Below are 56,353 nucleotides of genomic sequence, written 5' to 3' on the forward strand. Positions count from 1 at the left end.
CTCAATGCCCATCCCCTTGCAGCGGGCCCGCTCGTTCGCGCCGATACGGCGGTTCTCTTCGCTGTCGCCCTTGACGTGGTGGCGGGCCAGCAGGCGGCCCTGCATATCGCCATCCAGCGCCCGGATCACCGCGGCGGAAACCACGCCTTCCGGGGCGCCGCCGATACCGTACAGGACGTCAACTTCGCTATCCGGCATGCAGGTCAGAATAGAGGCCGCCACGTCACCGTCTGGGATGGCGAAGACGCGTACGCCCAGCTGCTGCAGCTCGGCAATCACCGCATCATGGCGCGGCTTGGCGAGCACGGTCACCGTCAGCTCGCTGAGCGGCTTATTCAGCGCGCTCGCCACGTTACGCAGGTTCTCCGCCAGCGGCAGATTGAGGTCAATCGCCCCTTTCGCCCCCGGACCGACAATCAGCTTTTCCATGTACATATCCGGCGCATTCAGGAAGCAGCCCTTATCGCCCACCGCCATGACGGCCAGCGCGTTCGCCTGGCCCATCGCCGTCATCCGCGTGCCCTCGATCGGGTCGACGGCGATATCTACCGCGTCGCCGCGGCCGGTGCCGACCTTCTCGCCGATATAGAGCATCGGCGCTTCATCGATTTCACCTTCGCCGATGACGATAGTGCCGTCGATATCAATCAGGTTGAGCATAATGCGCATGGCGTTAACCGCGGCGCCGTCGGCGATGTTTTTATCGCCGCGGCCCAGCCACTTGTAGCCCGCCAGCGCGGCGGCTTCGGTAACACGCGAAAATTCGATGGCCAGTTCTCGTTTCATAATTCACTCGTTCTGAAGGAAAATTGCGCGCGGCGCCGCCTGCTCCTGCGGGAGCAGAGGCGTCAGGCGTTGGAATAGCGTTCGGTTTCCGGCATCCAGCGCTCGATAAGCGCCTGGGCCTGCTGCGGGTAGCGTTGGTGAATATGGCGGGCAATGCGCTGAACGTCGGGGATCATTGCCTTATCGCGGAGTAAATCCGCGACCTTAAATTCGGCGGTGCCGGTCTGGCGGGTGCCGAGCAGCTCGCCCGGGCCGCGGATCTCAAGGTCCTTTTGCGCGATGACGAAACCGTCGTTGCTATCGCGCAGGACCTGCAGGCGCAGCTGGGCGGTTTTCGACAGCGGCGACTTATAGAGCAGCACGCAGTGGGAGGCCACCGCGCCGCGACCGACGCGGCCTCTGAGCTGGTGCAGCTGCGCCAGCCCGAGACGTTCCGGGTTTTCGATAATCATCAGGCTGGCGTTAGGCACGTCCACCCCGACCTCGATAACCGTGGTGGCGATAAGCAGATGCAGCTCGCCCTGCTTAAAGGCCTGCATGACCGCCTGCTTGTCTGCCGGCTTCATCCGGCCGTGCACCAGGCCGATATTGAGCTCCGGCAGCGCCAGCTTCAGCTCTTCCCAGGTGGCTTCCGCCGCCTGGGCTTCCAGCAGGTCCGACTCTTCAATCAGCGTGCAGACCCAGTAGGCCTGACGCCCTTCCTGAGTACAGGCGTTGCGCACGCGGTCGATAATATCGCTGCGGCGGGTGTCCGGGATGGCCACCGTGGTGACCGGCGTACGGCCCGGCGGCAGCTCGTCAATCGTCGAGGTGTCGAGGTCGGCGTAGGCGGTCATCGCCAGGGTGCGCGGAATGGGGGTAGCGGTCATGATCAGCTGGTGCGGATGGAAGCCCAGCTGCTGGCCCTTTTCCCACAGCGCGAGGCGCTGATGCACCCCGAAGCGGTGCTGTTCATCGATGATCACCAGCGCCAGGCCGCTAAACTGGACCTGCTCCTGAAAAATAGCGTGGGTGCCGACAATCATCTGCACCTGACCGCTGGCGATGGCATCCTGCTGCGCCTGACGCGCCTTGCCTTTTTGTTTGCCGGCCAGCCAGCCGACCTCAACGCCCAGCGGCGCAAACCAGCTGCGGAAGTTGGCGGCGTGCTGCTCCGCCAGCAGCTCCGTCGGCGCCATCAGCGCCACCTGCCTGCCGTGGGCGATGGCCCGCAGCGCCGCGAAGGCGGCAACCAGCGTTTTGCCGGAGCCGACGTCGCCCTGCACCAGGCGCATCATCGGCACATCGAGCGCCATATCCCGCTCGATCTCGGCGGTCACCCGCTCCTGGGCGCCGGTCGGTTTAAAGGGCAGGGAAGCCAGCAGCTTGTTTTTTAGGCCATCGTTGGCGCTGAGCGGCAGGGCGTGGAAGCGCTGGGCGCCGGCGCGAACCGCCAGCATGCTCAGGTTATGCGCCAGCAGCTCTTCCAGAATTAAGCGCTGCTGGGCCGGGTGCTTACCGGTTTCCAGCTCGCTGAGCTGGAGCGACGGCGGCGGGCGATGCAGGGTGCGCAGCGCCTCCGGGAGACTCATCATTCCCTGCGCCAGCTCGGGCGGCAGCAGCTCGGCGATAGCGCAGGTCTCAAGGAGCTCCAGCGCCTGGTCGGTGAGCTTACGCAGCGTGGCCTGTTTGATACCTTCGGTGGTGGGGTAGACCGGAGTCAGGGTCTCCTGCAGGTCGGGCGCGCTCATATCGCCCTGCACGCGGTATTCCGGGTGGATCATCTCCGCGCCGTATTTGCCGCGCTTCGCTTCGCCGTAGGCCAGCACCCGGCGGCCGGCGGCAAGGCTGTTTTTCATCGCGGCGTTAAAGTTGAAGAAGCGCATGGTGAGAATACCCGAGCCATCGCTTATCTGGCAGGTCATCATCCGGCGGCCGCCGAAGGTGATGTTGCTGTTGAGCACTTCGCCTTCAACGGTGGCGTAGACCCCCGGCAGCAGGTCACCGATTTGATAGAGCTGGGTACGGTCTTCGTAGCGTAGCGGCAGATGCAGCAGAAGATCCTGCACGGTGTGCAGGCCGATTTTCGCCAGCTTGCTGCTCTGCGCTGCGCCAACGCCGGTTAACGTGTTGAGCGGGACAGCATCCAGCAGACGGCTTTGCATCGGTTTACCTCGCTGCCTGCATTGTGGCCCACCACGCGGCGTCGGCTTCGACTTCGCCCTGGCCGTTGACGTGGGGATAGGGCAGGCCTTTTTGTTTTGCCACTCTTGCCAGCACCGGATAGCCGCCTTCAAACAGCAGGCGCTGCTGCTCTTCTTCCGGCAGCATGCTGTTTTCGCGTTTATACATGCCCGCGTTTTGCCGCTGGCGCTGCGCTTCATAGAGGATCAGGGCGGAGGCGACGGAGACGTTGAGCGACTGCACCATGCCCGTCATCGGAATCACGATCTCCTGGTCCGCCAGCGCTAAGGCTTCCGCGGTGATGCCGGTTTTTTCCTGGCCCATCAGGATACAGGTGGGCCGGGTGTAGTCGATTTCACGAAAGTCGACGGCTTTGTCAGAAAGATGGGTGGCGAGGATCTGCATGCCCTGGCCCTTTAGGTGACCGACGGCGTCGCCAATGGTAGGGTGCGTTTTGACCTGTACCCAGCTGTTGCTGCCCGCGGCGGCGGAGACCATGGTGTACATGCGGCTGCTGGGCCAGACAGCGTGCACTTCGTGCACGCCAACGGCGTCTGCGGTACGAACAACCGCAGAGACGTTATGAGGTTTGTGGACCTGCTCCATGCAGACCGTCAGGTCAGGCTGACGCCTGGCGAGCATCTCACAAATACGCGCATAACGCTGTGAATTCATTACACTTAATCCTTCAAATTGCCTCGGCGTGCGCCGCTGGCTACCCGGCTTACAGCCTCGCCCTTCGGGACCAGCGCAAGCGCTGTGCGAAACGCTGGCGCGTTTCGCGACCTGGCCCGAATGATTTTGTGTATAAGGCTAGTTTCGGTTACGGGTGACTTTTATCACGTCCGGCATCACGCGAATCTTGCGCATGATATTCGCCAGATGTACGCGATCCCGCGCGGTCAGGCGAATAAAGGCGCTGTATACGCGGCCATCCTTCTCTTCCGTATTCAGGCTTTGAATATTGGAAGCGGCGGTATTGATCGCGGCCGTGAGGTTCGCCAGCGCGCCCTGGTGGTTAAACATATCCACCTTAATTTCGGTGATAAATTCCTGGGCGGTCTCTTTATCCCACTCGACGGCCATAAACTTCTCCGGCTCTTTCTGGTAGCCGCGAATGTTACGACAGGACTCGTGGTGAATGACCAGCCCTTTGCCGGGGCTGACGTGCGCGATAATCGGGTCACCGGGAATCGGACGACAGCACTTGGCGAAGGTAATCAGCACGCCGTCGGCGCCTTTAATCGGCAGATGTCCGTGGCCTGATGGCGTTGAGCTTTGCGCCGGCGCGGAGACGGTCTCTCCCTGCTGCAGGTTTCTGGCAACCACCACGCTCATCGCGTTGCCGAGGCCGATTTCTGCCAGCAGATCGTCCAGCGTCGCCAGCTTCATGCGCTCAAGCTCGCGCTGAACGTTCTCTGGCGGGATTTCTGCCAGCTTGCGGCTGCCGCCGAGGGCGTGGTTGAGCAGCCGGCGGCCGAGGCTGACGGAGTCATCGCGCTTGAGGTTTTTCAACAGCTGGCGGATCTTCGCGCGCGCTTTCGAGCTGACGACAAAGTTCAGCCAGGCGGCATTCGGACGCGCGCCCGGGGCGGTAATGATCTCTACCGTCTGGCCGCTGGAGAGCGGCTGCGACAGCGGATAGGGCTGGCGATCGACGCGCGCGCCAACGCAGGCGTGGCCGATATCCGTATGCACCGCGTAGGCAAAGTCCACCGGCGTGGCGCCGGCAGGAAGTTCGACAATGCGTCCTTCCGGGGTGAAAACGTAAATCTCATCGGGGAACAGATCGGATTTGACGCTCTCGATAAATTCAAACGAGCTGCCTGCGCTCTGCTGCAGTTCCAGCAGGCTCTGCATCCAGCGCTGGGCGCGGATCTGCGCGGTGGTGCTGCTCTCGCCGCCGTGCTCTTTATAGGCCCAGTGCGCCGCAACCCCCATTTCCGCCATCTGGTCCATGTCTTCGGTACGGATCTGTACCTCAACCGGGACGCCGTGCGGGCCGATCATCGAGGTGTGCAAAGATTGATAGCCGTTCGCTTTCGGAATGGCGATGTAATCTTTCATCCGCCCTGGACGCGGCTTGTAGAGGCTGTGCATCTGGCCAAGCACGCGGTAGCAGGTGTCGGCATCGTGGACAATCACGCGGAAGGCGTAGATATCCATGATCGAGTGAAAACGCTGCTCTTTGAGCACCATTTTGCAGTAGATGGAGTACAAATGCTTCTCGCGACCGCTGACGCGACAGGGGATCCCCGCTTCCTGTAAGCGTCCTTCGATTTCGGAGAGGATCTTTTGGATCATCTCTTTACGATTGCCGCGCGCCGCTTTAACGACTTCTTTAATGACGCGATACCGATTGGGATACAGCGCTTCAAAGCCCAGCTCTTCGAGCTCGGTTTTAATGTGGTGAATACCTAAACGGTGGGCCAGCGGGCTGTAGATTTCCAGCGTTTCGCGGGCAATGCGGCGGCGTTTATCCGGGCGTAGCGAGCCCAGGGTGCGCATGTTGTGGGTGCGGTCGGCAAGCTTGATGAGGATGACGCGGATATCCTGCACCATCGCCATAATCATCTTGCGAAAGTTTTCGGCCTGCGCCTCTTTCTTATCGCGGAACTTGAGCTTATCAAGTTTTGATACCCCCTCTACCAGCTCGGCAACGCTTTTACCAAAGAGTTGCTCCATGTCCTGGTAGGTGGCGGGGGTATCTTCAATCACGTCATGCAACAGGGCGGCCATCAGCGTTTCGTGGTCGAGCTTCATCTCGGCCAGAATACAGGCTACCGCTACCGGGTGCGTGATATAGGGTTCACCGCTTGAACGTGTCTGACCCTCGTGAGCGTCACGTGCAACGAGATACGCCTGCCGAAGACGCTTGATTTGCTCTTCCGGCAGGTAGTTTTGAATCAGCTGATTCAGGCTTTCAAACAGATACAAGGGCAACCCGCTGCGTTATTAACGACGACCTTCAGCAATAGCGGTCACTGCCTGTAATTCAGCGGCTTCCTGCTCTTGCTGTTCTTGACGATCGCGCACGTCGAGGATCTGGTTGTTGATCAGACCTTCTTCGATTTCGCGCAGTGCGATAACGGTAGTTTTATCGTTTTCTTCCGCTACCAGCGGATCTTTCCCGCCAACCTGCATCTGACGAGCGCGACGCGCGGCGACCAGTACCAGGTCAAAACGGTTACCAATTTTCTCTACAGCGTCCTGAACAGTTACGCGTGCCATACTTAAAATGCTCCACAGATGAAGAAATGACTGGGCATGATACTGAATGTGGGTTCAGTCTGCCAACAGTTTGGTGATTAAAGCGCCATGTCGCTGCTTTTGGCGGCTCATGCGCAGACGTTCGGCGCGGATGATGTTTTTCAGATCGCCCAGGGCGGTATCAAAATCATCATTCACAATAAGGTAATCATATTCCGCGTAATGGCTCATTTCTGCAACAGCCTGCGCCATACGTTTTGCGATCACCTCTTCGCTGTCCTGGCCGCGGCCACGCAGGCGACGGTCAAGCTCATCTTTGGACGGCGGCAGAACAAAAATGCTGCGCGCGCCCGGCATTTTATGACGGATTTGCTGAGCGCCCTGCCAGTCGATATCGAGGAAGACATCAACGCCGGTTGCCAGTACCTGCTCGATCGCTTCGCGCGAGGTGCCGTAATAGTTGCCAAAAACTTCCGCATGCTCAAGAAATGCGTCTTTACCAATCATCGTTCTGAAATCGTCGTGATTAACAAAGAAATAGTGTTCACCGTGCACCTCACCAGGACGCGGCGCGCGCGTGGTATGCGAAACAGAGACCTGAGAGTCGTACAGCGGTTGGGTTTTTAATAAAGCCTGAATCAGGCTGGATTTACCCGCGCCACTTGGGGCGGAAACAATATAAAGCGTGCCTTGAGCCATGAGAGTCTTTTGTATGTGATGGTCGAAAGAGAAACTACATACGAGCCTATTATACACGCCGCCGCGCTGTGACGTAGTCCCTGTCACACTTTTTCCCTCTGTTTCTTTCATTTTGCCTGCTGTTTCCCTGATTTCTCTGTGAGTTGCCGCAATCAACGACAAACCCTGGAAGCCGGCTCGCAGCGCGGAAAAGCCCTTATCGCCGGTGATGCCCCGGCGGCGGCAGAATGCCGGTGGGCAAAAAGGAGGGCAGCACAGTGCGAAAATGGCTTTGGGCGATAGGCATATGGATAACGGCGGGATACGGCCAGTCGGCCTGCCCCGCGTGGACGCAGGCGCAGGCTGAACAGGAGGTCAGCCGCCTGAATCAGCAGGTTGCCGGGTGGAAAAACGACTACTGGCAGCGCGGCAGCAGCGAAGTCGCTGATGACGTCTACGATCGGCTTTTCGCCCGGTTAGTCGAGTGGCGGCGCTGTTTTGCCATCAAAGCGCCGGTCATCGATGATTTACCGCCGCCCCGGGGCGAGGTGCGGCACCCGGTTGCCCACACCGGCGTGCGTAAGCTGGCGGAAAAAGCCGACGTGGCGCGCTGGATGCGGGGCAAAACCGATCTGTGGGTGCAGCCAAAGGTGGATGGCGTTGCGGTGACGCTGGTTTACCGCCGCGGGCGGCTGGTACAGGCCATCAGCCGGGGAGATGGCCGGGCTGGAGAAGACTGGACGGCAAAAGTGCGGCAGATTCCCGGTGTGCCGAGGGTGACGAAGGGCGCGCTGGCCAATAGCGTGCTGCAGGGAGAACTTTTTCTCCGCCGCGCCGGACATATCCAGAAGCGGATGGGGGGAGTAAACGCCCGGGCGACGGTCGCTGGCGCCATGATGCGGCGGGATATATCGACATCGTTAGCGGATCTGGGCGTCTTTATCTGGGCATGGCCGGATGGGCCCGAGGAGATGCGTCAACGGCAGGCTCTGCTACAGCAGGCCGGCTTCAGCGCGAGCAGCGGCTTTTCTCAACCGGTGGCGGACGTGGAGCAGGTTGCGCGCTGGCGTGAACGTTGGTTAACGTCAGCGCTACCTTTTGCTACCGATGGCGTTGTCGTACGCCTTGGGAAGGAGCCTGCCGGGCGCTTCTGGTCGCCGGGGCAGGGGGATTGGGTCGCGGCGTGGAAGTATCCTCCGGCCGTCCGCATCATGGAGGTGCGAGACCTTCGCTTTTACGTCGGGCGTAGCGGGAAAATTGCGGTGGTGGCAGAGCTCGACCCGCAGCAGCTGGACGATAAACAGGTTAAACGCGTGAGCGTAGGGTCGGTGGCCCGCTGGCAAAGCCTGGATATTGCGATTGGCGATCAGCTGCAAATCAGCCTGGCGGGGCAGGGGATCCCGCGGATAGATAGCGTAGTGTGGCGAACGGCCCAGCGCCGCAAGCCTCAACCGCCTCCGGCGCGTTTTAACGCGCTGACCTGCTATTTTTTCTCCCCCGAGTGCGGCGGACAGTTTCTTGCAAGGCTGGTCTGGCTGTCGTCAAAGCCCGTACTGGACCTCGGCAGCGTCGGTGAGTCCGCGTGGCGCGCCGTCCATCGCTCTCTGCGTATGGAGCATCTTTTTTCGTGGCTGGCGTTTACCCCTCAGCAGCTGCAGTCAGTCCCGGGGATCTCTGCGCTACGCGGTCAGCGGCTCTGGCACCAGTTTAACCTTGCCCGCCAGCAGCCCTTTCTGCGCTGGGTGCAGGCTCTGGGAGTGCCGGTGCCGCAGGCGGCGATGGCGGGCCTGGCCGGAGAGGGCTGGTCGCAGCTGCTGGCGCGCAGCGAAGAGCAGTGGCGGCGCCTGCCGGGAGTGGGGGATGAAAAAGCGCGTCAGCTGGTGGCCTTTCTGCGGCATCCGGACGTTGCCGCGCTGGCGCAGTGGCTCAGCGGGCAGGGCATCTCCGGGTTTTAGCCCGATCAGTGCGCGCTATGGTTGTAGTGGAAGACCGGCAGACCCAGCTTCCAGCGCAGGGCCAGCATGCGGGCGGTAAAGCCAAACAGCAGGGTGGCGATGACCACCACGTCGTGGCTGCTGACATAGTGCTGCAGGGCGATATACAGAATGGCGGCGGCAAAAGAGATCCCGGCGTACAGCTCTTTCTGGAACACCAGCGGGATGCGCTTACAGAACATATCCCGCAGCACGCCGCCGAAGACGCCGGTGATGACCGCCGCGATAGAGGCGATAACCGGGCCTTCTCCCATATCGAGGGCAATCTGCGCGCCGATAATTGAAAACACCACCAGGCCGAGGGCGTCGAGGACCAAAAACAGCCGACGCAGGTGGGGCATAACCGGGGCGGCAATCGTGGTGAGTACCGCGGCGACGGCAACAATGATGACGTATTCCGGGTTCTTGACCCAGCCCAGAGGGTAGTGGCCGAGCAGAATATCCCGCACCGACCCGCCGCCCAGGGCGGTGGCGGTCGCAATAATGATAACGCCAAAGGTATCCATACGACGGCGTCCGGCCGCCAGAGCGCCGGTCATCGCTTCCGCGGTAATACCAATTAAATACAGAATATGAAGCAGCATAGATCCCCCACGATGAGAGCGGGCAGGTTAGCGATTTGTGCGCAGGATCACGACTGAGATTTTCTAAGGTGAACGAGCTACACCTTGAAAAAATAATGTCTGATTTTCACAGTTACCTTTATTTGTGGGGTTTAATGGATTTTTATTTTAGTTTTAAGATTAGAAAAACTAATGAATAAGGTCCGACCGGCGCTGGTCAGGAAAATACGCGCTAAATACGTAATATTTAACTCGCGACCGTTATCATTTTATTTTCCTCTTTCAGGGCCTAAGAATATGACCGGAGTAACCGGCGAGAAAAACTACCTGCTGCGCCTGGCGGCCGTCGTTCTGACCGGGGTCCTTGCCGGCCTGTCGGGAATGGTTCTGGCGATGATTTTGCACGCTATTCAGCACCTTGCTTTTGGATATAGCCTCGATCGTCTTGTCGGCACGGAGTCGTTTTTGCAGGGCGTAACGGATGCCTCCTGGCCCCGACGCTTCACGGCCATCGTCGTAGGCGGCGCGATCGCCGGGTTTGGCTGGTGGCTGCTGGGCCGCTACGGTCAGAAGCGGGTATCGATTTCCGCCGCCGTCGCCACGCCCGCGGTGCCGATGCCGGCGGGCACGACAACCCTGCATGCCCTGCTGCAGATCGTCACCGTGGCGCTGGGCTCCCCGCTCGGTCGGGAGGTTGCGCCGCGAGAGATGGGGGCGCTGGGGGCCGGTATAGTGGCGCGCAGAATGGGCCTGCATGAAGATGAAACCCGCACGCTGATTGCCTGCGGCGCCGGTGCCGGGCTGGCGGCGGTATATAACGTGCCGCTGGCCGGCGCCCTGTTCAGCCTTGAAGTGATGCTGCTGTCGTTTAGCTGGGAGAAAACGCTGGCGGCCGTGGTGACGTCGGCCGTTGCTGCCTGGACGGCAGCGCTCGGGCTGGGGGATGAGTCCCAGTACCACTTTATCTCCGGGGCGCTCCCGCACGCGTTTATGTGGTGGGCGATAATCGTCAGCCCGCTGCTTGGCGCGGCGGCGTGGCTGTTTCGTCAGGCAACCAGCGCCGCGCGTGCGCGGGTCAGGACAAACTGGCAGATGCCGCTATTTTGCCTGCTGGCGTTTACCCTTCTTGCCGGGCTGAGCCTCTATTTTCCGCAGCTACCCGGCAATGGCAAAGGCCCGATGCAGCTTGCGATCGGCGACGGGCTGGGATTGCATAGCGCGCTGGTGCTTCTGGTCCTGAAAGCGATCGTGATTCTGGCGGTGCTGCGCGGCGGTGCGGAAGGAGGACTGTTGACTCCTGGCCTGGCGGTGGGAGGCCTGGTGAGCCTGCTGCTGAGTATGTTTTGGCAGCTGCTGGTGCCCGGCGGCGACGCCGGCAGCTTTGCGCTGGTTGGGGCCGCGGCTTTTCTGGCGGCGTCAATGCAAATGCCGCTGACGGCGGTTGCGCTGGTAATGGAGTTTACCCATATGGATCATAGCTATCTGGCCCCCACGCTGCTGTGCGCTGCGGGCGCTTTTATCACCTGTCGGATACTGAACGGAAAGTACAGGTTCTGAACTGAAGGGATAAAAAAGGCTGGTAAAACCAGCCTTTAATCGAGGTGCCTGTCATCGAGGGGCCTGCGGTTACTCGATGTTCTGAATTTGCTCGCGCATCTGCTCAATCAGCACTTTCAGCTCGATGGCAGAATTGGTGACTTCCGCATTGATCGATTTTGACGCCAGGGTGTTCGACTCGCGGTTGAACTCCTGCATCATAAAGTCGAGGCGGCGGCCAACGGCTTCTTTTTTCTTCAGAATGTTGTAGGTCTCTTTGACATGCGCTTCCAGACGGTCCAGCTCTTCGGCAACGTCGATACGCTGCGCCATCAGCACCAGCTCTTGCTCGAGACGGTTGTTTTCCAGCTGCACTTCCGCGTCTTCCAGCTTAGATACCAGGCGCTCGCGCTGCCACTGCAGGATTTCCGGCATATGGCTGCGAACTTTGCTGACTTCGGTATTGACGCCTTCCAGGCGCTGTTCGATAAGCGTCTTCAGCGCCTGGCCTTCGGTTTCGCGAGCGACGATAAAGTCGTCCAGCGCGCCGTTCAGCGCGGTGAGAATATCGGAGGCAATGGCGTCGAGATCCTGCTCCTGAGCGGCCATGACTCCGGGCCAGCGCAGGATATCAACCGGGTTGATTTCCCCTTCATCGCTCTGCATTTTTACCCAGTTGGCGGCGTTGACCAGCTGCTTTGCCAGGTTTTCGTTCAGAATCAGCTCACCCTGAGCGCTGGGGTCCTGTTCAAAACGCAGGGTACATTCGATTTTGCCGCGGGTCAGACGCGCACGAATACGCTCACGCACCACGGGCTCCAGACTACGGAACTGCTCCGGCAGACGGAAATAGGTTTCCAGGTAGCGCTGGTTTACCGAGCGCAGTTCCCACGCGGCGCTGCCCCATTCGCCCTTAATTTCACGGCGGGCATAGGCGGTCATACTGCGGATCATAGACGTTCCTGTTTTTAAAGGAGAGTGGGGGGGATTATAGCTTTCAGGGCCTTATCAGGATAGGAATAAGCAAGCATTATCCGTATAATGCGCAGCCATATTCGTTTCAAGCCGGAGAGAACATCATGCGTCCAGCAGGCCGTAGCGCTAATCAGGTGCGTCCCGTAACCCTGACCCGTAACTATACCATACACGCTGAAGGCTCCGTGCTGGTCGAATTTGGTGACACCAAAGTGCTGTGCACCGCGTCAATTGATGAAGGCGTACCGCGCTTTCTGAAAGGCCAGGGCCAGGGGTGGATCACCGCGGAATACGGCATGCTGCCGCGCGCGACGCACACCCGTAACGCGCGTGAAGCCGCCAAAGGTAAGCAGGGCGGTCGCACCATGGAAATCCAGCGCCTTATCGCCCGCGCGCTGCGCGCTGCGGTAGACCTGAAGGCGCTCGGCGAGTTCACCATTACCCTCGATTGCGATGTGCTGCAGGCCGACGGCGGCACCCGTACCGCATCCATCACCGGCGCCTGCGTGGCGCTGGCTGACGCGCTGAACAAGCTGGTCGCCGCCGGCAAGCTGAAAACTAACCCGATGAAAGGCATGGTTGCCGCCGTTTCCGTCGGCATCGTTAACGGCGAAGCGCTTTGCGATCTGGAGTACGTGGAAGATTCCGCAGCGGAAACCGATATGAACGTGGTGATGACCGAAGACGGTCGCATCATCGAGGTGCAGGGCACGGCGGAAGGCGAGCCGTTTACCCATGAAGAGCTCCTGACTCTGCTGGCGTTGGCCCGAGGGGGGATCGAATCTATTGTCGCGACGCAGAAGGCGGCGTTGGAAAACTAGTTTTTAAGGCGACTGAGAAGTCGCCTTTTTTTTGTCCGTAGATCCATAGAATGCACGATGAGGAGCGAATCCATGAAACCATATCAGCGCCAGTTTATTGAGTTTGCGCTTAACAAGCAGGTTCTTAAGTTTGGCGAGTTTACGCTGAAATCCGGGCGCAAGAGCCCCTATTTCTTCAACGCCGGCCTGTTTAACACCGGGCGCGATCTGGCACTGTTGGGCCGTTTCTATGCGGAAGCGCTGGTCGACTCCGGAATCGATTTTGACCTGCTGTTTGGCCCGGCCTACAAAGGCATTCCTATCGCCACCACCACCGCGGTTGCGCTGGCTGAACACCACGACCTGGATTTACCCTACTGCTTTAACCGTAAAGAAGCCAAAACGCACGGCGAAGGCGGCAATCTGGTTGGCAGCGCCCTGCAGGGTCGCGTCATGCTGGTCGACGATGTGATAACCGCAGGCACCGCGATTCGCGAATCGATGGAGATTATCCAGGCCAACGGGGCTGAGCTCGCCGGCGTGCTGATTTCTCTGGACCGTCAGGAACGCGGTCGCGGCGAAATTTCCGCAATTCAGGAAGTTGAGCGCGATTACGGCTGCAAGGTGATCTCTATCGTCACCCTCAAGGACCTGATTAGCTATCTGGAAGAGAAGCCGGAGATGGCAGAGCATCTGGCGTCGGTACGCGCCTATCGCGAAGCGTTTGGCGTATAGATAACAAAGCCCGGGGCGTTATGCCTCCGGGCTTCGGATTACCGTAGCTGCGCGGCGACCAGCGGCCAGCGGGCGTCAAAATCGTCCGTCGGACGATATTTAAACTCGCTGCGCACAAAGCGCGACAGCATGCCTTCGCAGAACGCCAGCAGCTGGCTGGCCAGCAAAGATTCGTCGGTGACGAAGCCTTCACCTTCGCGCATTTTCTTCTCGCGCATGACCTGGCGTAGCTGAACCTCAATGCGTTCAAATAGCTGGTTGATCCGGTCCTGCAGGCGGTCCTGTTCAAACATCAGCGCGTGGCCGGTCAGAATTCGCGTCAGCCCAGGATTACGCTCACCAAACCCAAGAATCAACAGCACGATCAGGCGCAGGCGCGCGGATGTGTCTTTCTCATCTTTTAAAATCAAATTGATGCGCGTAATCAGACTGTCTTCGATAAACTCGATCAGGCTATCGAACATGCGGGTTTTGCTGGGAAAATGACGGTACAGCGCCGCTTCGGACACGCCGACGGACGCCGCCAGTTTCGCCGTAGTAATACGTTGACTACCATCGCTGGATTCAAGCATTAGCGCCAGAGATTGAAGTATTTCCTCGCGACGATTCCTTTTCGCAGTTTGTTTTTCTGCCATGTTTTAAAATACCCCTGAAAATAAGCACTTGTCAGGCAGACATCCACAAAGCGGCCGCAAACGGTCATTTGCGGCGATGTTATTGCATTATTGCGCTTTGGAATGCGGGTTTTGTGTGGACGGGCCTATGCGCGCCCTGAGTGACCAAAGCCACCTTCGCCACGTTCGGTGGCGTCAAAATCTTCCACCAGGTTAAATTCCGCCTGTACGACGGGTACAAATACCATTTGAGCGATGCGCTCGCCGGGTTCAATAGTAAAGCTCTGCTGGCCGCGGTTCCAGACGGAAACCATCAGTTGCCCCTGATAGTCGGAATCGATAAGGCCGACCAGGTTGCCCAGCACGATGCCGTGCTTATGGCCCAGCCCGGAGCGCGGCAGGATGACCGCCGCCAGCGACGGATCGGCGATATGAATAGCCAGGCCGGTTGGCAGCAGGGTGGTTGCGCCCGGCGCAAGCTCTACAGCGGCGTCGAGACAGGCCCGCAGGTCAAGTCCGGCAGAACCGGAGGTGGCGTAGGTTGGCAGCGGAAACTCCTTGCCAACGCGCGGGTCCAGAAGCTTAACGTCGATTTTTTTCATCATAACGGGTCACGATCTCGTCGAGTAATAATTGGCCCAGGAGTTCCTTGCGCTCGTGTGGCAAGCGCTTATCTCCATCCTGCCAGAAAAGGTGTAATGCGTTGCTGTCGCTGTTAAATCCCTGATTTGGCTTAGATACATCATTGGCGCAGATCAGATCGAGATTTTTGCGGTCGCGTTTTTGCCTCGCGTATTCTTCCACATTATTCGTTTCGGCGGCAAACCCAACGACGTAAGGTCGGCTATCCGTTAGCGCAGCGACCCCGGCAACGATATCCGGGTTTTTGACCATTTTTATTGTTAATTCATCATCTTGCTTTTTGATTTTTTTCTCAGCAACGGTGATGGCGCGGTAGTCGGCAACGGCCGCGCAGCCAATAAAAATATGCTGCTGCCGAACGCCGCCGTCGACCGCGGCCTGCATTTCCAACGCGGTCGTGACGTCAATCCGCTGCACGAAAGGCGGCGTCGGTAGCGAAACCGGGCCGCTGACTAATGTGACGTTGGCGCCGCGGTTTGCCGCAGCGGCAGCGATAGCGAAGCCCATCTTACCGGAGCTTTGATTGCTGATATAGCGTACCGGATCCAGCGGCTCGCGGGTGGGGCCCGCGGTAATCATGATGTTGAGATGTTGCAAATCTTTGACAGGCGAAAAATGCGCGGCCGCCATATCGACGAGGGTCAGCGGATCCAGCATCCGGCCCGGGCCGATATCGCCGCAGGCCTGGCTTCCGCTGTCCGGGCCCCAGACCAGCAGGCCGCGTGAGGAGATGACCTCAAGATTATGCTGCGTCGCGGCGGCGCGATACATCTGCTGGTTCATGGCGGGCACCACGGCGACCGGAGACGGCGTGGCGAGGCAGATAGTGGAGACCAGGTCGTTCGCCATGCCGGCAGCGACGCGGGCGATCAGATCGGCGGTTGCGGGGGCGAGGATAACCAGGTCGGCCCATTTTCCCAGCTCAATGTGGCCCATCGCGGCTTCTGCTGCCGGGTCGAGCAGGCTATCGGAAACCGGATAACCTGACACCGCCTGCAGGCTGAGTGGCGTAATGAAGGCCTTCGCGGCTTCCGTCATGGCGACCCGTACGTCGGCGCCGCGCTCGCGCAGGCGGCGTACCAGTTCAGGCGTTTTGTAGGCAGCGATGCCGCCGCTGACGCCGAGAACGATCTTTTTACCAGCCAGACTCATCATGATTTTTTCCTGTTGGAGTACACCAGAATTCGCGCATCTTACCACAATCCCGTCGGCGTCGTGCGCCTGCCTGGAATTGACTTTGCGAGCCGCTACGCACGGGTAAAAGCCGGCCGTCGGCAGCGGCGAAGGGCTATGTCAGGATGTGGGGCGTACTGGAAAAGAGAGGCTGCGATGGATTTACTGGAACCCCTGCTGCCAAGGGAAAAAATGCTGCTCTACGGTATTGAAGCGCTGTCGGACGTTGAGCTGCTGGCGCTGTTTTTACGTACCGGCACCCGCGAGCAGGACGTGATGACCTTTTCGCACGACCTGCTCGCGCGCTTTGGCTCGCTGTACGGCCTGCTATCGGCGGACAAGGCGCAGTTTGACAAGATCGACGGCATAGGCCTCGCGAAGTTCGCTCAGCTAAAAGGCGTCGCCGAGCTGGCGCGGCGCTATTTTAGCCGACGGATAGTTGAAGAGCCCTCTCTGGTAACGCCGCTGATGACGCGGGAATTTTTGCAAAGCCAGCTGATGGACGAGGAGCGGGAGATCTTTATGGTGATCTTTTTAGATAATCAGAATCGGGTATTGAAACATAGCCGCCTTTTTTCTGGTACTCTTAGCCACGTTGAGGTGCATCCGCGAGAAATTGTACGCGAAGCCATCAAAGTGAACGCCGCTGCGGTGATCCTGGCACATAATCATCCATCCGGTAGCCCCGAGCCGAGTAAGGCCGACAGGTTGATTACCGAAAGAGTGATAAAGTGTTGTGGTTTCATGGATATACGCGTGCTCGATCACCTTGTTATCGGCCGCGGTGCGTACGTATCTTTTGCCGAGCGCGGCTGGATTTAGCCCCGATCACGCGATCCTGCGGGATCTTTGTCTGTTCGGGACTTGAGCACATCGCCGAGTCAGCGTATACTACGCCACCTTTGAGAATCTCGGGTTTGGCATTTGGGCCTGGCAATCGATGGTTCACTTAGACACCCACTCTTCAGGTTGCATCAAGGCGGCATGAAGAATGACGTGTAGAACTGCGATGACCGGGCTGTAAAGCCTGACGAGGCGCCAATACCCCATACGAAGCTCGAGCTAATTTGATTTTTGGAGAATAGACATGTCCCGAGTCTGCCAAGTTACTGGCAAGCGTCCGGTGACCGGTAACAACCGTTCCCACGCACTGAACGCGACCAAACGCCGTTTCCTGCCGAACCTGCACTCTCACCGTTTCTGGGTTGAGAGCGAAAAGCGTTTTGTCACCCTGCGCGTATCTGCTAAAGGTATGCGTGTTATTGATAAGAAAGGCATCGATACAGTTCTGTCCGAACTGCGTGCCCGTGGCGAAAAGTACTAAGTACTAAGAGGAAATAAATCATGGCTAAAGGTATTCGTGAGAAAATCAAGCTGGTTTCTTCTGCTGGTACTGGTCACTTCTATACCACCACGAAGAACAAGCGTACTAAGCCGGAAAAACTGGAACTGAAAAAGTTCGATCCAGTTGTCCGTCAGCACGTTTTATACAAAGAAGCTAAAATCAAATAATTTTAGATTCGATGTAAAAAAAACCCCGCTCTGGCGGGGTTTTTTGTTTTCTGGCCATCCCCATAATAAAGACATCTGCAATACAGCCGGAGACGCTATGCCTGAACTACCTGAGGTGGAAACCAGCCGACGCGGGATTGAACCGCATCTGGTTGGCGCTACTATTCTGCACGCCGCTATCCGCAATGGACGCCTGCGCTGGCCGGTTTCTGAAGAGATCTACCGTCTGAGCGACGTGCCGGTGCTCAGCGTGCGTCGACGCGCTAAATATCTGCTGCTGGAGCTGCCGGGCGGCTGGATTATCATTCACCTCGGCATGTCAGGTAGCCTGCGCATTCTGAGCGAAGAGCTGCCCGCAGAGAAGCATGACCATGTCGACCTGGTGATGAGCAACGGCAAGGTGCTGCGCTATACCGACCCTCGACGCTTTGGCGCCTGGCTCTGGACCAAAGAGCTGGAAGGGCATTCTGCACTGGCGCATCTCGGGCCAGAGCCGCTGAGCGACGATTTCAACGCCGCCTACCTGCAGCTGAGGTGCGCGAAAAAGAAAACCGCCATTAAGCCCTGGCTAATGGATAACAAGCTGGTGGTGGGGGTCGGAAATATCTACGCCAGCGAATCGCTGTTTTCCGCCGGGATCCATCCGGATCGGCTGGCATCGTCGCTATCGCATGAAGAGTGCGAGCGGCTGGTGAAGGTGATTAAAGCCGTACTGCTACGCTCGATTGAACAGGGCGGCACCACGCTGAAGGATTTCCTGCAAAGCGACGGTAAGCCGGGCTATTTTGCCCAGGAGCTGCAGGTATACGGACGCAAAGGCGAGCCCTGTCGTACCTGCGGTACGCCGATTATCGCCAGCAAGCACGCCCAGCGGGCGACGTTTTATTGTCGCCAGTGTCAGAAGTAGGGCATCGCCCCGAAAGCGCAAAGATTAGAGCTTTTTCAGCAGCGCCTGGTGCACGTTAGCCGGCAGGAAATGGGATACGTCGCCCTGATGGCGCGCGACCTCCTTGACCAGCGATGAGGAGATAAACGACCACTCTTTGCACGGCATCAGGAAGACGCTTTCGAGGGTCGGCATCAGATGGCGGTTCATATGCGCCAGCTGCATCTCGTATTCGAAATCCGCCACCGCCCGCAGGCCGCGAATCAAAATGTTGGCCTGCTGCGCGCGGGCGAAATTGGCCATCAAATCACTAAAGCCAATGACCTCAACGTTGACCAGGTGCGCGGTTGACTGCTGCGCCAGCACAATGCGTTCGTCGAGGCTGAACATCGGCTTTTTGCTCGGGCTGGCGGCAATCGCCAGCAGCACTTTGTCAAACATGCTGGCCGCGCGGGTGACGATATCGATATGACCGTTGGTGATAGGGTCGAAGGTACCCGGATAAATCGCTTTTGTGCTCATAATTACACTCTCTCCGAGTAGCCGCGGCTCAGCGCCCACAGCTCGGTGTATTTATTAAACGTATACTGCGCGTTGACCACGGCGAGCAGCCAGCCCTGTTTACCATCCAGCACGCCGCCGCGCAGCAGCAGCGTTTTCACAAATGCCCCCAGCGTATGGCCGAAGATACTCAGCAGCGAGGTTTTTTTCCCCTTCTGGTGACGCTCCTGCGCCCAGGCGGTGGCGTAGGCCAGCTGCTTTTGCTGAAAGCCGGAGAAGTCGCGGCAGGTCAGATGCAGCAGGTCGCCGGTCAGTTCGATAATCTGTGCGCCTTTGGCGTCGAGGGATTCGTGTACCAGATTATTGTTATAGCGATAACCAAGGCGCGGGTACAGGCGCATCACGCGATCGGGATACCAGCCGCTGTGGCGCATAAAGCGGCCAAGGAAATAGTTGCGCCGGGCAATGCTGTAGATCGCGCCCTCTTTTGGCGCCGCCAGCGCCTGGCGCAGGGAATCCGCCAGCTCCGGGGTGACGCGCTCGTCGGTATCAATCATCAGCACATAGTCGCCGGTGGCATAATCCTGGGCGCGCTGGCGCTGAACGCCGTAACCCTGCCAGTCGGTGTTGATGTAGACCTGAGCGCCCAGGCTGCGGGCCAGCTCGACGGTGCCGTCGCTGCTGCCGGAATCCAGCAGCACTATCTCATCGGCCCAGCCTACCGACGCCAGACAGTCCGGCAGCAGATCCGCCGCGTTTTTGGCGATCATCACGACGGACAGTCGGATCGACATTAGTGGCTCCGCTGCGGCAGGTAGGGTTGCAGTAACTGTAGCAGACGGGAGAGCGCGCCCTGGTTTTGATGCAGGACTTCTACCGCGTGACGGCCGTACCACAGGCGGTAATCTTCGTCGGTCAGCAGGTTAGAAACCTGGGTGACCAGTGAATTGAGGTCGGTCACGGTGATCAGACCATCATCCTGCTGCAGCTTGGCGCAAATATCTTTGAAGTTGAAGGTGTGCGGGCCCATCAGGACCGGGATGGCGTGCGCCGCCGGCTCCAGCGGGTTATGACCGCCGCGCTCGACCAGGCTGCCGCCGACAAAGGCAAGATCGGCAATGCCGTACAGCAGCATCAGCTCGCCCATGGTATCGCCAATCACCACCTGGGTGCTATTGGACGGGATTTCGCCGGTGCTGCGCAGGGTAAAGCTCATACCCGCTTTCTGCACCATCTCCCGCGCGTCGCTGAAGCGTTCAGGGTGGCGAGGGACGAGGATCAGCAGCAGGTCAGGGAAGGTTTCCAGCAGCTTTTTATGCGCCTGCAGAACGATTTGCTCTTCGCCGTCGTGGGTGCTGGTGGCGATCCACACCTGGCGGTGCGGCGCCCACTGGCGGCGCAGGGTGATGGCGCGTGCGGCCAGCTCCGGCGTAACGGAAATATCAAACTTCAGGCTGCCGGTGACCGCCAGCTGGTTGCGCTTCAGCCCGAGGGCGATAAAGCGGCTGGCGTCTTCTTCATTCTGCGCGGCGATAAGCGTAATCCGGCTCAGCAGGCGGCGCATAAACTTGCCCAGTTTGGCATAGCCCTTCGCCGAGCGCTCGGAGAGGCGGGCGTTAGCGATAACCAGCGGAATTTTACGCTTGTGCAAAGCGGCGACCATATTCGGCCACAGCTCGGTTTCCATCACGATAACCAGCTTCGGCTGAACGGTGTTGAGGAAGCGGTTCATCGCGCAGGGGAGGTCGTAAGGCAGGTAGACGTGGTGAACGTCTTTGCCGAATGCGGACATCGCGCGCTCGGAGCCGGTCGGCGTCATGGTGGTGACGGTGATCGGCAGATAAGGATAACGGTGGCGCAGGGCGCGTACCAGCGGGATGGCAGCAAGCGTCTCACCCACGGAAACGGAATGCAGCAGAATCCCATCCGGCGCTACCTTGTTCTGACAAAAGCCATAACGTTCAGCCCAGCGTTTGCGGTAGGCGGGTGCCTTACGGCTGCGCAGCAGCAGTCGCAGCCAGACCAGCGGCTGAATAAGATAGAGTAGGGTGGTATAAAGCAATTCCAAGCGATTTATCCGTTTTATGTTTTAGCGGGCAAATTCTAAGCATTTAGCCCATGTAAAGCTATCCCTTTGGCGGAAACAAAGGGATTCAGCGTCAGGCCGCGTTGCGATAGCGCTTAATACGCAGGTAGCGCCGTCCAAGGCGCCAGCGTAAGCGGAACGTTCTGGCATTTTTCCAGATCAGGTGCCAGATGCCGCGGTCGAAGAACTCTTTAATGATAATATGCTTTTTTGATTCATCTTTCATGCTATCGAAGGTATGAATGATTCCCAGTCCCTCTTTCGCAATCTGCCAGCGGCAGGCGGAAATATGGCGCACCTTATCCGGATAGCGTTGGTTAATGGCGTCGAGCATCTCCAGAATCTTCATGTAGTGGCGGGCAGAGCGCATCAGCGTGTCGTCGTTATCCGGCTTGTGCGATACCGATTCTGAATGGATATAGTAATCGTAAAACTGCTCGCTGGTGTACTGCACGCGCTCGGCCGCCAGCAGCGCCTCGGTGGTCCAGGGAATATCCTGATGGCGCAGGCCCGGCTCAAAGTGAAAACGATGCTGCATGATAAATTCGCGGCGATAGATGTTCAGCCAGGTCACGTGCAGGAACTTACGCGAATCCAGCGCCTGCTTTAGCCACACGTGGCCCGGCAGCACGCCGGTAGACGGCAGCCGATCCGGAGGAAGGATCGGATGGATATCATTTTTGCTCTCGTAGACGTAGCGGCCGTTGCAGGTGGCGATATCGAGATTGCCCTGCTCCGCCATCGCCAGCAGCGTGCGGTACATGCCGGGATAGAGCTTATCGTCGATATCCGGGAAGGCGAGGTATTTACCGCTGGCAACCGCCAGCCCGGTGTTGCGCGCGACCGAGACGCCCTGGTTTTCCTGCTCCAGCACCCTCACGTTTTGTAGCCGCGCTTTCCACGCATCGATAACCGCGAGGCTGCCGTCCGTCGAGCCGTCGTTCACCAGGATCAGTTCATAGCTTTCCAGCTGCTGTTGCTCAAGGCATTCAAAGAACTGGGCAAGGAATTTTTCGCCGTTGTAGACGGCGGCCACGATGCTCAGTAAAGGCGTTTGACTCATAAATCGTTCGATCCTGGTTAAATAACGGCGTCAGGCGCGGCGCAGCTGGCGGTACTGCTGACAAATCGTATCGACGCTGAACTTTTCCAGCGCGGATTGTTCGATGACAGGCGGGTTATGGTAAATGCTTTGCATCGTCTGAGCCAGCGCCGGGCCGTTGAGATCGGCGAGGCCGCGGGCTAATTCGCCGGTAAGGATCTCCGTCACGCCTCCCGGACAGCGGGTGCTGGCAACCGGCGTGTTCAGCAGCAGCGCTTCGACGATAACGTTGCCAAAGCCTTCGCTATCCGAGCTGAGCACCAGCATCCTGGCGTGTTTAATCCACGGCAGCGGGTTTTTATGGAAGCCTTTAAACAGCACGCGATCGCCGACCTGCAGCCGCTCTGCCAGCTGGCGCAGGCGCTGTTCCTGCTCCGGCTTGCCCTGTCCCAGCAGCACCAGCGGCGCCTGGATACCGCTTTGGGCATAGGCCTCAATCAGCCGATCGTGGCGCTTGCCGGGGTGAAAACGCCCGACGTGGATAATATAGTCCCCGGCAGGCTGCTCGCCCGGTAGCTCCGCGCCGGCCCGCAGGGCGGCGATATCGAACGGATTATAAATCGTTTTCAGCTGCGCCGGGCGAATGGCGAACTGGCTGACCAGATCCTCGCCGACCGCATCGGAGACGGCCACCACGTTGCGTCCCTGATAGACGCGCCTGATTTTCTGCTGCTTCATCCAGCGATCGAAGCCGGTACGGTGGCCAAGATACGAGGTAGAGAAGACGCCGTGCAGGCAGAACCAGACGTTACGCTGCGCGAGCGCGCGGCTGCGGGCGACGATGCGGTCGGTTTTATGCAGATTGGAGAGCACCAGATCGAAGCTGCCCTGCTGTTCAGATTCGGCGATGGCCGCATCAAGCTGGCCCGCGCGGCGCGACAGCTCGGTCAGCTTGCGCCACGGCTTTCGACAGCGGTCGCTAATCACCCGGTAATCCAGCCCTTCCGGCAGGGGGTAGTCGCAAACGTCGCGCAGTGAAAACAGCGAGACGCGCTCTCCCTGGCGCAAAAAATGTTCCGCCAGCGTGAGCACCACTTTTTCCGCTCCGCCGCCGGGCAGGCCGTCGATGACAAACAGTATGCGCATAGCTATTTTACCAGGTCCTGATAGAAAGAGAGCAGCTGCCCTGAGAGCCGCTCGCTGGTGCAGGTCATAATGCGTTCGCGCGCCCGGATGCCTTCCGCTGAACCTAAGGCGCGGGCGGGGAGCGCGGCCACCGCCTGCTGCAGCGCCGAAATATCCAGCGCGTCGCAAACGAAACCGTTGCTGCCCTGAATAATAAACTCCGATCCGCCGCAGCCGGTGGTGGTAATCACCGGCAGACCGCAGGCCATCGCTTCAAGGATAACGTTCGGGAACGGATCGTACAGCGTGGGCAGCAGCAGCCCGTCGGCCATCTGGTAGAAGGGTAGAGTTTCTGACTGCATGCCGAAGAAGCGTACCCGCTCCCCGCAGTTCAGCGTTTTAGCCAGCGCCTGATAGCGGCTCTGGTCTTTATCCTTGCCCACCACCAGCAGATAGCGATCGGTGGGGGCGATGGCGCGGATCGCCGCCTCCAGCCCCTTGCGTTCAAAGCCGGAGCCCACGTAGATCAGGCAGGTTGCCTGGCGCGGTAGGTTCCATTGGTCACGCAGCGCGGTAAAGGCCTCTTCCGTCGGTGGCAGGAAGCGCTGGTTATCAATCGCGTTGTAGATAACGCGGATCTTCTCCGCCGGCAGGCCGAAGTCTGCAATAATTTCCTGTTTAATCATCTCCGCGTTGCAGATGACCCCGCGCAGGTGCGGGTCGTGATACATCTCGCGTTCGGCCCGCATGACGTAGCGGTGGTAGCGATCGGCAAACAGCAGGCGGCTTTTCCAGCCGGGCAGGATGCGCGAGCGCTGCTCCAGCCAGCGGCGATGGACGCCGTCGCCGGCGCGATACAGATCGCAGCCCGGGATGCGCTCATGGCTCTGAACCAGGTCGAAGTTTTCGGCCTGCCACAGCCGGCGCGCGGCGTCGGCAAAGCCGCGTTCTCGGCTGATGCGTCCCCATTTTCGCGGGTTGCAGATGCGGATATTCCACTCGGGCTTCACCGGCCCCTGCCATTCGCGCGTAATGACGTTCAGCTCAAGATTACTGCTATCGAGGGCCTCCAGCGCGCGGGAAACGAAACGCTCCGCGCCGCCGTCGGGGCGATATTTCTGCCGCACCAGGGCGAGCCTGAATTTGCTCATGCCAGCACCTTTTTGGCCGCCGCAATAACCGCGTCGGCGGGAATTAAATCGAGATAGCGCTCTTCCGTACCGGTATCAATGTCGTCAGGGTCGGGCAGAGGGCCAAAGTCTCCGGCCCAGATGACTTCGCCCTTCGCCTGCCACGGGCTCCAGAAGGTCAGCTTTGACGGGCCGAACAGCGCCACCAGCGGCGTGCCGAGGGCGGCAGCCATATGCATGGGTACGGAATCAACGCCGACAAATAAGCGAGCGTGGCCGATGACGGCCGCCAGCTGGCGCAGGGTCAGCTGGCCGGCAAGAGAGTGCAGGCGGGCGTCCGGGCAGCCGGCGATAATGGTCTCTACCATGCGCTTCTCTTTCGCGTCGGGCCCCGAGGTTAGCACCACGGCATGCCCCGCCGCCGACAGCGCGTTAATCAGCGCGCTCATCCGCTCTTCCCGCCAGCATTTAAAGAACCAGCGGGAGGTGGGTTGAATGACGATATAGTTACCTTCGAACCCCGCCGGCAGCAGCGCGCGGCTGCTCTCCCAGTCCTGTTCGCTGTAGCCCATGCGCGCCGGAGCGTCGTTAACGGTCAGCCCGAGGGGGGCCAGAATGGAGAGGTTCTGCTCCACCGTATGCAGGCTTTGATGCTCCCGGGTGGAGGCCAGGGCGGTATGGCAGAAGCGCCAGGCCGGATGGCGGCGTTTCGGGAAATCAAAGCCGATGCGCGTGGCGGCGCCGGTTAAGCGGGTAATAATGGCGCTTGGCCACTGATCGGCAAGGTTGAGCACCATGTCGTAGCGCTGCTGGCGAAGCGTGCGGATCAGCCGCAGCTCCATTTTGAGCTGATGGCCGGTTCCCTGCTTTTTCCAGCGGCGGTCAATCGCGTAAATCTGGTTAACATCCGCGTTCGCCGCGAGCATATCCCGGGTCTCTTCATAAAGCAGCACATCAACGCTGGCCGCGGGATACTGCCGTTTGAGGGCGTGAACGAGCGGCGTGATCAGCAGCATATCGCCGTGATGGCGGAGCTTGATGACCAGGATGCGCGCCGGGTTCACGGCACCGGGAGAGCGGGTTTCAGGCGTCATTCTCTGTTCTTCATTCAGTATCAGGGTTCCGATTCTAGGGGATCAGATAGATTGAGAGAAGCGTTGTCTTGCTCTACCATGACCCGATACGTATGGTCTGAGGACGTTTTCGTGCACAATCCCGCATTTCTCATCACGATTGATACCGAGGGTGATAACCTCTGGCAAAAACATGACAGCATCACCACTGAGAATGCGCGTTATTTACCGCGTTTTCAGCAGCTTTGCGAAAAGTATGGTTTTAAACCGGTCTATTTAACCAACTACGAGATGGCGATAGATCCATTCTATATTGAATTCGCTAAAGATGTGATTGCCCGCGGCACCGGCGAAATCGGCATGCACCTGCATGCCTGGAACAGTCCGCCGACCGACCCGCTGACCGCCGATGACTGGCGATATAAGCCCTATCTTATCGAATACGGCGATGCGGCGATGCGTGAAAAAGTCGCTTACATGACGCGTCTGCTGGAAGAGACCTTCCAGACCAAGATGGTCAGCCATCGCGCCGGGCGCTGGGCGTTTGATGAGCGCTATGCGCGCCTGCTGGTGGAGCATGGCTATCAGGTCGACTGCTCGGTGACGCCCCGGGTTAACTGGAAAACGGCGAAAGGCGCTCCGCAGGGCGATGGCGGCACTGATTATCGCCGCTTCCCGCAGCACGCCTACTTCCTCGACGAGAACGATATCAGCCGGGAAGGGCGCTCTTCGCTGCTGGAGGTGCCGATGAGCATCCAGTACAAACACAGCGCCCTGATGAACGGCATTAAGCAGGGCTATGACCGTCTGCGCGGCAAGGTGCGCTCGCCGTCGGTTCACTGGCTGCGGCCGATGGGCGGTAACGTTGAGACGATGAAAAAGGTCGTCGAACAGACGTTGACTCAGGGTAATGACTACGTTGAATATATGCTCCACTCTTCTGAGTACATGCCCGGCGGCAGCCCGACGTTTAAAAACGAGCAGGATATCGAGCGTTTGTATACGGACCTCGAAAGCTTCTTCAGCTGGCTGGCGCCGCAGGTCAAAGGGATGACCCTGGCGGAGTACTATCAACACAAACAGGCATCGCGCTAAAAAGCCATAAGCAGGGATCGTATGGGTATTTTTAAACAGCTGACGCGGAAGAAAAACGCTTTCTTTCGCGAAATTAAATTTAATTTAATTAACTACCGTTACAGAAATAAGCGCGAGCGTCAGCCGTTTAATCCTGCGCAGATTCAGCGCGTTTTATTTTTACGCCTGGACGACAAGGTCGGCGATATGGTGGTGACCACCGGCTGCGCAAAGCTGCTGTCCGAGCATGGCTATCAGGTTTCCGTGCTTACCGGGCCGATATGCCGGCAAATGCTGGCCGGCGCAGACTTCCTGGAGCGGGTTTATTTATATCAACCCCGGATGGCGCTGGATGAATTACGCGCGGCAGGGTTTGACGTCGTGGTTGATTTTGATGACGTGAAAACCTACGAGCGTTTTAAATTACTCGCGGATTTAGGCGCCCGCTGCAATATCGGTTTTAATAAAGACGAATATAAGCTTTACGATCAGTCAATTGCCTTTTTCGACAGCCAGCGCCATATTTCTGCCCGCTATAAAGAGGTGGCCAGGCTATTTGGCATCGTCAACGAGCATTACCACTATCATCTCCCCGGCGATGCCGCCGAGCGGCAGAGAGTGAAGCATTTACTGGCGCAGGAAAAGGGCCGCGAAATTTGTATCGCCATAAACCCCTTCACCGCCTCAGTCGATAAGGACTTTTGCCGCCGCCAGGTCGCGGATCTGATTGAGCGGCTGCACGCCCTGCCTTACAAAGTGAGCGTGGTGATGGTTGGGCATGGCGAAAAAATTCGCCAGCTAAACCTGGATACGGCGCTGTATCTCCCTGATAGCAATATCAATTCAGCGGTAGAGGTGATTCGCTGCTGCGATCTTGTTATCACCGCGGATACCGCGATCGTCCATATCGCCAGGGCGTTCGATAAGCCGATGGTGGCGGTCTACAACAAGCGCAAACTCAAAGACACCGGACTGCCGGGATACACCATCTGGGCGCCGGGCTACGACAAGGCCAGACAGGTCGTCTGCGAAGAGGTCAACGTTGCCGATATGACGATTGATGCCATCTGGCCGGTTATCAAAGTGCAGGCGGATAGCCTGGCGGCTTCCGCCGGACAGGCGTAAAAAAGGCCCCGTCAGGGCCTTTTTTTAGCGCTTTATCTTCAGGCTGCTGCTCAGCGCAATGCCCAGCGGCAGCCAGAACAGGGGCCAGGTTTCCCGGGGATTGCTGATGATAAACATCCCCTGTGAGGCCATAAAAATCAGCGCGTAGCCGAAAATCGCCAGCCCGTAGCGGCTATCCTCCCGCCGTTTACTCCAAGCCCGCCCAAACCCGCCGGCAATGACCGCAAGCAGCAGTAGCAGGCCAATAATGCCGCCTTTCAGCAGCGAGCCGAGATAGACGCTATGGGTGGTGGTGATATGCTCGCCGCTGTAGTTGGTAAAGTCGAGGTCGTAGTCAAAACCGCGTCCCAACCACGGCTGGCTGGAGACCTCTTCGAGGGTGTGGCGCCAGATGCTGATGCGCAGCCCGCTCTGCGTCCCGAGCTCTTCAAAGCGCGCCAGCAGCAGGTCACCCACCGGCGTGAAGAAGAAGAGCAGGCCTAAAATTACCGCTAGTGCAACGACGATCAGCACGTTGCGGCGCGTAAAGACATGCAGGTGCAGGGTGCAGAAAAAGGCCACCAGCAGGGCGATAATCGGGCCCCGGCTTTGGGTCAGAACCATCATGACCAGCATGATGGCCATCGGCACGTACAGGAGGTGGCTGCCTTTTTCTTTGAGCAGCATGGCGCAGATGAGAATGCCGACGCCGCAATAGCCCGCGAGGTCGATAACGTTGGTTGGCCCGGGGTTGCCCGGTGACACCGCGCGTTCGGTCAGGACCAGGGTATGGTCGATGACCATGGTCCAGATGGAAATGACCGTGATACCGGCAACCACGCTCATCAGCGCCAGGCGTCGGGTCTGCGGGGAGCCGAGCAGGGTCGTCAGCAGCAGCAGGTAGAACAGCAAATAGGTCCCGTGGGTCAGGGGCGAGTCGATATGCTGCGGCGTCTGGCCCCAAATGTTGCTCAGCGCATAGTAGACGAAGAATATCAGCAGCAGCGCATAAATCGACCACTGCTGGCGCGTTTTATCCGCCAGCTGCTGGCGATGGTCTTTATTAAGCAGCGACAGCAGAAACAGCAAAATAGAGAGATGAAGAAGGTTGTTTGTCCGGGTCGATATACAAAAAATTGCGCTGAAAAACAGAAACAAAGGAAAGACAACTGTGTAACCCTGCCTGGCGTAGTTACTGATTTTTAAAGTACTCATCAAAAGAAACCTTTTCGAAAATCGTTTCCGGAACCGCGCTTTCTAAGGAGAAGTTGACGACCCGGATATGGTTTTGTTGCAGCACGTTAGCAGCGTGCGAAAAGGACGGCATGACCAGGTCATCCACCTTATTTTCCAGCCAGGAAGGGAGTTTATCCCGATCCGTTTCGTAGAATCGCGGCTGGTTGAAATTAGTCATATCCAGTCCGCTTATTAGAATCGTTTTGAACCCCAACCACATCAGAATTTGTAGCGCCCAGTAGACAACGGTTCCGGCATCAAAAATGCCGTGCCGGATATCGGTACTAAAGCAAATATCCTCGCGCTGAGGGTGAAAGCGTATCGCCTCGACCGCTTGCCAGGCCTGACGGACCTGGTTTTTCGCGACTTTAGGGCGATAAATTTTATAACAGGCATCTTCAATTAACGCCAAACGGCAGCGCAGCGCTTCGCCGTGGCGGTCGAGGATTTTTGCGATACCGTGCAGGGTGGTAAAGAGCACGAGATCGGGCTGGCTGATGACGGCGCGGATGATGTCCGGTTTTCTATCGTAAAACTCCATATCGACGATGGTATAGATAGAAAATTTAATCCTGTCAGAGAGGTGCCACGCGCCGTTAACCCCCATAACCGGAATGCTTTTCGGCAGCAGCGAAAAATCGATGCTGCGGGTGGAGGGGCCGGTTGCGGTCAGCAGCACTTCGCCGTGCATGCTGTCCTTCATCTCGCCGAGATCGACCAGCGGGACCGTTTTTCCTTTGTACTGCAGGCTGCGGATTTCACCGCCGGGCGCGCGGGTTATCTTTGCCCACGGCCACAGGTTTTCATTATGGCGAAAGGCACGCGGATGCGTGTAGCGATAGATTTGCTTAAACAAGGAGCCCATCAGGCCACTCCCTGGGAGGTCAACAGCTGCAGAACCCGTGAGGCGCTAATATCCCCCGTGCTGGCGCCGCTTTCCGGGCGCACGACGTACTGGTTTTGCCCATAGCCGCCGATAAGACCCGGATCGGTCGGGCCGTAGAGGGTAAAGTTGGGCTTATCGAGCGCGGCGGTTAAATGACTCAGGCCGGTATCGACGGAGACCACGCCGCGGGCACCGGCCAGCACCTGGGCGACCTGCTCCAGGCTCATGCGCGGCAGCACCTCGACAAAATCATGTCCCTGCGCCAGCCGTTTGGCCCGCGTCTCTTCGTGCGGGGCGCCCCACGGCAGCTTAATCCGCAGGCCGCTGTCGGCGAGCAGCGTGATAAGCGTCCGCCAGTTCTCTTCCGGCCAGTGCTTATCATTGCGGGTGGTGGCGTGCAGGAAGACCAGATAGGGCGCGGCACCGGCCTCTTCCTGACGCAGAAAGTGGCGGGCAATCGCGTAGTCGCCCTGGGATTCTGGCCTGGCGTAGCCGAGGCTTTTGGCAAACAGCTCGCGGGTGCGCTCAACGGCGTGCTGCTGCTTAGCAATGTGGTGGCGGCGGTTATAGAACAGGCTTGCCAGCGGCTCGCGGGCCGTCTGCCAGTCCATGCCGTGCTTCACGCCGTGCGCCAGTCGGGTCACCAGCGCCGCGCTTTTCACCAGCCCCTGGGCGTCAATGATCGCGTCGTACTTCTCCGCCCGCAGCGCCTGACGGAAGGCTTGACGCTCGGCCTTAACCGGTGCGGAAAACCAGGCCTTGCGCCAGCGGCGAATGGCCACCGGAATCACGCGGTCAACGTTTTGATGCCAGGAGGGGATCTGGGCGAAGCCCTCCTCGACCACCCAGTCGAAGCGAATCCCGGGGAAGGCCTGCGCGGCGTCGGTCAGCGCGGGCAGCGAGTGCAGGACGTCGCCCATGGACGAGGTTTTAACGATCAGTACCCGCATCCGCTAGGCTTCCTCTTTTTCGGTTTCGTTCTGCAGCAGCTGATTCAGCTCCTCCAGGACGCGCTGCGGCGTAATATCGATCAGGCTCTGATGATAGCCTTCTGCCGCATCTCCTTTACGCACCTTATGGTAGCCGCTTATCAGGCGGATCGTCCGCGCCTTATGCGACAGCGGCGGCGTAAAGTCGGGGCTGCTTGGGCCATACAGCGCGACCAGCGGGCGGTTGAGCGCGGCGGCAACGTGCATCAGGCCGGAGTCGTTGCTGACAACCGCCGTGCAGGCGGCAATCAGCACCACCGCCTGTTCAAGCTGGGTTTCACCGGCCAGGTTACGGCACCATGCCTGCTGCTGGGTGCTGAGTGCGGCCAGAATATCGTTGCCCGCTTCATGGTCCTTGGCCGAACCGAAAAGCAGCACCTGATAGCCGTCATCGATCAGCCGTTTGGCCAGTTCGGCGTAGTGGTAGTGCGGCCAGCGCTTGGCTGGACCGAACTCGGCCCCGGGGCAGAAGCCGATAATGGGGCGATGGGCAGAAATACTGAAGGCGTTGCAGACCTGCGATTTCTCCCCTTCATGCACCAGCAGCTGCGGCCAGAGCAGCGGCTGCGGCAGATCTTTCGCGCCGCGCATCACGCCTTTGTCGTAGGCTAAGGCTACGTAGCGCTCAACCATCAGCGGCCACGCGTCTTTATCCAGCGTTCTGGCGTCGTTCAGCAGGCCGTAGCGCATCTCACCGCGCCAGCCGGTGCGGTGCGGGATGTTGGCGAAGAAGGGAACCAGCGCCGATTTAAACGAGTTTGGCAGCACGTAGGCGCGATCGTAGCGGCGCTCGCGCAGGCTGTGCCCAAGCTTGCGCCGTTCGCCGATCTCCAGCGCGCCGTGGCCGAGCGGCATGGGAATCGCCTCGTTGACTTCCGGCATCCGTGACAGCAGCGGACGGCACCACGCGGGCGCCATCACGTCGATGATTGCCTGGGGATAGCGCGCCTTGAGCGTGCGATAGAGGCTTTGCGACATCATCATGTCGCCCACCCATGACGGGCCAATCACCAGTATTTTCATTCACTTTATCCTTCAAACGGTCTCTGCGTTGGCTACCTGCGTTCACTCCGGTCACTTGCTGTTGCAAGCTCCCGGAGATTCACTTAGCTGCCTGAATGATTTTGTGAATTTGTATCGCCGTCGCGGTTGAGCCAGGCCATATATTCCGTTACGCCTTCGGCGACGGTCTTGAACGGTTTGTCATAACCCGCCGCGCGCAGGTTAGTGAGGTCTGCCTGGGTAAATGCCTGGTAGCGGCCCTTCAGCTTGTCCGGGAACGGGATGTATTCGATGCTGCCCTTCTGGTGGTACGCCAGGGTGGCATCGGCTACCGCCTGGAAGGACTCTGCCCGGCCGGTGCCGAGATTGAAAATACCGGACGCGCCGTTTTCCCAGAACCACAGGTTGACCGCCGCCACGTCGCCGACGTAGACGAAGTCGCGCTTGAAGCTATCGCTGCCTTCGAACAGTTTCGGACTTTCGCCATTATTCAGCTGGGTATTGAGGTGGAACGCCACGCTTGCCATGCTGCCTTTGTGGCCTTCGCGCGGCCCGTAGACGTTGAAATAGCGGAAGCCGACGATCTGCGAGTCAACTTCCGGCAGGATCTGGCGTACGTATTCGTCAAACAGGAACTTGGAGTAGCCGTAGACGTTGAGCGGCTGCTCGTATTCGCGGGATTCGATAAAGTTGCTGGTACGGCCGCCGTAGGTGGCTGCGGAAGAGGCGTACAGGAACGGGATTTCGCGCTCCAGGCAGTAGTGAAGCAGCTCTTTGGAGTACTGATAGTTGTTGTCCATCATGTACTTGCCGTCCCACTCCGTGGTGGAGGAGCAGGCGCCTTCATGGAACACCGCTTCAATTTCGTCGCCGAACTCTTCGCCCGCCATCACCTGGATCAGGAAGTCTTCTTTATCCATGTAATCAGCGATGTTCAGGTCAACCAGGTTCACAAACTTGGTGCCATCTTTCAGATTATCTACGACCAAAATGTCGGTAATGCCTTTGTCATTCAGAGCCTTGACGATATTGCTGCCGATAAACCCTGCGCCGCCGGTAACGATGATCATAACAGTAACCTTTGAAGTATGGAGTCCAGAGATAATCCGGACATGAATGCTTCTATCATATCACCACATGAGAAAGGCTTCAGCCCTTCGCAAAAAAGGTGCCGGGCGAGCGTGATTTATGCTGCAAATAATTCATTCAGGCATGCATCATCTCGTATCAGCGTATAGCTTTGGGTAATATGTGCCAAATTTTGCCGAATCTGGAGAGTTGCAATGCGTGGTGATTTTTATCAACAGTTAACCAATAGCCTGGATACCGCTCGCGCGGAGGGGCTGTTTAAAGAAGAACGCATTATCACATCGGCGCAGCAGGCGGATATCACCGTCGGCGGCAACAGCGTGATTAACTTCTGCGCCAATAACTATCTCGGCCTCGCCAACCACCCGGAGCTGATTGCCGCGGCGAAAGCCGGTATGGACAGTCACGGCTTTGGCATGGCCTCCGTGCGCTTTATTTGCGGGACCCAGGACAGCCACAAAGCGCTTGAGAAGAAGCTGGCCGCGTTCCTCGGTATGGAAGATGCGATTCTCTACTCCTCCTGCTTTGACGCCAACGGCGGCCTGTTCGAAACCCTGCTGGGCGCGGAAGACGCCATTATCTCCGATGCCCTGAACCACGCGTCGATCATCGACGGCGTGCGCCTGTGTAAAGCGAAGCGCTTCCGCTACGCCAACAACGACATGCAGGAGCTGGAGGCGCGGCTGAAAGAGGCGCGTGAGGCCGGCGCGCGGCATGTGCTGATCGCCACCGACGGCGTGTTCTCCATGGACGGCGTGATTGCCAACCTGAAAGGCGTCTGCGACCTCGCGGATAAATACGACGCGCTGGTCATGGTCGACGACTCCCACGCCGTCGGCTTTGTCGGTGAAAACGGCCGCGGCTCCCACGAGTACTGCGAGGTGATGGGCCGGGTGGATATCATTACTGGTACCCTCGGTAAGGCGCTGGGCGGCGCGTCCGGCGGCTATACCGCGGCGCGCAAAGAGGTGGTCGAGTGGCTGCGCCAGCGCTCGCGCCCGTATCTGTTCTCCAACTCGCTGGCTCCGGCAATCGTTGCCGCCTCCATCAAAGTGCTGGAGATGGTGGAGTCCGGCGGCGAGCTGCGCGATCGTCTGTGGTCCAACGCGCGCCTGTTCCGCGAAAAAATGACCGCCGCGGGCTTCACCCTGGCGGGTGCCGATCACGCCATCATTCCGGTGATGCTCGGCGAAGCGACCGTGGCGCAGAATTTTGCCCGCGAGCTGCAGAAAGAAGGTATTTACGTCACCGGATTCTTCTATCCGGTGGTACCAAAAGGCCAGGCGCGTATTCGCACCCAGATGTCTGCGGCGCATACCCCTGAACAAATTGAACGTGCGGTGGGAGCCTTTACCCGCATCGGCAAACAACTGGGCGTCATTGCCTGAGGGTGTGAGATGAAAGCGTTATCCAAACTGAAAGCGGAAGAAGGCATCTGGATGACCGACGTACCGGAACCGGAAGTCGGCCACAACGATCTGCTGATTAAAATCCGTAAGACCGCAATTTGCGGTACCGACGTACACATCTATAACTGGGACGAGTGGTCGCAGAAGACCATCCCGGTACCGATGGTGGTAGGGCACGAATACGTCGGTGAAGTCGTGGGTATCGGTCAGGAAGTTCGTGGCTTTAAGCTGGGCGATCGCGTGTCCGGCGAAGGTCATATTACCTGCGGCCACTGTCGTAACTGTCGCGCCGGGCGTACTCACCTGTGCCGCAACACCATTGGGGTTGGCGTGAACCGTCCCGGCTGTTTTGCCGAGTATCTGGTGATCCCAGCCTTCAATGCCTTCAAAATTCCTGACAACATTTCTGACGATCTGGCGTCGATTTTTGACCCCTTTGGCAACGCCGTCCACACCGCGCTCTCCTTCGACCTCGTCGGCGAAGATGTGCTGGTTTCCGGCGCCGGCCCGATTGGCATCATGGCGGCGGCGGTCGCTAAGCACGTCGGCGCGCGCAACGTGGTGATCACCGACGTCAACGAATACCGTCTGGGCCTGGCGCGTAAGATGGGCGTCACCCGCGCGGTTAACGTTGCGCAGGAGAGCCTTGCCGACGTGATGGCCGAGCTGGGCATGACCGAAGGGTTCGACGTGGGTCTGGAGATGTCCGGCGCGCCGCCGGCGTTTCGCACCATGCTGGACACCATGAACCACGGCGGCCGTATTGCGATGCTCGGTATTCCGCCATCCGATATGTCCATCGACTGGACCAAAGTCATCTTTAAGGGGCTGTTCATTAAAGGGATTTACGGTCGTGAGATGTTTGAAACCTGGTACAAGATGGCGGCGCTGATCCAGTCCGGTTTAGACCTGTCGCCGATCATCACCCACCGCTTCGGCATTGATGATTTCCAGCAGGGCTTTGACGCGATGCGCTCCGGCCAGTCGGGTAAAGTGATTCTGAGCTGGGATTAAACGTCCGTTGTCCGCCGCGTTAGCAGACGAATACCCGTTTTGCTAACGCATATTCTGAGCGCCTGCGGGCGCTTTTTTTATTGGGATGTGGATAACATTTCAAGCGTACTTCATCGTAAAAGCACTATTTCTAAATCGATTTTTTGCCAGGTCGTTTATACAGTTTGTTTACCCCTGTTTTAACCTTACAAACGCTATGCCTAAACTCACCGTCTGCCTGCTAACCTATGACTCCGCCCGCCTGCTGAGAGAGGTTTTGCCGCCGCTATTACAGGTGGCGGATGAGTGTATCGTCGTTGATTCAGGCAGCACGGATGCGACGCTGGATATCTGCCGGCAGTTCGGATTGCAGGTTCATCACCACGCCTATACCGCCCACGGAGCGCAGATGAACTACGCCACGGCGCTGGCCAGCCATGACTGGGTGCTGTGTATGGACAGTGACGAAATCCTCGATGCCGAGGCGGTGGCCGCCATTCTAAGGCTCAAAGCCGGGGAGGAGATCGATCCTGACTGCGCGTGGCGTCTGCCGCGCTACTGGTATGTGCTGGGGGAGGCGGTCAGAACCATTTACCCCGTTTCATCGCCTGATTACCCGGTCCGCTTGTTCAACCGCACCGTGGCGGCCTTTAACGATCGCCCGGTGGACGATCGCGTCGTCGGCTACGGCCGTTCAATCAGGCTGCCCGGCCGCGTGCGCCACGATACCTTCTACTCGCTGCATGAAGTCTTTCATAAGCTCAATAGCTATACCACCCGGCTGGTGAAGCACCAGAAGATCAGGCCGTCGCTGGCCCGCGGCGTTATCAGCGCGACGGGCGCGTTTTTTAAGTGGTATCTGTTCAGCGGGGCGTGGCGTAGCGGAAAGGTGGGGCTGGTGACCGGGCTGTACGCCACCTTCTACAGCTTCCTGAAATATTTTAAAGCCTGGTATGCCGGGGGGGAATAAACGGGAGCCCGCGGCGGAAAAGCGCCCGGGTTCCCGCATTCTCTAGTTTGTCGGCGTATCCCAGCCCTGCCACTTCAGCTGGTAATACTGCACCAGCGCGCTCTGGCTAATGCTTTCGCTGAGGATGCTAAAGAACCGGCTGGCGTTCACCGGCTCCAGCGGACGCTTCGGCTTGCAGTACTTCACGCCGCGGAACGGATTACGCGGCTTCGTTGGCGGCGCGGTATTTGGCGTGGAGGTATCCACCTGCGGCTCGTTGAGCAGGCTGCTCGGGCGCACGAGGGTAATGTCCGACGGCAGGCTATAGACCATCTGCTGCAGCACGCGCACCGTGGTGGGATGCGGGTGGCCGATAGCAATCGCCGAACCGTTACGCCGCGCCAGGGCGATCGCCCGGTTGAACTGGACGCGGATATCCGCTTCATTCTGCGTATCGTCGAGGAACACCTTGCGCTTAATCACCTTCACCCCGGTACCCTGCGCGGCGCGCATCGCCTGAGTATTGCCGATGGTCACGCTATCGAGGAAGTAGAGATTGTAGCGCTCCAGCGCCTGCATCACCTTCTGCATCCCGAACAGGCTGGAGGTCATCGCGCTGCCCATGTGGTTGTTCAGACCCACGGCGTACGGCACTTTGCCATAGGCTTCACGGATGATGCGCTCGATCTCCGCGCTGCTCATATCCGGGCGCAGGGTGTCTTTTTCCAGCGGCTGTTTGCTGAGCGGCGCCATCGGCAGGTGAATGAGCACCTCATGGCCGAGGCCGTGCGCTTTGGTCGCCATTTCACGGGCGTGCGGGGCATTGGGTAATACGGCGACGGAGATCGTGGCCGGCAGCGCCAGCACCTGATTTTCCGTCTGTGGACGATAGCCAAAGTCGTCAATAACAATGGAGAGTTTGCCAGCCAAAGCTGGCGCTGCGAAAGCCAGCGTACCGGCTACCGCGAGTGCAATTCTGCGAAATTGAAGCAAAACTTATCTTCCCAACCACGGCTGTGGATTGACCGCCTGACCCTGGCGACGAATTTCGAAATAGAGCGACGGACGGCCTTGACCGCCGCTGCTGCCGACGAGGGCAATCGCCTGGCCCGCCCGGACCTGAGTCCCGACGCTGACCAGCGCGCTTTGATTATAGCCGTAGAGGCTCATATCGCCTTTACCGTGCTCAACGACCACCACCAGGCCGTAGCCCTGCAGCCAGTCGGCGAGGATCACCCGGCCATCGGCTATCGCTTTAACCTCGGTGCCTTCAGACGCGGCGATAACCATCCCCTTCCAACGTAGTTCACCTTGCAGCTGTTCGCCATAGCGGTGAAGCAGCGTGCCGCGAACCGGCCAGTAGGCCTGGCCGCGCGGCGAACCCAGTCCGCCGGTACGGGACATCAGCGAACGTTCGCTTTCCGATGGTTTGTAGGTGGTGCCTTTGCGGGATGCATCCTGCTGGCGATCGCGGACCGCCTGCGCCTCGCGGGCTTCGCGCTCCGCGCGAGCCTTAGCCGCCGCTTCTGCCTGGGCAACGCGACCGCGCAGACGCGATTCGTTGGCCCGCATTTCGCCCAGCTGCTGTTGCCCCTGCTGAATGGAGGATTCGAGGCCTGAAAGCGTCTTTTTACGCTCGTTACGCGCCTGCTCAAGCTTGGCCTGCTGCGCGCGCTGCTCGTAGACCAGCGTTTGCTGCTGGCTCTGCTTCTCTTCCAGCTCGGCCTTTTGCGCGGTGACCTCTTCACGCGTTTGCTTCAGCTGCGCGATGGTCTCCTGGCGGGCCTGGTTGAGATAGCCGTAGTAGGCCTGGATACGCTGGTTGCGCTGGCCTTCCTCGCCGCTGAGGATCATCTGCATGCCGGTGTGCGGCCCCTGACGAAACGCGGCGTCCAGCTGGGCGGAGAGGTTGCGCTCCTGCGAGGCGCGCTGGCGCTCCAGTTTGGCGATAGAGGCGTTCATCTCGTCAATCTGCTTGTTCAGCTGGGTCAGGGTAGCCTGGGTTTCACGCAGCTTGCGGGCGGCGGCGGAGATGGCTTCTTCCTGGGTCTTTAGCTGAGCGAGCAGGGAAGAGCGCTGCTGCTGCTGCTGCTGTATCGCACGCTGTTTAGCGGCAATATCGGCCTGAATGGATTTTAGCTGATCGCGATCGTCCGCGTGGGCAGGTACGGCGCACAGCAATACGCCAGCGCTGAACGCGCTGGCGTAAAGAACGGATCGCACCGTGGTTGCGATCCATGTATTTGAATAAGTCGCCTTTCCCCTCATGGGGAAGGATTATTCCACGATGAACAGCGCCTTGCCAGTCATCTCTTGCGGGATTTCCATTCCCATCAGCGACAGCATGGTCGGCGCGATATCGGAAAGTTTGCCATCTGCGGCCGCTTTCACGGTTTTATCACCGACGTAGATCAGCGGTACCGGCAGGTTGGTGTGGGCCGTGTGGGCCTGTCCGGTAGAAGGGTCGCGCATCTGCTCAGCGTTGCCGTGATCGGCGGTGATCAGCAGCTGGCCGCCGACGGCTTCGACCGCGTTAACCACCTGATTGACACAGTTATCCAGCGTTTCAACGGCTTTAATCGCCGCTTCCATGACCCCGGTATGGCCGACCATATCGCCGTTTGGATAGTTGCAGATAATGGTGTCGTACTCGCCGCCTTTGATGGCCGCAACCAGTTTTTCAGTCAGCTCGGCGGAGCTCATTTCCGGCTGCAGATCGTAGGTCGCGACTTTCGGGGAGTTGATCAAAATACGCGCTTCGCCTTTAAACGGCTCTTCGACGCCGCCGTTAAAGAAGAAGGTGACGTGCGCGTATTTTTCCGTTTCGGAGATACGCAGCTGCGTCTTATCGTTTTTCGCCATCCACTCGCCGAAGGTGTTTTCCAGCGAAGCCGGCGGGTAGGCGCAGGCGACTTTGATATCCGCGGCGTATTCGGTCAGCATCACGAAATCGAGCTTAACCGCTTTCTTACGCGCAAAGCCGTCGAAATCGGCGTTGACGAAGGCGCGGGTGATTTCACGGGCGCGGTCGGCGCGGAAGTTCATGAAAATCAGCGCATCGCCGTCTTCCATTGCCGCATCGGCCTGGCCGGCGGCGCGAATGACCGTGGCTTTGACGAATTCGTCGTTTTCATCACGGGCGTAGGCGGCCTGCAGGCCGGCAACAGCGCTATCGGCCTGGAACTCGCCCTGCGCCAGGGTCATCAGGTTATACGCCTGCTCGACGCGATCCCAGCGGTTGTCGCGGTCCATCGCGTAGTAGCGGCCGATAATCGAGGCCACGCGGCCTTTACCGAGGGCGGCAAATTTTTCTTCGAACTTCGCCAGCGTGCTTTCCGCGCTGCGCGGCGGAGTATCGCGGCCGTCGAGGAACGCGTGCAGGTAGATTTTTTCCGCGCCGCGCTCCGCTGCCAGCTCAACCATCGCCATGATGTGGTCTTCGTGGCTGTGAACGCCGCCGGGAGACATCAGGCCCATGATGTGAACCGCTTTGCCCGCCGCCGCCGCTTTGTCTACCGCCGCGGTCAGGACCGGGTTAGCAAAGAACGTCCGCTCTTTGATTTCAACATCGAGACGGGTCAGGTCCTGGTAAACGATACGACCGGCGCCAAGGTTAACGTGGCCCACTTCGGAGTTGCCCATCTGGCGATCCGGCAGGCCCACTTCGAGGCCTGAAGCATCAATCAGCAGATGAGGACGTTTCGCCCACAGCGCGTCCATAACGGGGGTTTTTGCGCTATAAATAGCGTTATCCTGCTGCTCTTCACGGTAGCCATAGCCATCCAGAATGACCAGTACCATAGGTTTTTTAGAAACCGACATTGCGACAACCTCATGCTCAAAGACAGAAAATTTGCGTAATTTTACTACAGCTGAATCGATCAAATCACCGTGAAAGATCAAAGAAAGGGAGCGGCCAGGCCGCAGGGGAGCGGCAAGGGGGAATTTTTTTCGCGGCGTGCCGCAGAAAATGCATTACATCGCGCTCACTGGCTGTATTTGCCGCAATGCACAGGTATACTCCTTGCCTGGTTTTTTTATCACTTAGTCGGGAGTTGTAACCCCCCATGCAAGAAATTATGCAATTCGTCGGCCGTCACCCCGTCCTGAGCATCGCGTGGATCGCGCTGCTGGGTGCGGTGCTGTTCACCACCTTTAAAGGGCTGACGTCGAAAATTAAAGTCATTACCCGCGGTGAAGCGACGCGTCTGATCAACAAAGAAGATGCGGTCGTTGTCGACCTGCGTCAGCGTGACGATTTCCGTAAAGGCCACATTGCCGGCTCCCTCAACCTGCTGCCGAGCGATATCAAGGCAAATAACGTGGGTGAGTTGGAAAAGCACAAAGCACAACCCATTATAGTGGTAGACGGTTCCGGTATGCAGGCGCAAGACCCAGCGAGCGCGCTGAATAAAGCCGGATTCGAGAAGGTCTTTGTACTGAAAGAAGGCATTGCCGGCTGGAGTGGTGAAAACCTTCCACTGGTACGCGGCAAATAATTTACCCCACGCCTTTATGACGTAGCAGGGTTCCCTCCTTGCGGCTAGCCGCTGGGGGAGCGCCTTGCCTGCGGCCTAAAATCCTCAGGGTAAAAACAGGAGTGAAGTCATGGCCAATATTGATATCTATACCAAAGCGACCTGCCCGTTCTGCGTGCGTGCTAAAGCACTGCTGAACAGCAAAGGCGTGACGTTCAACGAGCTGCCGATCGATGGCAACGCGACGAAGCGTGAAGAGATGATCCAACGCAGCGGTCGGACGACGGTTCCGCAGATTTTTATTGATGAACAGCACATTGGCGGCTGTGACGACTTGTATGCGCTTGATTCACGTGGTGGACTTGATCCCCTGCTGCGCTAATTTTGCGTCCACCCAGGCCGGGTAGGCGTATTTAAGGACAACACGAAAGGGTTTTACTATGTCAGAACAAAACAGCACCGAAATGACTTTCCAGATCCAGCGTATTTATACCAAGGATATCTCCTTCGAAGCGCCGAATGCTCCGCAAGTTTTCCAGAAAGATTGGCAGCCGGAAGTTAAACTTGATCTGGATACCGCTTCCAGCCAGCTGGCTGAAGGCGTCTATGAAGTGGTGCTGCGCGTGACCGTAACCGCCGCGCTGGGCGAAGAAACCGCATTCCTGTGTGAAGTACAGCAGGGCGGTATTTTCTCCATCGAAGGCATTGACGGCAACCAGATGGCGCATTGCCTCGGTGCATACTGCCCGAACATCCTGTTCCCGTATGCGCGTGAGTGCATTACCAGCCTGGTTTCTCGCGGTACCTTCCCGCAACTGAACCTTGCGCCAGTGAACTTCGATGCGCTGTTCATGAACTATCTGCAGCAGCAGGCTGGCGAAGGTGCCGAACAGCATCAGGATGCCTGATGAACGAACTTAATGCTGCAATGACTGTGATCGGTGCCGGCTCTTACGGCACCGCTCTTGCCATCACCCTGGCAAGAAATGGCCATCACGTTGTGCTTTGGGGTCATGACCCTAAGCACATCGCGACGCTGCAAAACGATCGCTGCAACGCCGCTTTTCTTCCCGACGTTCCCTTCCCCGATACGCTGCATCTGGAGAGCGACCTGTCGACCGCCCTGGCCGCCAGCCGCGATATCCTGGTTGTCGTTCCAAGCCACGTCTTCGGTCAGGTTCTGCGCCAGATTAAGCCGCTGATGCGCGCCGACGCGCGCCTGGTGTGGGCGACCAAAGGTCTCGAAGCTGAAACCGGCCGCCTGCTGCAGGACGTCGCGCGGGAAGCGCTGGGGGAAGATATTCCGCTGGCGGTGATCTCCGGCCCGACCTTTGCGAAAGAGCTGGCCGCAGGGCTGCCGACGGCCATCTCCCTGGCCGCGACGGATCCGCAGTTTGCCGACGATCTCCAGCACCTGCTGCACTGCGGTAAAAGCTTCCGCGTCTATATCAATCCGGACTTTATTGGCGTCCAGCTTGGCGGCGCGGTGAAAAACGTTATCGCCATTGGCGCCGGGATGTCCGACGGTATCGGCTTTGGCGCCAATGCGCGTACCGCGCTGATTACCCGTGGTCTGGTCGAGATGTCCCGCCTGGGCGCGGCGCTGGGCGCCGATCCGGAAACCTTTATGGGGATGGCGGGCCTGGGCGATTTGGTCCTGACCTGTACCGACAACCAGTCGCGTAACCGCCGCTTCGGCATGATGCTCGGTGAGGGCATGGATGTACAAAGCGCGCAGGATAAGATTGGTCAGGTGGTTGAAGGCTACCGCAATACCAAGGAAGTTCGCGTTCTGGCACAGCGTTTAGGTGTCGAAATGCCAATAACCGAGGAAATTTATCAGGTATTGTATTGCGGAAAAATTGCGCGCGAGGCAGCATTGACCCTATTAGGTCGCGCACGCAAGGACGAGCGCAGCAATTAGCCTTAAAGGAACCTTTGTCACCTCGATGACCCGGTCAGCATAGAACTGGCCGGTCATTATGCTATCGCCTGGAGTCAGCAATGCCGTGTGAAGAACTGGATATCGTCTGGAATAATATTAAAGCCGAAGCCCGGGCTTTAGCTGACTGTGAGCCGATGCTTGCCAGTTTCTACCACGCCACGCTGCTTAAGCACGAAAACCTCGGCAGCGCCCTGAGCTATATGCTGGCTAACAAGCTGGCCTCGCCGATTATGCCCGCCATCGCGATTCGTGAAGTGGTGGAAGAGGCCTATGCCGCCGACCCGGAAATGATCGCCGCCGCCGCCTGTGATATTCAGGCCGTGCGTACCCGCGACCCGGCGGTCGATAAATACTCCACGCCGCTGCTGTACCTCAAAGGATTTCACGCGCTGCAGGCCTACCGCATCGGGCACTGGCTGTGGAATCAGGGCCGGCGTGCGCTGGCCATTTTCCTGCAAAACCAGGTTTCCGTCTCCTTCCAGGTCGATATCCACCCCGCGGCGAATATTGGCCGTGGGATCATGCTCGACCACGCCACCGGCATTGTGGTTGGCGAAACGGCGGTGATCGAGAACGACGTCTCAATTCTGCAATCCGTCACCCTCGGCGGTACCGGTAAAACCAGCGGCGATCGCCATCCGAAAATCCGCGAAGGCGTGATGATTGGCGCCGGAGCCAAGATCCTCGGCAATATCGAAGTGGGACGCGGGGCTAAAATCGGCGCCGGTTCCGTGGTGCTGCAGCCCGTTCCGCCGCATACCACCGCCGCCGGCGTTCCGGCGCGCATCGTCGGCAAGCCGGAGAGCGATAAGCCGGCGATGGATATGGATCAGCACTTTAACGGCATCCACCATACGTTTGAGTACGGCGACGGGATCTAGCGCCGAGCATTGCAGACTGGCTCCTTACCCCGGATCAAGCGCGGCGCGCCGCAGTCCGGGAATGGCCAGACTTAGCTTAGCTACGCAGCACCGCGCCCGGATACCCCAGCTGGCGCCAGGCTTCATACACCACCACCGACACCGCGTTTGACAGGTTCATGCTGCGGCTGTCCGGCATCATCGGAATACGAATTTTCTGCTGCGCCGGCAGGGCATCAAGAATGCTGGCCGGCAGACCGCGGGTTTCCGGGCCAAACAGCAAAAAATCACCGTCCTGATAGCTCACCGCGCTGTGGGCGGGCGTGCCTTTGGTGGTCAGCGCGAAGAGGCGCTGCGGCCTGGCGCTGTCGACAAACGCCGCATAGTCGCGATGCCGCTGAACGGCGGTAAACTCGTGGTAATCCAGTCCGGCCCGGCGCAGACGCTTATCGTCCCAGGCGAAGCCCATCGGCTCGATGATATGCAGGCTAAAGCCGGTGTTGGCGCACAGGCGGATAATATTGCCGGTGTTCGGCGGGATCTCTGGTTCGAATAGTACAATGTTCAGCATGCTGCCCTGTCTCGTTAGGCTCTTGAGTGCGGGGGGCAGAATAGCAGATATTTCCCCGGCCCTCATCCCTGCGGGAGAGCGCCGGGCGGGCGGATTATGCGGCGTTACCCGGCTTCAGCGCGCTGAAGGTCTGCAGCGCGTCGGCGTTCTGCACCAGCGAGTCGCGGCTGATTTCAGCGATGGTTTTGGTCCCGGTCAGGGTCATCGCCACCTTCATCTCTTTCTCAATCAGGTTCAGCAGGTTGGCTACGCCCTGCTTGCCATGGGTGGCCAGCGCGTACAAATAGGCGCGGCCGAGCAGCACGCTGTCGGCGCCCAGCGCAATCATCCGCACCACGTCGAGACCGTTGCGAATCCCGCTGTCGGCAAGAATAGCGATATCGCCCTTCACCGCGTCGGCGATGGCGGGCAGCGCGCGGGCGGAGGAGAGAACGCCGTCGAGCTGGCGGCCACCGTGGTTAGAAACCACGATCCCGTCGGCGCCGAAGCGCACCGCATCGCGCGCATCCTGCGGATCGAGGATCCCCTTGATCACCATCGGGCCGTCCCAGAATTCGCGGATCCACTCCAGGTCTTTCCATGAAATTGACGGATCGAAGTTGTTGGCCAGCCAGCCGATATAGTCCTCAAGGCCGGTCGGTTTACCGAGATAGGCGGAGATATTGCCGAGGTCGTGCGGGCGGCCGTTAAGGCCAACGTCCCACGCCCACTGCGGGTGGGTCATCGCCTGCCAGTAGCGGCGCAGCGCCGCATTTGGGCCGCTCATTCCGGAGTGGGCGTCGCGATAGCGGGCTCCCGGCGTTGGCATATCAACGGTAAAGACCAGCGTGGAGCAGCCTGCAGCCTTCGCGCGCTCCAGCGCGTTGCGCATAAAGCCGCGATCGCGCAGGACGTACAGCTGGAACCACATCGGCCGCTTGATGGTCGGGGCAACCTCTTCAATCGGGCACACGGAAACGGTAGAAAGGGTAAAGGGAATGCCTTTATCATCCGCCGCGCCCGCCGCCTGCACTTCGCCGCGACGGGCGTACATTCCGCACAGCCCGACCGGCGCCAGCGTCACCGGCATGGAGAGCTTCTCTTTGAACAGCGTGGTTTCCAGGCTCAGATCCGACATATTTTTCAGCACCCGCTGGCGCAGGGCCACGTCGGAAAGGTCCTCAACGTTGCGGCGCAGCGTGTGCTCGGCGTAGGCTCCGCCGTCGATATAGTGGAACAGGAACGGCGGCAGGATACGCTGGGCGGCGGCGCGGTAGTCGCTGGCGGCTGAAATAATCATCACGAGTTCTCCCTGGAATTTTCATTGTGGTCACCGGGCAGGCGGGTAATGCGCGCCTGGCGGGCCTGGTCTTCATCAAAATGTTTAATCGTGGCGTGAACGAAGCCCAAATGGGCCATCATCGCCTGCCGCGCGCCCTCGGCGTCGGAGGCAAAAATCGCGTCCATCACGGCCTGATGCTGTTCGGTCAGGCGGGCGAAAACCGGCGGCACAAGGTACATCCGCTGGCGGCTCTCCTTGACCGAGGACTGCAGAAGGTCGAAAAAGCCGCGCATGGTTTGCAGCAGCACCACGTTGTGCGACGCCTCGGCAATCGCCAGGTGGAAGCGGACGTCGGCCTGGGAGGCCAGATCCGGGTCTTCGCTCTGGGTGGCTTCAAAGCACAGGCGGATTTTCTCTTTTTCAGCATCGGTCGCCCGCATCGCGGCATGCCAGGCGGTGCTGGCCTCAATGGCGTGGCGGGCTTCGAGAATATCAAAACTGTAGTCGGGGTCGTCGGCGAGCAGCGTTTTCAGCGGCTGCACGATATTCTGTTCCGACCATGCCTCGTGCTGCCAGCGGACAAAGGTTCCGCCGCCGCGCCGGCTCAGCAGGAGCCCTTCGTTAACCAGCATCGCCAGCGCCTCGCGCAGCGAGTTACGCGACACGCCGAGCCGGGCGGCCAGCTGCCTTTCGGCGGGCAGTCGCATGCCCGCCTCGAGGTTTTGTTCTTCAATCAGCTCCCGCACGCGCTGGGCTACGTCGTCGGCGAGGCGCTTTGGCATCACTATCACGGGATCATCCAGGTTAAGACGTAGGCCTGCAGCGTGGTGATGACGCCGACCATGCAGGTAAAGATCAGGCTATGTTTGACGGTAAAGCGGAACAGGTCGGACTCCCTGCCCACCAGGCCTACTGCCGCACAGGCGATGGCGATGGACTGCGGGGAGATCATTTTCCCGGTGACTCCGCCGGTGGTGTTGGCGGCAACCAACAGGATATCGGAGACGCCGATTTGCTGGGCCGCGGTGGCCTGCAGCGCGGCGAACAGCGCGTTCGACGAGGTATCTGAACCGGTCAGGAACACCCCCAGCCAGCCGAGGAACGGCGAGAAGAAGGTAAACGCGTGGCCGGTATGCGCCAGGGCGAGCGCCAGCGTCGACGACAGTCCGGAGTAGTTCGAGATAAACGCGAACGCCAGAACCATGCCGATGGAGTAAATCGGCAGCGCCAGCTCCTTGAGCGTGCTGCCAAAGGTGATCAGCGCGTCTTTCGGCTTCATGCGCAGCCAGACCACGGAAAGTATCGCCGCGAACAGAATGGCGGTACCGGTCGCCGACAGCCAGTCGAATTTATACACCGCGGCGTAAGGCGTCGCGGCGCTGACCACCGGCGGCATGCGCGCGACCATCTTATCGAGGAACGGCACGGAGATATTGATCACGAAGTCGTACATCGCCCCGCCCGGCGCAAACAGGGCCTTAAACGGCGGGATGCTCCATAGCGTGACGGTGGCGGTCAGGAACAGGAACGGCGACCAGGCGCGAACGATCTGTCCGGCGGTGTAGTGCGTCCGGGCGAGGGTTTGATCGACCTGCGCGGCGCCCATATCGCCAAAGCGGAAGATGCGCACCGGCTGCCAGCGCTTGAGGAACAGGGTCAGACAGACCAGCGACACCAGCGAGGAGATGATATCCGGCAGCTCCGGGCCAAGGAAGTTTGAGCTGAGGTATTGCGCAATCGCAAAGGAGCCGCCGGCGACCATGACCGCAGGCCAGGTCTCTTTGACGCCGCGCCAGCCGTCCATAATCGCCATAATCCAGAACAGCACGATGATCGTCAGGAACGGCAGCTGGCGTCCGACCATCTGGCCGATGGCGAAGCTGTCGATACCGGTGACCTGGCCGGCGACCAAAATGGGGATCCCCATCGCCCCGAAGGCGACCGGTGCGGTGTTAACGATCAGGCACAGGCCGGCGGCGTACAGGGGGTTAAAGCCGAGGCCCACCAGCAGCGCGGCGGTAATCGCTACCGGAGCGCCGAAGCCCGCGGCCCCTTCAAGGAAGGCGCCGAAGGAGAAGCCGACGATCAGCATCTGCAGGCGCTGGTCGGGGGTAATGGAGAGAATGGACGAGCGGATAATCTCGAACTGCCCGGTCTTCACCGAAATCTTGTAGACGAATACGGCGGCAATAATAATCCAGGCGATGGGCCACAGGCCGTAGAAGAAGCCGTAGACCACCGAGGTCAGCGCGCGATCGACCGGCATTTTATAGAACAGCAGCGCTACCGCCAGAGCAATCGCGACGGTCCAGGTAGCGGCAACGTACCCTTTGAGCTTGAGCTTTATCAGGGCAAAAAAGAAAAACAGAATCGGTAGCGATGCGATAAAACTTGAGAGCCAGATATTACCGGCCGGATCGTAATTTTGTTGCCAGATGCTCATGCAGGTCTCCATCGGGCCACCACGATGCTGTGCTGAGTCTGCGCTCCTTGCAGGTCACATCGTTTGTAAAATTGGCCCAGCCAATAGGGGGTTGTAGGGTTAGCGACAACGAATGGTTAACCAAATGTTATTAATGGGCAATATGGTTGTGACGAAAAATGATGAATATGTGAACTATTTGACGGTTTAAGAAATAATTGGTTGGGCCAATCGGGGCGGAGTCAGGAGGGCGCGTCTTGAGAATGGAAAATCCCCTCTCCGGCCGGAGAGGGAAGGGGGATCAGAAGGCGATTTTAGAGAAGCCGGTCATTTCCGTGAGCTTCATTTCGCGACCCAGCGCGGTCATCGGGTGAACGATAACCAGGCCGCGCACGCTTTTTTTCAGCTTGCCCATATCGGCCTGCTCTTTTTTGGTGATCGCACGGCGGTGCGGCAGGCTCATGAGCTTTTGCGCTTCTTTGCTCAGCTTCTGGCCCTGAACGTCGCGCAGGCGCACGATTTCCGCTTCAATGGTCTCTTTTTCTTTGTCCAGCTCGGCGTATTTGTCCGCAGCTTCAACCAGCGACAGATCGGCCTGCTGATGACGGATGGCGTCGAGACGATCGCTCAAACGCTTGATTTCATTCTTTTCGACTTCTTTCATGGTGATTTAATCTATTAATAAAGGGGGTTCGACGCCATATAGTATGGGCTGTGAGGGCTGTTGTGGGTAGTTATTTATCGAAATTCCGCGGCTTTTCCCCGCGAAGTATCCTGCAAGATAAATTATAATTACTTGAATAATAAAGGTATTATTAATAAAATAGCGCTGGGTTTCGATTCTGTGAAGCTCGACGAAGCATAAGCACGTTTTCCTTAACCTCGGCCCTTTTTTTAGCTAATTCTTAATATGAGTATCCTTAAGAAGAGGAGGGCATAATGGCGAAAATTGGCGACGGCGTACCGCATATTATCGATAAGACGGTTGATTTTATGGCTTCAAGCCAGGCTTTTATGGAGTACCTGAAGAAATGCCCGCGCTTGCAGCACGTGCCGCGCGATATTCCGCAAAATAAAGAGGCGCTGTTTCTCAGTCGTCTGGAGTATTACAGGCAGCTGTATCGGCCAACCTGCGATGAGCATGAGCGGGAGTCAGAGCGTTAGTTTCTGAAAAGCTTTTTTTAAGCTGATTCTGGAAATCAGCTCGGTCAGAGACAGCATCATCGTTGAGCGGACAACCTGCTGGTAGCGCAGCTTCTGCATTGCCAGCAGCTCCTCATCGCTCTCATCAAACCGCGGCAGAGGCGGCAGCGCGCTGACGCAGTGCAGTTCACCAAAAGGCCCGAGGATCTCGTCGTCGGTAAAACCGTACTCGTTGCCGTCGTGGTTGAGCTCTTCGCGCAGGGCCATCAGCAGCTCGGCGTCTTCGTATTCGGCGCGACTAATCACCCCAAGGCCGTAAATCAGCTTCAGGCGTACGGAAAGGTCGCCCAGCGGCCCGTCGCCATCCAGCAACGGTTCCACTGCGTATTTCACCGCGTAATCATCTTTGCGGAAGACCTGAAGCACCAGGATATTTACCGCCTCAGTGAGTAGCTCGACGGCGGCGATCAGGAAGCTTCGTACGGTTTTGCCAGCATTCAGACGCTCAAGCACGCGGTTTTCAAATGCCTGTGTTTCTTCCATTATTGCCTGCATATCTGACAGGAGTAGTAGTGGGCGCGGTTCGTGCCGCGCCTGTTCGTGCCTCATTTGATGGCGTTATAGTCGTTAACGGCCTCCAGCACCACGTCGCTTGCGGCATCCAGACCGGAAATCTGTGCCAGCGCAGCCTGCGGGCCTTTCTCAGCAATCAGCGCTGCCAGCTCCTGCGCCTGCGGGTCTTCAGCGCAGCGGAAGTGCATCGCAGCGGCGATCCCCTGCACCAGGTTTCGGTGCGGCAGAGCGTATTCCAGCGTGCCGAGCAGCGGCTTAATCAGGCGGTCGCCCGCGCTGAGTTTACGCAGCGGCTGGCGGCCAACGCGCTCAACGTCATCTTTCAAATACGGGTTCTCGAAACGACCAAGAATCTTCTGGATATAGGCTGCGTGCTTCTGGGCATCAAAGCCGTAGCGTTTGATCAGTACCGCGCCGCTCTCTTCCATGGCCCCTTTGACGACGGCGCGAATTTTCTCATCGAGGATCGCGTCGCGAATCGTCTGGTGACCCGCCAGTTTTCCGAGGTAGGCGGTTATAGCATGTCCGGTGTTTAAGGTGAATAGCTTACGCTCGACAAATGCCATCAGGTTGTCGGTTAACTCCATGCCCGGAATGGCGGGCAGAGCGCCCTTAAACTGGGTTTTATCGACAATCCATTCGCTGAAGGTCTCCACGGTGACTTCCAGCGGATCGTGGGTCGCGGACGCGGACGGCGGCACAATACGGTCAACGGCGGAATCGACGAAGCCGACGTGGGCTTCAACCCAGGCTTTGTCTTCTTCGGCCAGCGCGTTAAAGACGTGGCCCTTCAGTTGGCTTGTTCCGCGTACCATATTTTCACAGGCAATGATGTTCAGCGGGGCTTCAATCCCCTGCGCCTTGCGCTTTACCAGCCCTTTGGCAATGGCCGGGGCGATGCGCTCCAGCACGACCGGGCCGACGGCGGTGGTGACGAGGTCAACGCTGGCAATCAGCTCAACGACCTCATCGCCGATGCTGCTCACGGCGTTGACGCCGGATACGGTATCCACCTGCTCATTTTCGCCGACCACGTGAACCTGATAGCTATGACGGACGTTAAGGGCATCCAGAACGACCTGATTCACATCGGCAAATGTTAAGGTGATCCCCGCGTCGGCCAGCAGTTTACCGATAAAGCCACGCCCGATATTACCTGCGCCAAAATGTAATGCTTTCATAGTATTAACCTTCAATTAATGTTTTTACCTGAGAGGGCTGGGGTGAGGCTTTTTCCCTCACCCTAACCCTCTCTCCGGCATGCGGAGAGAGGCCAGTCTCTTTCTCGTTATCCCGGACGCCGGCACCAGCGCCGCGTCCGGGCAACGGGCTACGCTTTGTTCAGCAGCGCCAGCACTTCTTCTACGCTGGTGGTGTGCGTCAGGCGCTCAATTACCGTCTCATCGTCCAGGGCGTTGGTCAGGCTGGTGATGACCTGGATGTGTTCGTTGTTGCGGGCGGCGATGCCGATGACCAGACGGGCAATATCATCTTCATCATCGCCAAAACGCACGCCCTGCGGGTACTGACAGAACACCACGCCGGTTTTCAGAACGCGATCTTTCGCTTCGATAGTGCCGTGCGGTACCGCGATGGACTCACCCAGATAGGTGGAGGTCAGCTTTTCACGATCCAGCATCGCCTGCACGTATTCCGGTTCGACGTAGCCGCCTTTAACCAACTGCTCACCGGCAAAGAGGATGGCCTCTTCTTTGGTCGCCGCGTGACGACCGAGGAAGATATTTTCCGCCCCGAGCCGGAACAGGTGGGTATCGGCAGCGTCAAAGCTGTCCTGCAGGCTGCCGCGAACCTTCTCTTCGTTATCGGTATGACGCTGCGCCGCGACCAGGCGTTCGGTCAGGCTGGTGTACAGGCCGCTGTCGAGGAAGTTGGTCAGTGAAATATGCTGAGCCTGCGGTACCTGGCGCATGGCGCGCTCGGTCAGGTCGCGGTGGGTAATCACCAGGTCAACATCAGGCGGCAGGTTGTTAATCGCACAGTTGGTGACGGAGATATTGCTCAGTCCCGCATCCTGTACTTTCTTACGCAGCACGCCTGCGCCCATGGCGCTGGAACCCATACCGGCGTCGCAGGCAACGATGATTTTGCGCACGTGGCTCAGGTCGTTAGCAACATCGCCGGCGGCCAGCGGCGTCGCCGCGCCTTTGGATGCTGACTTCATATCCTGCATACGGCGGGTGGCCGCATCGATATCCTCTTCTTCTTTCACTTTGCTGGTTTTCAGCAGAATGGCGGAGACCACGAAGGAGACGGCCATAGCGGCAATAATCGCCGCGATGTTGGCAAAATAGGCACCTTTCGGCGTCATTGCCAGCACCGCCAGGATGGAGCCCGGAGAAGCCGGAGACACCAGGCCACCGTTGAGGATAGTCAGGGTGAACACACCGGTCATACCGCCGAGGATAACGGCGAGGATCAGACGCGGGTTCATCAGCACGTACGGGAAGTAGATTTCGTGAATACCGCCGAGGAAGTGGATGATTGCCGCGCCGCCTGCTGACTGCTTGGCATTACCGCGACCAAAGAACATGTACGCCAGCAGCACGCCCATCCCCGGGCCCGGGTTCGCTTCAATCAGGAAGAAGATTGATTTGCCCAGCTCGTGGGACTGCTGAATGCCCAGCGGCGAGAAGATACCGTGGTTGATGGCGTTATTGAGGAACAGGATTTTCGCCGGTTCTACGAAGATAGACGCCAGCGGCAGCATGTCGTGCACCACCATGAAGTTAACGCCCGCCGCCAGTATTTTGGACAGGACTTCAACCGCAGGGCCAATGCCGAGAAACGCCAGAATCGCCAGGATCATCCCGATGATGCCGGCGGAGAAGTTGTTCACCAGCATCTCGAAGCCGGACTTAATCTTACCGTCTACCCAGCTGTCAAAATGCTTAATCGCCCAGCCGCCAAGCGGACCGGCAATCATTGCGCCGAGGAACATCGGCATATCCGCGCCGACGATCACGCCCATGGTGGTAATCGCGCCGACCACGCCGCCGCGCTCGCCGCCAATCAGCTTACCGCCGGTGTAACCGATCAGCAGCGGCAGCAGGTAGGTAATCATCGGGCCGACCAGCTTCGCCAACGTCTCGCTTGGCAGCCATCCTGTCGGAATGAAAAGTGCGGTGATGATACCCCACGCGATAAACGCGCCGATATTTGGCATCACCATATTGCTAAGGAAACGACCAAAGCTTTGCACCTTGATCTTGATATCGGATGACATAAAACACCCCTTTTTCTGTTTTGCTTATCGCGTAGGCTAAAAGCCTGAGGCTTGTTGTTAATGTGGCGGCAGAGGAAGCCGGACCCTGATTGATAAAGCGAAATCTGGCACCGAATCGTAAAACTGTCCAGTCACCGGGCTTTTATGTGATGCAAGTCACATGAATATAGGCGATCGCGAGGTGTGTATAGTGATGTTCGTCACATAATGGCTGTGCAAAAAAGCGGCTGAGGGATAATTTGTCGCCAAAAATGCGCTTTAATGTGATAAATGTCACAATTTTGTATCTGATAATAATTATTTATATGTGATCATTGTCACAAAATATCGTCGCTTGTTTTTAGCGCCTGTGATCTCAGGCCGATTTCGCGGGCTGGCGTTGGCCCATGCGGATCGGTCGCGCAGCGGCCCGGGCTGATTGCCGCGATGTCCCGCCTGCCTTTTGCCTGCTCCTGAACCATACTTAGATTTTTGTTGGCGAAAGGAGCAGGCAATGAAACTGATCGGCAGCTATACCAGTCCCTTTGTGCGCAAAATTTCCGTCATACTGCTGGAAAAAGATATTCCCTTCGAGTTCGTCAATGAATTCCCCTACGGCGAGGCCAGCGGCGTCGCCAAATATAATCCGTTAGGCAAGGTCCCGGCGCTGGTCACCGACGACGGAGAGTGCTGGTTCGACTCGCCGATTATCGCGCAATATCTGGAACTACTCGGCGTAATGCCGGATATGCTGCCGAGCGATCCGAAGGCGGCGCTGAAGGTACGCCAGCTGGAGGCGCTGGCTGACGGGGTGATGGAGGCGGCGCAGGCGCTGGTGCGAGAAAAGGCGCGTCCGCCGGCGCAGCAGTCGGAAACGGAGCTGCTGCGCCAGCGTGAGAAGGTGGCCCGCGGCCTTGACGCGCTGGAGGGGTACGCGGCCGACGGCACCCTGCGCGGGGATGAGATTAACCTGGCGTCGATCTCCGCCGCCTGCGCCATCGCCTATCTTAACTTCCGCCGCGTGGCGCCGGGCTGGTGCGCGACCCGGCCTCGGCTGATTGCGCTGGTTGAGGCGCTCTTTCAGCGCGCCAGCTTTGCCCGCACCGAACCGCCAAGGACTTGACCCAGGCAGGTAACAGTTTGCGCGTGCAGGCGTTACAATTGTCGCTCAATTGTTGACTCCCTCTCCCGTCGGGAGGGGGGAAAATAACCTATCGCCAGGCTCATTCATGACAACCGATACTCGTGCGCTTTACACCCAACTTCCGGCCACCGACCGTCTGCTCCGCGATCCCGCTTTTTCATCCGCGCTGGCTCAATATGGCCATGCCCAGGTCGTTGCCCTGCTGCGCCAGATGCTGGAGCAGGCGCGGCAGCACGTTCGCCTGAGCCAGGCGCTGCCCGACTGGTGCGACGACTGGGCGCGGGAGGCCGAACGGCGGCTGGCGCAAACGGCGGAAAGCGCGCTGCGTCCGGTTTTCAACCTGACGGGAACGGTCCTGCACACCAATTTAGGCCGCGCGATTCAGGCCGAGGCCGCGGTGGAGGCGGTTACGCAGGCGATGCGGGCGCCGGTTACCCTTGAATATAGCCTCGACGACGGCGGACGCGGCCATCGCGACCGCGCGCTGGCGGATCTGCTGTGCCGCCTGACCGGCGCGGAGGATGCCTGCATCGTCAATAACAACGCGGCGGCGGTACTGCTGATGCTGGCGGCAACGGCCGGCGGCAAAGAGGTCGTTCTCTCGCGCGGTGAGCTGGTGGAGATTGGCGGCGCGTTTCGCATCCCCGACGTGATGCGTCAGGCGGGCTGCGTTTTACACGAGGTGGGCACCACCAACCGCACCCACGCGAAAGATTATCGCCAGGCCGTGGGGGAGAATACCGGCCTGCTGATGAAGGTGCATACCAGCAACTACAGCATTGAAGGCTTTACTAAAACCGTGGATGAGGCGGAGCTGGCGGCGATAGGACGCGAGCTGGATATTCCGCTGGTGGTCGATCTGGGCAGCGGTTCGCTGGTGGACCTGAGCGAGTACGGCCTGCCGAAGGAGCCGATGCCGCAGGAGATGATCGCCGCCGGCGTCAGCCTGGTGAGCTTCTCCGGCGACAAGCTGCTGGGCGGCCCGCAGGCGGGGATTATCGTCGGTAAAAAGGCGATGATTGCCCGCCTGCAGCAGCACCCGCTCAAGCGCGCGCTGCGCGCCGATAAGATGACCCTTGCGGCGCTGGAGGCCACCCTGCGCCTCTACCTGCATCCGGAAACCCTCGCCGAGCGCCTGCCCACGCTGCGCCTGCTGACCCGCAGCGCCGAAGACATCCACGCTCAGGCGGCGCGCCTGCAGCCGCGGCTTGCCGCGCACTACGCTGACTTTGAGGTGCGGATTGAGCCCTGCCTGTCGCAAATCGGCAGCGGCTCGCTGCCGGTGGACCGCTTGCCCGGCGCCGCGCTAACCTTCACCCCGCGCGATGGCCGGGGCAGCCGGCTGGAGGCGCTGGCTGCCCGCTGGCGGACGCTGGCGGTGCCGGTGATTGGGCGAGTTAGCGATGGCCGCCTGTGGCTGGATTTGCGCTGCCTTGAAGATGAATCGAGGTTTATGGAGATGTTATTACCATGATTATTGCCACCGCCGGACACGTTGACCACGGTAAAACCACGCTGCTGCAGGCGATTACCGGCGTGAATGCCGATCGCCTCCCGGAAGAGAAATCCCGCGGGATGACCATCGATCTGGGCTACGCCTACTGGCCGCAGCCTGACGGCCGGGTGCTGGGCTTTATCGACGTGCCGGGCCACGAAAAGTTTTTGTCCAATATGCTGGCGGGGGTGGGCGGGATTGACCACGCGCTACTGGTGGTGGCCTGTGATGATGGCGTGATGGCGCAGACCCGCGAGCATCTGGCGATCCTGCAGCTGACGGGAAAGCCGTCGTTGACCGTTGCGCTAACCAAGGCCGATCGCGTGGAGGCGCAGCGCGTGGACGAGGTGCGCGCCGACGCAGAAGCGGTGCTGGCGGAGTTTGGTTTTACGCACGCCGCGCTGTTTGTCACCGCCGTACCGTCCGGGCGCGGAATTAGCGCGCTGCGTGAGCATCTGCTGCAGCTCTCTGAGCGCGGGCATCCGCAGCATCAGCGCTTTCGCCTGGCGATCGACCGCGCCTTTACCGTTAAGGGCGCGGGGCTGGTGGTCACCGGTACGGCGCTCAGCGGCGAAGTGAAGGTCGGCGACACGCTGTGGCTTACCGGCGTTGATAAGCCCGTGCGCGTGCGCGGTCTGCACGCCCAGAACCAGCCGGTCGAGCAGGCGCGGGCCGGCCAGCGCATTGCGCTCAATATCGTCGGCGATGCGCAAAAAGAGGCGCTAAACCGCGGCGACTGGCTGCTGTCGGTTCAGCCTCCCGAAGCGTCCGAGCGGGTGATTGTCGAACTGCAGCGCCACGCGCCGCTCACCCAGTGGCAGTCGTTGCATATCCATTATGCCGCCCGCCATATTACCGGCCGCGTGTCGCTGCTGGAGGGGGAGCTGGCCGAGCTGGTGCTCGATAGCCCGCTGTGGCTGGCGGATAACGATCGCCTGGTGCTGCGCGATATCTCCGCCCGCAGCACCCTGGCAGGCGCCAGAGTCGTGACGCTCAATCCGCCGCGCCGCGGCAAGCGTAAGCCGGAATACCTGCAGTGGCTGCATACGCTGGCGAGCGCCGACGACGACGCCCGGGCGCTGGAGGTGCATCTGCAGCGTGACGCGGTGCGCCTCGATGATTTTGCCTGGGCCCGGCAGCTGAGCGAAACCGGCCTGGCCGCGCTGACGGGCCAGCCCGGCTATCTGCAGGCGGGCAGCAGCCTGCTAAGCGCCCCGCTGGCGGCGCGTTGGCAGAGCAAATTAATCGACGCGCTGACGCGCTATCACGATCAGCATCGCGAT

General features: G+C 59.0%; 56 protein-coding genes (1 of these 56 cut by a window edge). 22 read left to right on the top strand and 34 right to left on the bottom strand.

Annotated elements, in window-relative coordinates:
- The 6 genes from glpX to gmk form a co-directional block, all read right to left on the bottom strand.
- Positions 1-786, bottom strand: a 786-nt coding sequence (glpX, locus tag PFH44_RS02300) for a class II fructose-bisphosphatase (RefSeq protein WP_283824187.1), incomplete at its 3' end; no start/stop codon positions are given.
- A gap of 62 nt (positions 787-848) precedes the next feature.
- Entirely contained in the window at positions 849-2,930 is a 2,082-nt protein-coding gene (gene recG, locus PFH44_RS02305) for an ATP-dependent DNA helicase RecG (protein WP_283824188.1), read from the bottom strand.
- 4 nt (positions 2,931-2,934) lie between these two features.
- The gene (gene trmH, locus PFH44_RS02310; protein WP_045853828.1) at positions 2,935-3,624 is read right to left on the bottom strand and encodes a tRNA (guanosine(18)-2'-O)-methyltransferase TrmH; all 690 of its coding nucleotides are present in this window, start codon (positions 3,622-3,624) and stop codon (positions 2,935-2,937) included.
- A 138-nt stretch (positions 3,625-3,762) separates the two neighbouring features.
- Positions 3,763-5,886 carry a bifunctional GTP diphosphokinase/guanosine-3',5'-bis pyrophosphate 3'-pyrophosphohydrolase gene (gene spoT / locus PFH44_RS02315; protein WP_045853829.1) on the bottom strand — a complete coding sequence of 708 codons (2,124 nt, stop codon included), beginning with the start codon at positions 5,884-5,886 and terminating at the stop codon, positions 3,763-3,765.
- An 18-nt stretch (positions 5,887-5,904) separates the two neighbouring features.
- Positions 5,905-6,180 (bottom strand): DNA-directed RNA polymerase subunit omega, encoded by a 276-nt coding sequence (gene rpoZ, locus PFH44_RS02320; RefSeq protein ID WP_006817787.1) that lies wholly within the window; start codon positions 6,178-6,180, stop codon positions 5,905-5,907.
- Positions 6,181-6,234: 54 nt separating this feature from the next.
- Positions 6,235-6,858, bottom strand: a complete 624-nt coding sequence (gmk, locus tag PFH44_RS02325) for a guanylate kinase (RefSeq protein ID WP_041143234.1) — start codon at positions 6,856-6,858, stop codon at positions 6,235-6,237.
- A 257-nt stretch (positions 6,859-7,115) separates the two neighbouring features.
- Here gmk and ligB point away from each other — a divergent pair, with 257 nt between their 5' ends.
- A complete protein-coding gene (gene ligB, locus PFH44_RS02330; RefSeq protein WP_283824189.1) occupies positions 7,116-8,792 on the top strand; it encodes an NAD-dependent DNA ligase LigB in 1,677 nt (558 codons plus the stop codon).
- A 5-nt stretch (positions 8,793-8,797) separates the two neighbouring features.
- Here ligB and PFH44_RS02335 read toward each other — a convergent pair whose 3' ends face one another.
- On the bottom strand, positions 8,798-9,415 hold the full coding sequence (locus tag PFH44_RS02335) for a trimeric intracellular cation channel family protein (protein WP_045853830.1): 618 nt from the start codon (positions 9,413-9,415) through the stop codon (positions 8,798-8,800).
- A 276-nt stretch (positions 9,416-9,691) separates the two neighbouring features.
- On the opposite strand from PFH44_RS02335, the gene PFH44_RS02340 reads away from it, so the two are divergent.
- Positions 9,692-10,951 (top strand): chloride channel protein, encoded by a 1,260-nt coding sequence (locus tag PFH44_RS02340; RefSeq protein ID WP_283824190.1) that lies wholly within the window; start codon positions 9,692-9,694, stop codon positions 10,949-10,951.
- Between the two features lie 69 nt (positions 10,952-11,020).
- On the opposite strand, the gene PFH44_RS02345 is transcribed toward PFH44_RS02340, so the two are convergent.
- Positions 11,021-11,884, bottom strand: a complete 864-nt coding sequence (locus PFH44_RS02345; RefSeq protein ID WP_283824191.1) for a YicC/YloC family endoribonuclease — start codon at positions 11,882-11,884, stop codon at positions 11,021-11,023.
- A 125-nt stretch (positions 11,885-12,009) separates the two neighbouring features.
- On the opposite strand from PFH44_RS02345, the gene rph reads away from it, so the two are divergent.
- Both rph and pyrE read left to right on the top strand, forming a co-directional pair.
- Positions 12,010-12,726, top strand: coding sequence for a ribonuclease PH (gene rph / locus PFH44_RS02350; RefSeq protein WP_032690259.1), 717 nt, complete (start codon positions 12,010-12,012; stop codon positions 12,724-12,726).
- Positions 12,727-12,798: 72 nt separating this feature from the next.
- Positions 12,799-13,440: an orotate phosphoribosyltransferase gene (gene pyrE / locus PFH44_RS02355; protein WP_045853833.1), complete on the top strand. Its 642-nt coding sequence runs from the start codon at positions 12,799-12,801 to the stop codon at positions 13,438-13,440.
- Between the two features lie 38 nt (positions 13,441-13,478).
- Here the strand turns inward: pyrE and slmA are convergent, their stop codons facing one another.
- The 3 genes from slmA to coaBC form a co-directional block, all read right to left on the bottom strand.
- Positions 13,479-14,075 carry a nucleoid occlusion factor SlmA gene (gene slmA / locus PFH44_RS02360; RefSeq protein ID WP_045853834.1) on the bottom strand — a complete coding sequence of 199 codons (597 nt, stop codon included), beginning with the start codon at positions 14,073-14,075 and terminating at the stop codon, positions 13,479-13,481.
- A 125-nt stretch (positions 14,076-14,200) separates the two neighbouring features.
- A complete protein-coding gene (dut, locus tag PFH44_RS02365; protein WP_045853835.1) occupies positions 14,201-14,659 on the bottom strand; it encodes a dUTP diphosphatase in 459 nt (152 codons plus the stop codon).
- On the bottom strand, positions 14,637-15,848 hold the full coding sequence (coaBC, locus tag PFH44_RS02370; protein WP_072051805.1) for a bifunctional phosphopantothenoylcysteine decarboxylase/phosphopantothenate--cysteine ligase CoaBC: 1,212 nt from the start codon (positions 15,846-15,848) through the stop codon (positions 14,637-14,639). The genes dut and coaBC overlap by 23 nt, the downstream gene beginning before the upstream one ends.
- Before the next feature lie 177 nt (positions 15,849-16,025).
- On the opposite strand from coaBC, the gene radC reads away from it, so the two are divergent.
- The 4 genes from radC to mutM all read left to right on the top strand — a co-directional run bounded on the left by radC (position 16,026) and on the right by mutM (position 18,288).
- Entirely contained in the window at positions 16,026-16,691 is a 666-nt protein-coding gene (gene radC, locus PFH44_RS02375; RefSeq protein ID WP_045853837.1) for a RadC family protein, read from the top strand.
- Positions 16,692-16,956: 265 nt separating this feature from the next.
- Entirely contained in the window at positions 16,957-17,193 is a 237-nt protein-coding gene (rpmB, locus tag PFH44_RS02380) for a 50S ribosomal protein L28 (protein ID WP_002436699.1), read from the top strand.
- A gap of 20 nt (positions 17,194-17,213) precedes the next feature.
- Entirely contained in the window at positions 17,214-17,381 is a 168-nt protein-coding gene (gene rpmG, locus PFH44_RS02385; protein WP_003024094.1) for a 50S ribosomal protein L33, read from the top strand.
- A 97-nt stretch (positions 17,382-17,478) separates the two neighbouring features.
- Entirely contained in the window at positions 17,479-18,288 is an 810-nt protein-coding gene (mutM, locus tag PFH44_RS02390; protein WP_283824192.1) for a bifunctional DNA-formamidopyrimidine glycosylase/DNA-(apurinic or apyrimidinic site) lyase, read from the top strand.
- Positions 18,289-18,312: 24 nt separating this feature from the next.
- Here mutM and coaD read toward each other — a convergent pair whose 3' ends face one another.
- The 7 genes from coaD to rfaQ all read right to left on the bottom strand — a co-directional run bounded on the left by coaD (position 18,313) and on the right by rfaQ (position 25,245).
- On the bottom strand, positions 18,313-18,789 hold the full coding sequence (gene coaD / locus PFH44_RS02395; protein WP_283824193.1) for a pantetheine-phosphate adenylyltransferase: 477 nt from the start codon (positions 18,787-18,789) through the stop codon (positions 18,313-18,315).
- 2 nt (positions 18,790-18,791) lie between these two features.
- Positions 18,792-19,562: a glycosyltransferase family 2 protein gene (locus PFH44_RS02400; RefSeq protein WP_283824194.1), complete on the bottom strand. Its 771-nt coding sequence runs from the start codon at positions 19,560-19,562 to the stop codon at positions 18,792-18,794.
- Entirely contained in the window at positions 19,562-20,836 is a 1,275-nt protein-coding gene (gene waaA, locus PFH44_RS02405) for a lipid IV(A) 3-deoxy-D-manno-octulosonic acid transferase (RefSeq protein WP_045853840.1), read from the bottom strand. The genes PFH44_RS02400 and waaA overlap by 1 nt, the downstream gene beginning before the upstream one ends.
- A 91-nt stretch (positions 20,837-20,927) precedes the next feature.
- A complete protein-coding gene (locus PFH44_RS02410) occupies positions 20,928-21,917 on the bottom strand; it encodes a glycosyltransferase (protein ID WP_041143220.1) in 990 nt (329 codons plus the stop codon).
- A 30-nt stretch (positions 21,918-21,947) separates the two neighbouring features.
- Complete coding sequence (locus PFH44_RS02415) at positions 21,948-23,042, bottom strand: glycosyltransferase (protein ID WP_283824195.1); 1,095 nt, start codon at positions 23,040-23,042, stop codon at positions 21,948-21,950.
- A gap of 2 nt (positions 23,043-23,044) precedes the next feature.
- Entirely contained in the window at positions 23,045-24,172 is a 1,128-nt protein-coding gene (locus PFH44_RS02420; protein WP_283824196.1) for a glycosyltransferase family 4 protein, read from the bottom strand.
- Positions 24,169-25,245, bottom strand: coding sequence for a putative lipopolysaccharide heptosyltransferase III (gene rfaQ, locus PFH44_RS02425; protein ID WP_283824197.1), 1,077 nt, complete (start codon positions 25,243-25,245; stop codon positions 24,169-24,171). The genes PFH44_RS02420 and rfaQ overlap by 4 nt, the downstream gene beginning before the upstream one ends.
- 111 nt (positions 25,246-25,356) lie before the next feature.
- On the opposite strand from rfaQ, the gene PFH44_RS02430 reads away from it, so the two are divergent.
- Complete coding sequence (locus tag PFH44_RS02430; protein WP_283824198.1) at positions 25,357-26,319, top strand: polysaccharide deacetylase family protein; 963 nt, start codon at positions 25,357-25,359, stop codon at positions 26,317-26,319.
- Between the two features lie 21 nt (positions 26,320-26,340).
- Positions 26,341-27,423, top strand: a complete 1,083-nt coding sequence (locus tag PFH44_RS02435) for a glycosyltransferase family 9 protein (protein WP_283824199.1) — start codon at positions 26,341-26,343, stop codon at positions 27,421-27,423.
- A 24-nt stretch (positions 27,424-27,447) separates the two neighbouring features.
- Here the strand turns inward: PFH44_RS02435 and PFH44_RS02440 are convergent, their stop codons facing one another.
- From PFH44_RS02440 to rfaD, 5 genes are all read right to left on the bottom strand, one after another.
- Positions 27,448-28,617 carry an O-antigen ligase family protein gene (locus tag PFH44_RS02440; RefSeq protein WP_283824200.1) on the bottom strand — a complete coding sequence of 390 codons (1,170 nt, stop codon included), beginning with the start codon at positions 28,615-28,617 and terminating at the stop codon, positions 27,448-27,450.
- Positions 28,595-29,503 (bottom strand): sugar glycosyltransferase, encoded by a 909-nt coding sequence (locus tag PFH44_RS02445; RefSeq protein WP_283824201.1) that lies wholly within the window; start codon positions 29,501-29,503, stop codon positions 28,595-28,597. Before PFH44_RS02445 ends, PFH44_RS02440 begins: the two co-directional genes overlap by 23 nt.
- Entirely contained in the window at positions 29,503-30,474 is a 972-nt protein-coding gene (rfaC, locus tag PFH44_RS02450) for a lipopolysaccharide heptosyltransferase RfaC (protein ID WP_283824202.1), read from the bottom strand. Before rfaC ends, PFH44_RS02445 begins: the two co-directional genes overlap by 1 nt.
- 3 nt (positions 30,475-30,477) lie before the next feature.
- A complete protein-coding gene (gene rfaF / locus PFH44_RS02455) occupies positions 30,478-31,536 on the bottom strand; it encodes an ADP-heptose--LPS heptosyltransferase RfaF (protein ID WP_283824203.1) in 1,059 nt (352 codons plus the stop codon).
- Positions 31,537-31,619: 83 nt separating this feature from the next.
- Entirely contained in the window at positions 31,620-32,585 is a 966-nt protein-coding gene (rfaD, locus tag PFH44_RS02460; RefSeq protein WP_283824204.1) for an ADP-glyceromanno-heptose 6-epimerase, read from the bottom strand.
- A 213-nt stretch (positions 32,586-32,798) separates the two neighbouring features.
- Between rfaD and kbl the strand changes: the two genes are divergently transcribed.
- The 3 genes from kbl (at position 32,799) to PFH44_RS02475 (ending at position 35,976) form a co-directional block, all read left to right on the top strand.
- Complete coding sequence (gene kbl / locus PFH44_RS02465) at positions 32,799-33,992, top strand: glycine C-acetyltransferase (RefSeq protein ID WP_283824205.1); 1,194 nt, start codon at positions 32,799-32,801, stop codon at positions 33,990-33,992.
- A gap of 9 nt (positions 33,993-34,001) precedes the next feature.
- Positions 34,002-35,027, top strand: coding sequence for an L-threonine 3-dehydrogenase (gene tdh / locus PFH44_RS02470; RefSeq protein WP_041143208.1), 1,026 nt, complete (start codon positions 34,002-34,004; stop codon positions 35,025-35,027).
- Positions 35,028-35,223: 196 nt separating this feature from the next.
- Positions 35,224-35,976, top strand: coding sequence for a glycosyltransferase family 2 protein (locus PFH44_RS02475; RefSeq protein ID WP_463671531.1), 753 nt, complete (start codon positions 35,224-35,226; stop codon positions 35,974-35,976).
- Positions 35,977-36,018: 42 nt separating this feature from the next.
- Here the strand turns inward: PFH44_RS02475 and PFH44_RS02480 are convergent, their stop codons facing one another.
- The 3 genes from PFH44_RS02480 to gpmM are packed head-to-tail and all read right to left on the bottom strand — an operon-like array spanning position 36,019 to position 39,777.
- Positions 36,019-36,948, bottom strand: coding sequence for a divergent polysaccharide deacetylase family protein (locus PFH44_RS02480; RefSeq protein ID WP_283824206.1), 930 nt, complete (start codon positions 36,946-36,948; stop codon positions 36,019-36,021).
- 3 nt (positions 36,949-36,951) lie between these two features.
- Positions 36,952-38,223, bottom strand: coding sequence for a murein hydrolase activator EnvC (gene envC / locus PFH44_RS02485; RefSeq protein WP_159236609.1), 1,272 nt, complete (start codon positions 38,221-38,223; stop codon positions 36,952-36,954).
- 9 nt (positions 38,224-38,232) lie between these two features.
- The gene (gene gpmM / locus PFH44_RS02490) at positions 38,233-39,777 is read right to left on the bottom strand and encodes a 2,3-bisphosphoglycerate-independent phosphoglycerate mutase (protein ID WP_045853855.1); all 1,545 of its coding nucleotides are present in this window, start codon (positions 39,775-39,777) and stop codon (positions 38,233-38,235) included.
- A 245-nt stretch (positions 39,778-40,022) separates the two neighbouring features.
- On the opposite strand from gpmM, the gene PFH44_RS02495 reads away from it, so the two are divergent.
- The 5 genes from PFH44_RS02495 to cysE all read left to right on the top strand — a co-directional run bounded on the left by PFH44_RS02495 (position 40,023) and on the right by cysE (position 43,259).
- Entirely contained in the window at positions 40,023-40,454 is a 432-nt protein-coding gene (locus PFH44_RS02495) for a rhodanese-like domain-containing protein (protein ID WP_076946268.1), read from the top strand.
- A 109-nt stretch (positions 40,455-40,563) separates the two neighbouring features.
- A complete protein-coding gene (grxC, locus tag PFH44_RS02500; RefSeq protein ID WP_041143202.1) occupies positions 40,564-40,815 on the top strand; it encodes a glutaredoxin 3 in 252 nt (83 codons plus the stop codon).
- Between the two features lie 58 nt (positions 40,816-40,873).
- The gene (secB, locus tag PFH44_RS02505; RefSeq protein ID WP_041143201.1) at positions 40,874-41,341 is read left to right on the top strand and encodes a protein-export chaperone SecB; all 468 of its coding nucleotides are present in this window, start codon (positions 40,874-40,876) and stop codon (positions 41,339-41,341) included.
- The gene (gene gpsA / locus PFH44_RS02510) at positions 41,341-42,357 is read left to right on the top strand and encodes an NAD(P)H-dependent glycerol-3-phosphate dehydrogenase (RefSeq protein ID WP_045853857.1); all 1,017 of its coding nucleotides are present in this window, start codon (positions 41,341-41,343) and stop codon (positions 42,355-42,357) included. The genes secB and gpsA overlap by 1 nt, the downstream gene beginning before the upstream one ends.
- 80 nt (positions 42,358-42,437) lie before the next feature.
- On the top strand, positions 42,438-43,259 hold the full coding sequence (gene cysE, locus PFH44_RS02515; RefSeq protein WP_041143199.1) for a serine O-acetyltransferase: 822 nt from the start codon (positions 42,438-42,440) through the stop codon (positions 43,257-43,259).
- A 76-nt stretch (positions 43,260-43,335) separates the two neighbouring features.
- On the opposite strand, the gene trmL is transcribed toward cysE, so the two are convergent.
- From trmL to PFH44_RS02540, 5 genes are all read right to left on the bottom strand, one after another.
- Positions 43,336-43,809, bottom strand: a complete 474-nt coding sequence (gene trmL, locus PFH44_RS02520) for a tRNA (uridine(34)/cytosine(34)/5-carboxymethylaminomethyluridine(34)-2'-O)-methyltransferase TrmL (protein WP_041143198.1) — start codon at positions 43,807-43,809, stop codon at positions 43,336-43,338.
- Positions 43,810-43,903: 94 nt separating this feature from the next.
- The gene (lldD, locus tag PFH44_RS02525) at positions 43,904-45,088 is read right to left on the bottom strand and encodes an FMN-dependent L-lactate dehydrogenase LldD (protein WP_283824228.1); all 1,185 of its coding nucleotides are present in this window, start codon (positions 45,086-45,088) and stop codon (positions 43,904-43,906) included.
- A complete protein-coding gene (gene lldR, locus PFH44_RS02530; protein ID WP_283824207.1) occupies positions 45,088-45,861 on the bottom strand; it encodes a transcriptional regulator LldR in 774 nt (257 codons plus the stop codon). The genes lldD and lldR overlap by 1 nt, the downstream gene beginning before the upstream one ends.
- On the bottom strand, positions 45,858-47,513 hold the full coding sequence (lldP, locus tag PFH44_RS02535) for an L-lactate permease (RefSeq protein WP_045853862.1): 1,656 nt from the start codon (positions 47,511-47,513) through the stop codon (positions 45,858-45,860). Before lldP ends, lldR begins: the two co-directional genes overlap by 4 nt.
- 280 nt (positions 47,514-47,793) lie before the next feature.
- Positions 47,794-48,156, bottom strand: coding sequence for a YibL family ribosome-associated protein (locus tag PFH44_RS02540; RefSeq protein ID WP_045853863.1), 363 nt, complete (start codon positions 48,154-48,156; stop codon positions 47,794-47,796).
- 275 nt (positions 48,157-48,431) lie between these two features.
- Here PFH44_RS02540 and PFH44_RS02545 point away from each other — a divergent pair, with 275 nt between their 5' ends.
- Positions 48,432-48,656, top strand: coding sequence for a hypothetical protein (locus tag PFH44_RS02545; RefSeq protein WP_041143194.1), 225 nt, complete (start codon positions 48,432-48,434; stop codon positions 48,654-48,656).
- Here the strand turns inward: PFH44_RS02545 and mtlR are convergent.
- The 3 genes from mtlR to PFH44_RS02560 form a co-directional block, all read right to left on the bottom strand.
- A complete protein-coding gene (gene mtlR / locus PFH44_RS02550) occupies positions 48,645-49,244 on the bottom strand; it encodes a mannitol operon repressor MtlR (protein WP_045853865.1) in 600 nt (199 codons plus the stop codon). The two genes, PFH44_RS02545 and mtlR, sit on opposite strands and share 12 nt — an antisense overlap.
- Complete coding sequence (gene mtlD, locus PFH44_RS02555; RefSeq protein WP_283824208.1) at positions 49,241-50,389, bottom strand: mannitol-1-phosphate 5-dehydrogenase; 1,149 nt, start codon at positions 50,387-50,389, stop codon at positions 49,241-49,243. The genes mtlR and mtlD overlap by 4 nt, the downstream gene beginning before the upstream one ends.
- 149 nt (positions 50,390-50,538) lie before the next feature.
- Positions 50,539-52,452 carry a PTS mannitol transporter subunit IICBA gene (locus PFH44_RS02560; RefSeq protein WP_283824209.1) on the bottom strand — a complete coding sequence of 638 codons (1,914 nt, stop codon included), beginning with the start codon at positions 52,450-52,452 and terminating at the stop codon, positions 50,539-50,541.
- A 493-nt stretch (positions 52,453-52,945) separates the two neighbouring features.
- Between PFH44_RS02560 and PFH44_RS02565 the strand changes: the two genes are divergently transcribed.
- From PFH44_RS02565 to selB, 3 genes are all read left to right on the top strand, one after another.
- A complete protein-coding gene (locus PFH44_RS02565) occupies positions 52,946-53,554 on the top strand; it encodes a glutathione S-transferase (protein ID WP_045853868.1) in 609 nt (202 codons plus the stop codon).
- Between the two features lie 106 nt (positions 53,555-53,660).
- Positions 53,661-55,049, top strand: coding sequence for an L-seryl-tRNA(Sec) selenium transferase (selA, locus tag PFH44_RS02570; RefSeq protein ID WP_283824210.1), 1,389 nt, complete (start codon positions 53,661-53,663; stop codon positions 55,047-55,049).
- Positions 55,046-56,353, top strand: partial view of a selenocysteine-specific translation elongation factor gene (selB, locus tag PFH44_RS02575; RefSeq protein ID WP_283824211.1) — the 5' portion only. 531 nt of this gene lie beyond the right edge of the window; only the first 1,308 of its 1,839 coding nucleotides appear in the window; the start codon lies at positions 55,046-55,048; its stop codon lies off the right edge, out of view. The genes selA and selB overlap by 4 nt, the downstream gene beginning before the upstream one ends.

The sequence above is a fragment of the Klebsiella sp. Ech2A genome, from assembly GCF_030078455.1.
Lineage (GTDB): Bacteria > Pseudomonadota > Gammaproteobacteria > Enterobacterales > Enterobacteriaceae > Klebsiella > Klebsiella terrigena.

Excerpts from the sequence above, each read along its gene's own strand:
- PFH44_RS02415 (WP_283824195.1), bottom strand. The coding sequence starts at position 23,042 with ATGCGCATACTGTTTGTCATCGACGGCCTGCCCGGCGGCGGAGCGGAA.
- PFH44_RS02400 (WP_283824194.1), bottom strand. The coding sequence starts at position 19,562 with ATGTCGATCCGACTGTCCGTCGTGATGATCGCCAAAAACGCGGCGGAT.
- kbl (WP_283824205.1), top strand. The coding sequence starts at position 32,799 with ATGCGTGGTGATTTTTATCAACAGTTAACCAATAGCCTGGATACCGCT.
- rph (WP_032690259.1), top strand. The coding sequence starts at position 12,010 with ATGCGTCCAGCAGGCCGTAGCGCTAATCAGGTGCGTCCCGTAACCCTG.
- dut (WP_045853835.1), bottom strand. The coding sequence starts at position 14,659 with ATGATGAAAAAAATCGACGTTAAGCTTCTGGACCCGCGCGTTGGCAAG.
- PFH44_RS02445 (WP_283824201.1), bottom strand. The coding sequence starts at position 29,503 with ATGGGCTCCTTGTTTAAGCAAATCTATCGCTACACGCATCCGCGTGCC.
- gpmM (WP_045853855.1), bottom strand. The coding sequence starts at position 39,777 with ATGTCGGTTTCTAAAAAACCTATGGTACTGGTCATTCTGGATGGCTAT.
- coaBC (WP_072051805.1), bottom strand. The coding sequence starts at position 15,848 with ATGAGTCTGGCTGGTAAAAAGATCGTTCTCGGCGTCAGCGGCGGCATC.
- slmA (WP_045853834.1), bottom strand. The coding sequence starts at position 14,075 with ATGGCAGAAAAACAAACTGCGAAAAGGAATCGTCGCGAGGAAATACTT.
- rpmB (WP_002436699.1), top strand. The coding sequence starts at position 16,957 with ATGTCCCGAGTCTGCCAAGTTACTGGCAAGCGTCCGGTGACCGGTAAC.
- PFH44_RS02435 (WP_283824199.1), top strand. The coding sequence starts at position 26,341 with ATGGGTATTTTTAAACAGCTGACGCGGAAGAAAAACGCTTTCTTTCGC.
- PFH44_RS02545 (WP_041143194.1), top strand. The coding sequence starts at position 48,432 with ATGGCGAAAATTGGCGACGGCGTACCGCATATTATCGATAAGACGGTT.
- PFH44_RS02335 (WP_045853830.1), bottom strand. The coding sequence starts at position 9,415 with ATGCTGCTTCATATTCTGTATTTAATTGGTATTACCGCGGAAGCGATG.
- rpmG (WP_003024094.1), top strand. The coding sequence starts at position 17,214 with ATGGCTAAAGGTATTCGTGAGAAAATCAAGCTGGTTTCTTCTGCTGGT.
- PFH44_RS02560 (WP_283824209.1), bottom strand. The coding sequence starts at position 52,452 with ATGTCATCCGATATCAAGATCAAGGTGCAAAGCTTTGGTCGTTTCCTT.
- coaD (WP_283824193.1), bottom strand. The coding sequence starts at position 18,789 with ATGAGCACAAAAGCGATTTATCCGGGTACCTTCGACCCTATCACCAAC.
- PFH44_RS02565 (WP_045853868.1), top strand. The coding sequence starts at position 52,946 with ATGAAACTGATCGGCAGCTATACCAGTCCCTTTGTGCGCAAAATTTCC.
- PFH44_RS02420 (WP_283824196.1), bottom strand. The coding sequence starts at position 24,172 with ATGAGCAAATTCAGGCTCGCCCTGGTGCGGCAGAAATATCGCCCCGAC.
- recG (WP_283824188.1), bottom strand. The coding sequence starts at position 2,930 with ATGCAAAGCCGTCTGCTGGATGCTGTCCCGCTCAACACGTTAACCGGC.
- pyrE (WP_045853833.1), top strand. The coding sequence starts at position 12,799 with ATGAAACCATATCAGCGCCAGTTTATTGAGTTTGCGCTTAACAAGCAG.
- PFH44_RS02410 (WP_041143220.1), bottom strand. The coding sequence starts at position 21,917 with ATGAGTCAAACGCCTTTACTGAGCATCGTGGCCGCCGTCTACAACGGC.
- PFH44_RS02440 (WP_283824200.1), bottom strand. The coding sequence starts at position 28,617 with ATGAGTACTTTAAAAATCAGTAACTACGCCAGGCAGGGTTACACAGTT.
- lldP (WP_045853862.1), bottom strand. The coding sequence starts at position 47,513 with ATGAGCATCTGGCAACAAAATTACGATCCGGCCGGTAATATCTGGCTC.
- PFH44_RS02340 (WP_283824190.1), top strand. The coding sequence starts at position 9,692 with ATGACCGGAGTAACCGGCGAGAAAAACTACCTGCTGCGCCTGGCGGCC.
- gmk (WP_041143234.1), bottom strand. The coding sequence starts at position 6,858 with ATGGCTCAAGGCACGCTTTATATTGTTTCCGCCCCAAGTGGCGCGGGT.
- rpoZ (WP_006817787.1), bottom strand. The coding sequence starts at position 6,180 with ATGGCACGCGTAACTGTTCAGGACGCTGTAGAGAAAATTGGTAACCGT.
- rfaD (WP_283824204.1), bottom strand. The coding sequence starts at position 32,585 with ATGATCATCGTTACCGGCGGCGCAGGGTTTATCGGCAGCAATATCGTC.
- rfaQ (WP_283824197.1), bottom strand. The coding sequence starts at position 25,245 with ATGACGCCTGAAACCCGCTCTCCCGGTGCCGTGAACCCGGCGCGCATC.
- lldD (WP_283824228.1), bottom strand. The coding sequence starts at position 45,088 with ATGATTATTTCAGCCGCCAGCGACTACCGCGCCGCCGCCCAGCGTATC.
- PFH44_RS02495 (WP_076946268.1), top strand. The coding sequence starts at position 40,023 with ATGCAAGAAATTATGCAATTCGTCGGCCGTCACCCCGTCCTGAGCATC.
- tdh (WP_041143208.1), top strand. The coding sequence starts at position 34,002 with ATGAAAGCGTTATCCAAACTGAAAGCGGAAGAAGGCATCTGGATGACC.
- envC (WP_159236609.1), bottom strand. The coding sequence starts at position 38,223 with ATGAGGGGAAAGGCGACTTATTCAAATACATGGATCGCAACCACGGTG.
- rfaF (WP_283824203.1), bottom strand. The coding sequence starts at position 31,536 with ATGAAAATACTGGTGATTGGCCCGTCATGGGTGGGCGACATGATGATG.
- trmH (WP_045853828.1), bottom strand. The coding sequence starts at position 3,624 with ATGAATTCACAGCGTTATGCGCGTATTTGTGAGATGCTCGCCAGGCGT.
- mutM (WP_283824192.1), top strand. The coding sequence starts at position 17,479 with ATGCCTGAACTACCTGAGGTGGAAACCAGCCGACGCGGGATTGAACCG.
- cysE (WP_041143199.1), top strand. The coding sequence starts at position 42,438 with ATGCCGTGTGAAGAACTGGATATCGTCTGGAATAATATTAAAGCCGAA.
- PFH44_RS02345 (WP_283824191.1), bottom strand. The coding sequence starts at position 11,884 with ATGATCCGCAGTATGACCGCCTATGCCCGCCGTGAAATTAAGGGCGAA.
- PFH44_RS02475 (WP_463671531.1), top strand. The coding sequence starts at position 35,224 with ATGCCTAAACTCACCGTCTGCCTGCTAACCTATGACTCCGCCCGCCTG.
- mtlR (WP_045853865.1), bottom strand. The coding sequence starts at position 49,244 with ATGAGGCACGAACAGGCGCGGCACGAACCGCGCCCACTACTACTCCTG.
- grxC (WP_041143202.1), top strand. The coding sequence starts at position 40,564 with ATGGCCAATATTGATATCTATACCAAAGCGACCTGCCCGTTCTGCGTG.
- radC (WP_045853837.1), top strand. The coding sequence starts at position 16,026 with ATGGATTTACTGGAACCCCTGCTGCCAAGGGAAAAAATGCTGCTCTAC.
- PFH44_RS02540 (WP_045853863.1), bottom strand. The coding sequence starts at position 48,156 with ATGAAAGAAGTCGAAAAGAATGAAATCAAGCGTTTGAGCGATCGTCTC.
- selA (WP_283824210.1), top strand. The coding sequence starts at position 53,661 with ATGACAACCGATACTCGTGCGCTTTACACCCAACTTCCGGCCACCGAC.
- mtlD (WP_283824208.1), bottom strand. The coding sequence starts at position 50,389 with ATGAAAGCATTACATTTTGGCGCAGGTAATATCGGGCGTGGCTTTATC.
- secB (WP_041143201.1), top strand. The coding sequence starts at position 40,874 with ATGTCAGAACAAAACAGCACCGAAATGACTTTCCAGATCCAGCGTATT.
- rfaC (WP_283824202.1), bottom strand. The coding sequence starts at position 30,474 with ATGCGGGTACTGATCGTTAAAACCTCGTCCATGGGCGACGTCCTGCAC.
- trmL (WP_041143198.1), bottom strand. The coding sequence starts at position 43,809 with ATGCTGAACATTGTACTATTCGAACCAGAGATCCCGCCGAACACCGGC.
- gpsA (WP_045853857.1), top strand. The coding sequence starts at position 41,341 with ATGAACGAACTTAATGCTGCAATGACTGTGATCGGTGCCGGCTCTTAC.